Raw genomic sequence first — 56,284 nt, forward strand, 5'->3', positions numbered from 1 at the left:
TGATGGTCCAGCCGGTCGAAGAACGCGCGCGGCTGACCGAGGACGCGATGAAGCTCCTGCTGGCCGCGCACGCGGACGTCGGCGGCGAGCTGGTCACGGCCGGCGGCACCGGCACGCACGCGCTGAACACCTGGGCCACCGAGATCCAGGCCGGCTCGTACGCGCTGATGGACACCGCCTACGGCACGCTCGGGCTACCGTTCGCCCAGGCGCTGTCGCTGCTCGGCACGGTGATCTCGGTGACCGGCGGCGACCAGGGGTGGGCGGTCGCGGACGTCGGCCTCAAGGCGCTCGGGATGGACCACGGCAACCCCACGATCCCGGGCGCGGCGGTGTGGTACTGCTCGGACGAGCACGTCACGTTCGCTCCGGACGCCCCAGGCTCGGTGCGGGTCGGCGACCGGGTGCGGGTGCTGCCCGCGCACGTCGACCCGACGGTCGCGATGCACGAGGCGCTCTACCTGGTGGACAGCGAGCGGGTGCTGGAACGCTGGCCGGTCGACCTGCGCGGCTGGTAGCCAGGCTAGCCCCGGGGCAGGCCGAGGATGCGCTCGGCGATCTGGTTGCGGACGATCTCCGAGGTGCCGCCGGCGATGGTCAGGCAGCGCGACCACAGGTACGCCCAGGCGGCCGTCGGCGCCCGCCCGACCAGCGTGTCGGTGCCGGCCAGCCGGCGCGCCAGGTCGGCCACCCGCTGGTCGTGCTCGGCGGAGAGCAGCTTGGCCAGGTTGCCCTCCGGGCCAGGCCCGGCGCCGGTCACCGCCCGGGCGGCCTGGCGCACCCCGAGCAGGCGCTTGGCTTGGTGCTCGGCGAGCAGCTCGGCCAGCTCCGGTTCGAAGCGTGCGCGCCGGGGATGCGCCAGCACGGTCGGCACCAGGTCCGGCGCGGTCATGCCGATCAGCCCGTCACCCCCGCCCAGCGACACCCGCTCGTTGCCCAGCGTGGCCCTGGCCACCGTCCAGCCCTGCCCGACCGGCCCCACCACGTCGTCGTCCGGCACGAACACGTCGTCGAAGAACACCTCGTTGAACAGCGAGGCCCCGGTCAGCTCGCGCAGCGGGCGGACGGTCACCCCCGGCGCGGACAGGTCGATGGCCACCATCGTGATGCCGGCGTGCTTCGGGCCCGACGAGTCGGTGCGCACGGTGGCGAAGCCGTACCGGCAGAACCGCGCGCCGGACGTCCACACCTTCTGCCCGTTGACCCGCCACCCCCCTTCGTCCCGCACCGCCCGGGTGGTGATCGCGGCCGCGTCCGAGCCGGCGCCGGGCTCGCTGAACAACTGGCACCAGTGGCTACGCCCGGCCAGCGCGTCGCCGATCCAGCGCTCGGCCTGCTCGGGCGTGCCGTGCTGGGCGATGGTCAGCGCCACCCAGCCCGTGATCGCCAGGCCGGGCACCGCGACGCCGGCCGCGGCCAGCTCCTCCTCGATGACCAGCTGCTCGACCGCGTCCGCGTCCCGCCCCCACGGCGCCGGCCAGTGCGGCACCAGGTAACCGGACGAGACCAGCTCCGCCCGCTGCTCCGGCCGGGGCAACGCCGCGACCCGGGTGGCCACCTCGCGGACCCGGGCACGGTGGTCGTCCGCCTCGGTGGGCAGGTCGAGCGTGGGACGCCTGCGCACCCCTTCGGCGACCAGCCGCAGCACGTCCTCGCCGGCCGGGGCGGCGGCGTCGAGCACCGTGCTCAACGCCAGCGCCCGCCGCAGGTACAGGTGCGCGTCGTGCTCCCAGGTGCAGCCGATGCCGCCGTGCAGCTGGATGTTCCGCTCGGCCGCGCGCACCGCCGCCGGCAGCGCACGCGCGGCGGCCACGGCGGCGGCGAGCTCGGCCTCCGGCCCGGTGCCGGCGCGCGCCGCGTCCCAGGCGGCGGCCACCGCGAGCTCGGTGTCCACCAGCATGTCCGCGCAGTGGTGCTTGACCGCCTGGAACGCCCCGACCGGCCGCCCGAACTGCTCGCGCCTCGCCACGTAACCGACCGCCGCGTCCAGGCAGGCCGCCGCCACCCCGGCCGCCTCCGCCGAGGCCAGCACCCGGGCCAGCCGAAGCGCGACGGCCCGCCCGCCTGCGATGCGTCCCAGCGCCGGAACGTCCGCCCGCCGCACCTCCGCCACCCGCCGGGTCGGGTCGATCCCGGCCACCGCGCCGACCTCGGCATGGGCGCACTCCAGGACGAGCAGGTCCGCGCCCTCGGGCAGCAACAGCACGTCGGCCAGCCCGCCGCCCAGCACCAGCCAGCCACGCTCGGGGTCGGCGTCGGGGGATGTCAGCCCGACCGCGGCGGTCCGGACCCCACCGGCCAGGTCCGGCAGCAGCGTGGCGCACAGCTCCGGCGGGCCGGCCTCGGCGAGCACCGCGGCGGCCAGCACCGTGGGCAGGAACGGACCGGGCGCCACCGCGCGCCCCAGCTCGGCGAGCACCACTGCCAGCTCGGGCAGCCCGTACCCCTCACCGCCGTACTCCTCCGGCACGTGCAGCCCCGGCCACCCCAACGCGCACAGCTCCGGCCAGAACGCGGGCGGCGCCTCGGCCTCGGCGTCCAGCAGCGCACGGCCGGCGGCCAGCGCCCCTCGGTCGGCCAGGAAGGCGCGCGCCACCTTGGCCAGCTCGCGGTGCTCGTCGGTCAGGGCCAGCTCGGCCACCCCGTCGGTCGTCATGGCCATCGGTGCTCCTCGGTCAGGCGTGAGCCGCCTACCTACTGAGAGTAACCCCAGGCGTGGAGTCCGCGACGAGCGGCGACACGGGAACTGAGACGAGCCCGACACGCCCGGCGCGCGTGTCGCGGCTGGCGCCTCGGCGCGCGCTCGGGCAGACTGCAGCCGCGACTGCCGATCATCCGATGCCGACCCGAGGCCGTTGGGGAAGACGTTCCTCGTCGACAGCGGAGGTCAGCAGTGAGTACACGTGGAGTGATCTACGTCCACTCGTCGCCCACTGCGGTTTGCCCGCATGTCGAGTGGGCGATATCAGGCGTGCTCGGAACACAGATCGCGCTGCGCTGGAGCCCGCAGCCGGCCGCACCGGGGACGCTGCGCGCCGAGTGCTCCTGGCGCGGCCCGGCCGGTGGCTCCGGCGCGATCGCGGCCGCCCTGCGGGCCTGGCCGGTGGTCCGCTTCGAGGTCACCGAGGAGCCCAGCGAGGGCGTCGACGGACAGCGGTTCTGCCACGTCCCGAACCTTGGCCTGTGGCGCGGGCGGACCAGCGCGAACGGCGACATCATGGTCGGCGAGGACCAGCTGCGGTCGATCATGTCGGCGCGCGGGCAGATGCGCGGGCGGATGCACGAGCTGCTGGGTACGGCCTGGGACGAGGACCTGGAGCCGTTCCGCTGCGCCGGCGACGGCGCTCCCGTCACGGTCCTGCACCAGGTGGGCTGACCGTGTGACATAACAGGTCGGGTAACCCGTTCGGCGCACGATGTGTCAAGCTTCGAGCCGTGGCCAGAAACGGGGACCGACGGTGGGCGGTGACCCTCGTCATCGTGCTCGTGGTGGCGTTGGGTGCCATGTTCGGCGTGGCCGGGCTGCGGCTGGCGCAGATGCGCAACGTGCCGATGGCCGCGCCGCGCGCCCAGCCCGTCCAGGGCGCCGGCCCGACCGCGCTGGAGGTCAGCACCGACGCCTGGGCGCACCCGTCCGCACCGATCGTGCAGGACGTCCTCACCCGGTACTTCGACGCGATCAACACCAAGAACTACCAGGCCTGGGCGTCCACCGTGACCCCGGCGCTGGTCAGCCAACAGCCGGAGAGCACCTGGCGGCAGGGCTACGCCAGCACCACCGACGGCACCATCCGGGTCAGCCGCATCGACGAGTTCGGCCCCGGCAAGCTGGTCGCGCTGGTGTCCTACGTCAGCGTGCAACGACCGGAGGACGGCCCCGACGGCCTCAAGGCCGCCCGGATCTGCTGGCGCGCGGCGTTCCCGTTGGTCGGCAACCCGCCCGTGATCGACATGGGCAAGCCGGGCAGCGTCCTCCTGCGCGGCGCCTGCTGACAACCCGTGAGTGGCTAGGGCCGCTATGACGGCCCTAGCCACTCACGGGGTCAGAGCGGGATGTTTCCGTGCGAGCCTCGGCCGGCGGGGGCCTCGGCGAGCGCTTCGACGAGCCTGCGGCGGGTGTCGGCGGGCGTGATGACCTCGTCCACGGCGCCGATGGCGAGCGCGCGGTTCACCCCGCCGGCGATCCGCTCGTGCTCCTCCGCGAGCTGGTCGTGCAGCGCCTCGCGCTCCTCCTCGGACGCGGCGGCGGCCAGCTTGCGGCGGTGCAGGATGCCCACGGCCGCCTTCGCGCCCATCACCGCGACCTCGGCATCCGGCCAGGCGAACACCCGCGTCGCGCCCAGCGCGCGGGAGTTCAGCGCGATGTACGCCCCGCCGAACGACTTGCGGGTGACCAGCGTGACCCGGGGGACCACCGCCTCGGCGAACGCGTGCAGCAGCTTCGCCCCCCGGCGCACCACGCCGTCCCACTCCTGCCCGACACCGGGCAGGTAGCCGGGCACGTCCACCAGCACCAGCAGCGGCACCCCGAACGCGTCGCACATGCGGACGAACCGGGCCGCCTTCTCCGCCGAGTGCGAGTCCAGGCAGCCGCCCATCCGCAGCGGGTTGTTGGCCAGCAGCCCCACGGTGCGCCCGCCGAGGCGGCCGAGCCCGATCACCATGTTCGGCGCCCACCGCGGCTGAAGTTCCTCGAAGGCGGCGCCGACGGGATCATTGGGGTCGTCGTCCAGCACCGCCCGGATCAGCGGCCGCACGTCGTAGGCCCGCTTCTTCTGCTCGGGCAGCAGCGCGCGCAGGTCGGTCGGCTCGCCCAGCGAGCGGACGTCGAAGATCCCCGGCCGGGCCAGCATGCTGACCACCCGCCGGGTGCGGTAGAGCGCGTCGGCCTCCGAGTCGGCCACCACGTGCACCACGCCGGAGCGCTTGCCGTGCGCGCTGGGACCGCCGAGGGCCTCCATGTCGATGTCCTCGCCGGTCACGCTGCGCACCACGTCCGGGCCGGTGACGAACACCCGGCCCTCCGGCGCCATCACCACCAGGTCGGTCAGCGCCGGCCCGTACGCCGCGCCGCCGGCCGCCGGCCCGAGCACCACCGAGATCTGCGGGATCCGTCCGGAGGCGCGGACCATCGCCGCGAACACCTGACCGACCGCGTCCAGCGCCTCCACGCCCTCGGCGAGGCGGGCGCCGCCGGAGTGCCACAGGGCGATCACCGGGCAGCGCAGCCGCACGGCGGCGTCGATCGCCTCCACCATGTGCCGGCAGCCCTCCGCGCCCATGGCGCCGCCCATCTTGGTGGCATCCGAGCAGTAGGCCACCACCTTGGCGCCGTCGATGCGCCCGTGCGCCGCGAGCACCCCGCTCGGGTCGCGCGGGTGCATCGGAACCAGGGTGCCCTCGTCGAACAGCGCCGCCAGCCGGACCTCGGGATCCCTGGGATCCGGCGGGCGGGTGTCCTGGGAGACGGTCGGATCGGTGGCCAGCGCGGTCATCTGCGAGCTCCTCCGGGAAGACAGGTGATCAAGGGCCACTACGCGGCGGCGAAGGCGAGAGCGACGTTGTGGCCTCCGAAGCCGAACGAGTCGTTGAGTGCGGCGGTCAGCTCGACCTTGCGTGCCTCCCCGGTCACCACGTCGAGCTGGACGCCCGGGTCGAGGTTCTCCAGGTTCGCCGTCGGCGGGATCACGCCGTCCCGGATGGACAGCAGGGTGGCGATGCCCTCCACCGCGCCGGCGCCGCCGAGCAGGTGCCCGAGGGTGGACTTCGGCGCGGTCAGGATCGGGTGGTCGCCGATCGCCTTGCGCACCGAGACCGCCTCGGCCACGTCGCCCACCGGGGTGGACGTGGCGTGGCAGTTGATGTGCCCGATGTCGGCGGGGTCCAGCCCGGCGGTGCGGATGGCCGCCGTCATCGCCCTGGCCTGGCCGATGCCCTCCGGGTCCGGGGCGGTGATGTGGTAGGCGTCGGAGGTGATGCCGATGCCGGCCAGCCGCCCGTGCACGGTGGCACCTCGCGCGGCGGCGAACTCCGCCCGCTCCAGCACCATGATGCCGGCGCCCTCGCCGAGCACGAACCCGTCGCGGCCGGCGTCGAACGGTCGGGACGCGCCCTCCGGGTTGTCGTTGTGCGAGATGCACATGGCCCGCATCTGGGAGAACCCGGCCAGCGGGATCCCGGTGATGCACGCCTCCGCGCCACCGGCGACCACCACGTCCACCTCGCCCGCGCGCAGCATCCGCCACGCCCAGGCCAGTGCCTCGGCGCTGGACGCGCACGCCGAGGTGGGGGCGTGCACGCCGGCCTTGGCGCCGAGCTCGAGGCCGACCCAGGCGGCCGGCCCGTTGGGCATGAGCATCGGGATGGTCAGCGGGCTGACCTTGCGGACGCCCTCGTTCTCCAGCAGGTCGTCCTGGGTGAGCAGGGTGACGGCGCCGCCGATCCCGGTGCCGACCACCACGGCCAGCCGCTCGGGCTCAACCTCCGGCGTGCCGGCGTGCTGCCACGCCTCCCGGGCGGCGATGATCGCGACCTGCTCGCAGCGGTCCATCCGCCGCGCCTCGACCCGCTTGAGCACCTCGGACGGGTCCACCGCGAGCTGTGCGGCGATCCGCACCGGCAGGTCGTGGCGCTCGACCCAGTCGGCCTCGATCCGGGACACCCCGGACCGGCCGGCCAGCAACGCCTCCCAGGTCGACGCCACGTCCCCGCCGAGCGGGGTGGTGGCGCCGAGCCCGGTGACGACGACGTCTGCGGTCATTTGTTCGCCGCGATGTAGTTGACCGCGTCGCTGACCGTCTTCAGCTCGGCGAGCTGGTCGTCGGGGATCTTCACGCCGAACTTGTCCTCGGCCTGCACCGCGATCTCCACCATGGACAGCGAGTCGATGTCCAGGTCGTCGACGAAGGACTTCTCGGAGGTCACCTCTTCGGCTTCCACGCCGGCGATCTCTTCGACGATCTCGGCGAGGCCGGCGAGGATCTCTTCGTTGCTCACGTGGTTGTCCCTTTCGGTTTGGTTGATCTTCTTTGTTGAGAACGGAACGATCAGGGGCAGATGACGACCTGGCCGGCGTAGCTCAGCCCGGCGCCGAACCCGACCAGCAGCATGACGTCGCCCCTGGAGATCTCGCCGGCCGCGCGCATGTGGTCGATGGCCAGCGGGATCGACGCCGAGGATGTGTTTCCGGAGTGCACGATGTCCTGGGCGATGCGCATATCCTCCCTGGCGCCGGCCTTGCGCAACCGCCGGGCCACCGCGTCGATGATCCGCAGGTTGGCCTGGTGCGGCACGAACACGTCGATGTCCGCCAGGGTCAGCCCGGCCGCCTCGACGGCGCGCACCGCGATCGGCGCGATCTGCGTGGTGGCCCACCGGAACACGGTCTGGCCCTCCTGGTGGATGGCGTTGCTCTCGCCGGGACCGTCCAGGATCCGGATCACCTCGTGCATGTCGCCCGCGCTGCCCCACACCAGCGGGCCGACGCCGACCTCGTCCTCGGCCTGCGCCGGCCCGAGCACGGCGGCGCCGGCCCCGTCGGCGAAGATGATGCAGGTCGAGCGGTCGTCCCAGTCGATCCAGTGGGACAGCTTCTCGGCGCCGATGACCAGCACGTTGCGCGCCGAGCCGGCCCGGATCTGGTCGGCGGCGGTGCCCATGCCGTAGCAGAAGCCCGCGCACGCCGCGTTCAGGTCGAACGCCCCTGGCGCGCTGATGCCGATCCGGTGCCCGACCTGGGCGGCCGCGTTCGGGATCGGGTTGGGCATGGTGCAGGTCGCCACCACCACGGTGTCCACGTCGGACGGGCTCAGCCCGGCGTCGGCCACCGCCTTGGAGCCGGCGTCGGCGGCCATCTCGACCAGCGGCGTCTCCGGGGCCGCGATGCGCCGGCTGACGATGCCGACCCGCTCCCTGATCCACTCGTCGCTGGTGTCCACCCGCTCGGCCAGCTCGTCGTTGGTGACGATCCGCTCCGGCTGGGAGCTGCCCAGCCCGAGGATGCGCGCCCCGGCGGCGGCCGGTGCCAGTTTCAGTCGTGCGCTCATGAGGCCCTCCCCGCAACGTGCCCGGATACCAGCTCGACGGCCGCGTCCAGGTCCTCCGGTGTCTTCAGCGCGACCGTCTTGGTGCCCTTGAGCTCGCGCTTGACCAGCCCGGCCAGCGTGCCACCGGGGGCGAGCTCGACCACGGCGGTCACCCCCAGCTCGCGCAGCCGCGCCATGCACAGGTCCCAGCGGACCGGCAGGGTCACCTGGGCGACCAGCCGCTTGCGCAGCTCGGCGCCCTCGGTCACCTCGGTGCCGTCCGCGTTGGACAGCAGCGGCCGCGTCGGGTCGGCGAAGTCCAGTTTGTCGGCGTGGCCGCGCAGCGCCTCCTCGGCCGGCGCCATGAACCGGGTGTGGAACGCGCCGGCCACCGACAGCGGGATCACCCTGGCCCGCTCGGGCGGCTCGGCGGCCAGCCGCTCCAGCGCGTCGACCGGACCGGCGGCGACCACCTGGCCGGCGCCGTTGCGGTTGGCCGGGTCCAGCCCGAGCTCGGCCAGCCGGTCCAGCACCTGCTCGGGGCGCCCGCCGAGCAGGGCGCTCATCCCGGTGTTCTCCAGCGCGCAGGCGGCGGCCATCTCCCGGCCGCGCACGGCGGCCAGCTCGACGGCGGCGTCGGCGCCCAGCGAGCCCGCGATGGCGGCGGCGGCCAGCTCGCCAACGGAGTGCCCGGCGGTGGGGGCGTCAGCGGGGAGCGCGGCGTCGTCCAGCGCGGCGGCGAGCTGCTGGTAGGACAGCAGCGCGGCCGCCACGAGCAGCGGCTGGGTGACCGAGGTGTCCTTGATCTCGTCGGCGCTCGCGGTGGTGCCGAGCCGGACCAGGTCGAGGCCGGTGGCGTCGGACCAGCGCGCCAGGGTGGCTCGGGCGTCGACCCGCTCGGCCCTCGGGCCGGCGAGCCAGGGATCGAGCATCCCGGGTGACTGGGACCCCTGTCCGGGGGCGAGGAGGGCTATCACTTGGCACAGCAAACACGGTTACAGCCCCGGTTGGGGATGCCGACGCATACGAACTCCGCTGTCATGCTTTGGAGGTTTCCTCCAAATCTGTATGGATACGCATGCGTAATCTGGAAGTGAATTTGTAGGGTCGAACAGGTATCTCCGCAGCTCAGCCCGAGTGTCGCTGCTCCTCCTCGGCGTTCAGCCGGCCCACGATCAGCGCGATCCGCAGCACCAGCGCGTCCCTCGGCCTGGTCGGGTCGAGGCCGGTGACTTCGCTCACCCTGCGTAGTCGGTAGCGCACGGTGTTGGCGTGCACGAACAGCGCCCTGGCGCAGGACTCCAGCGCGCCGCCGCCGTCGAGGTAGGCGGCCAGCGTGCGGCGCAGCTCCCCGCCGGCCGAGGCGAGCGGCTCGCACACGTCGCTGATCAGCTCCGCGCGGGCCGACGGGTCGCCGGCCAGCGCGCGCTCCGGGAGCAGGTCGCCGGACCGCACCGGGCGGGGGGCGTCCGGCCAGCCGGCCACCGCGCGCAGCCCCTGCAGCGCGTCCCTGGCGCTCAGGTGCGCGGCGGCCAGGGTGGGCGCGGTCGGCCCGATCACCACCGGCCCGGGGCCGAACGCCTCGGCCATCCGCTCGGCCGGCCCACGCCTGGCCCGGCCGTTCGCGGCGTCCTTGGCGGCCGCGGTTGCCGAGGTTGCCGAGGTGGCGGCCTTGGTGGCCGGCTTGTCCGGGCCCGGCTCGGACAGCGCGCCGGAGAGCAGCACCACCAGCCGTGCGCCCTGCACGCCCAGCAGGACCGAGCGGCCGAGCCGGGTCGCGGTGCGGCGCATGGCGGCCAGCGGCTCGGGCTGGCTCTCCGGCTTGTTCTCCGGCGGCGGGCTGCCGACCAGCACGGTGACCGGTCGCTTGGCGTCCCAGCCCAGCGCCGACGAGCGGGACACCAGCGCGTCGTCCACCTCGCCCCGGACCACGCCGTCGACCACCAGGGCCTCCAGCCGGGCGTCCCACGCCCCCCGGGACTCCGCGGCGCTGGCGTACACGGTCGCGGCAGCGAACGCGATCTCCCGGCCGAACCGCAGGATGGCCTCGGTCAGAAGCTGGCGCTCGCGGTCGTCGACGGCCAGCAGCGGGAGCCGGTGTTCGAACACCTCGATGGCCACCCGTACCATCTCGACCGTCTGCCGAAGGCTGACCCGCCGCGCCAGGTCCCGGGGTGCGTTGCGGAAGCCTTCCGCGGTGAGCCGTATGGTTTGGGTGGGCTCGCCGAGCCAGGCGACGAAGTTGGACACGCCGGTCTGGGTGACCAACAGGACGCCGGCTCGCTGGTCGGCGGACAGCCGCTTGAACCAGGAGAACCGTTCCGCCATGACCGCGACGCTGGTGGTGGCCAGGCCGCCGGAAGCCTGCTCCAGGCGGCGCAGGGTGCGCGCGGACACGCCCGTGGGCTCGGAGACGGAGTGCTCCGTTGTCATAGCGGGCAGCATGACATGGAGCCGCGCCGACTCGCGACGCACCTTGACGCGAGCACCGACCTCATCCGACCGGTTGGCGCACGGTGATCCGCCCGCCCGCGATCGCGAAGTGTGGTCAGGCTTGCGCTAGGACCGAGCACGGGCCGCCGGCCCGACTCGGGAGAACGAACGTGGGTCAGCCGAGCGGCGTGACCTTGGTTGCCTGGGGGCCTTTCTGGCCCTGCTCGACGTCGAACGAGACGCGCTGCCCCTCATCCAGCGTGCGGTAGCCGCTGCTCTGGATGGAGGAGTAGTGCACGAACACGTCCGCGCCACCACCGTCGGGAGCGAGGAAGCCGTAGCCCTTCTCGCTGTTGAACCACTTGACGGTGCCCTCTGCCATTCTTGCTCTCCTCGTACTGATATTCCGGGCGCTCGCCCCGGTATCGCGCCGACCCGCAGCATTCCTCACGCGGGTTGGGATGCTGTTCCAGCCGAAGAAAACCCCCGGCGAGAAGAGCAACGGCGGCAGACTACCGCGCCTGGCCCAAATGGGGGAGGGGCGTCGCCAGGTGGAGTGATCAGATTTTCGGGTTTCCATCTTTTTTCCGGCCATCGGACGGCGTGTCCGGCGCAATGACCAGCCGTTCGAGCAGTCGGGTGAGGTGGGTGCGCTCGTCCGGGGTGAGCGAGCCCAGCAGCTCGTGGTCCGTACGGATGACGACCTCGTCGAACCTGTGCAGGGCGTCGCGCCCGACCGGGGTCATGGTGACGATGTTGCGGCGCCGGTCGGACGGGTCGGGCGCGCGCCGGACATAGTCGTCGCGTTCGAGGTCGTTCAGGATGGCCACCATGTCGCTGCGGTCCACGCTCAGCCGGCGCCCGATCTGGGCCTGGGTGGACGGGCCGAACTCGGCGAGGGTGGCCAGCACCGCGTAGTGCCACTTGCGGATGCCGTGGTCGGCCAGCCGCTCCTGGATCGCCTGGTGCGCGCGCAGCGACGCCCGCCCGAGCAGCCACGCCACCGTGCCGCTGAGCCGGTGCGGGGCCGGGCCGTTCACCCGGCACGCGTCGGCGTCCATGCGCTCACGGTATCCCCTTCGTTGGCGGCACCAACGACTTCGGGTTAACGTTGGTCCTGCCAACGTTGGTGGTGCCAACGATAGAGGGGAGAACGGCATGCGGCGGGTGCGGTACTACGAGCACGGCGGTCCGGAGGTGCTGCGGCTGGAAGACGCCGAGGTGCCCGACCCGTCGGCGGGTCAGGTGCTGCTGCGGGCGGAGGCGATCGGGGCCAACTACGTGGACGCGCTGTTCCGGCGGGGTGCGGGCGGGCCGTTCTCCCGGCCGCTGCCCGGGGAGCTCACCGGCGACGTGGTGGGCACCGTCGAGGCGGTGGGCGACGGGGTGGACCCCGGGCTGGTCGGGAGCAGGGTGGCCGCGCTGGCCGACCCCGCGGTCGCCGAGTACGCGCTGGCCGGCGCGGACTGGCTGGCGCCGGTGCCGGACGGGCTGGGCGCCGCCGAGGCCAGCGTGCTGCCGATGGCCGCGCCGGTCGCGCTGCGGGTGCTGCGTACCGCCCGGCTCGAACCGGGGGAGACGGTGCTGGTGCACGCCGGCGCCGGCGGCATCGGTCACCTCGCCGTGCAGTTGGCCAAGCTGCTCGGCGCCGGGACGGTCATCGCGACCGCGAGCAGCGCGGCGAAGCTGGAGTTCGCGGCCGCGCACGGCGCCGACGTCGTCGTCGACTACACCCGGGAGGACTGGCCGGACCGGGTCAGGGCCGCCGCTCCTTCCGGTGTCGACGTGGTCGCCGACTCGGCGGGCGGTGAGGTCAGCCTGCGCAGCGTCGAGCTGCTCGCTCCGTTCGGGCGTTCGGTGCTCTACGGCGCCGCCGGCGGCGAGCTGGCCCAGGTGCCGTTCCTGGCGCTGGCCGCGTTGAAGCAGGTGGCCGGGTTCTCGCTGCTGGCCTGGCGCTCGGCCCGTCCGCGGCGGGCGCGCGCGGAGATGACAGAGCTGGCCGGCCACGTCCGGGCCGGGCGGCTGCGCACCACCCTGTTCGGCAGGTACCCGCTCGACGAGATCTCCGAGGTGCACCGGCTCTTCGACGAGCGCGCCGTGCTCGGCCGGGTGCTGGTGACGCCGTAGACCGGGCTCAGTCGGGCGTCGATCGGCGCTGGTAGTGGCGCCCGGCCTTGGTGCGGTTGCCGCAGACGGCCATCGAGCACCACCGGCGGCGTTTGCTCGGCGACGGGTCCAGGAACAGCCACGAGCAGCGGTGGCAGACGCGGATGTGGCCCCGGTCGGGGCCGGCGAGCAGTGCGCCGGTGGCCAGCGCGAGCCGCCGGCCGATGAGGCCCAGGCCCTGCTCGGCCGCGCTCACCAGCCAGGCCCCGGCGTCGTCGTCCAGTCTGTCCGAGAGCCGCGCCGCGCGGTAACCGGAGATGAGGTCGGACTCGACGCGGGCGCGCGCCTCGGCCGGCGCCGGTGAGCCGTCCACCGAGCCGTCGATCGAGGCGAGCAGGAACGCGTGCAGCGCCTCGCGCTGGGCGTGCAGGTCCGCCACGGCGGCCGCCGCCGAGGCCGGGTCCGCGTCCGCCAGTGTCGCCAGCTCGCCGGCCTCGGCGGCGTCGAGCACACCGGCCGCGCGCGCCCACCCGATCGCATCGGTGAAACGTTCCAACCGCTCCACGTCGCGCGCCTTGGTGCGCCCGCCGGCCGTGTTCAGGAAGTCCAGGCTCGGATGGCCCCCGACGAACGAGATCGGCGGCCAGTCGTCCGGTTGACCTGTCGTTCCGACCATGGCACCGTATCTAACCAGACTTCGTGAGAAAGAGGTTAGACATGGACCTGCCGGAGAGCTTCGACTACGAAGGCCAGCGCGTTCGGTACGGCGTGATCGGAGACGGCGAGCCGCTGGTGCTCGTGCACGGCACGCCGTTCTCCTCGGTGGTCTGGCGGCGGATCGCGCCGTACCTGGCCGGGCACCGCCGGGTGTACTACTACGACCTGCTCGGGTACGGCCGCTCGGAGCAGCGCGAGGGCGACGTCTCCCTCGGCGTGCAGAACCTCGTGCTCGGCGCGCTGCTCGACCACTGGGGCCTGGACCGCCCGGACGTGGTCGCGCACGACTACGGCGGGGCGACCGCGCTGCGCGCCCACCTGCTCAACGGCCGCGACTACCGCTCGCTCACGCTGATCGACCCGGTCGCGATCGGCCCGGACGGGTCACCGTTCGTACAGGCCACCAAGCTGCACGAGCAGGCGTTCGCGGGCCTGCCGGCGTACATCCACGACGCGCTGCTGCGCGCCTACATCGCCGGCGCCGTGCACCGCACGCTGTCCGACGACGAGATGCGCCTCTACACCGAGCCGTGGCTGGGCGAGCGCGGCCAGCCCGCGTTCTACCGCCAGATCGCGCAGATGGACGACCGCTACATCGACGAGGTCGGCCACCTCTACGGCAAGGTCCGCTGCCCCGTCACCCTCCTCTGGGGCGCCGAGGACGAGTGGATCCCGCTCGAACGCGGCCGCGAGCTGGCCGACCGCATCCCCGGGGCGAACCTGCGCGTGGTGCCGAACGCGAGCCACCTCGTGCAGGAGGACGCGCCGGAGGCCATCGTGGCCACCGTGCTGGAGGCCGTCCGCTAGGCGACCCCGGGGTCGGACGTCTGCGGCCCCGCGGCCCGTGGGTCGTCGATGCGGTACTTGCCGGCGGCCGAGACGAGCACCGAGCGGTCCAGCTCGCCGCGCTCGACCAGGGCGGCCAGCGCCTGCACGGTGATCGACTCGGCGTCCACCGTGAAGTGCCGCCGGGCCGCCGGGCGGGTGTCGGACAGTCCGAACCCGTCGGTGCCCAGCGCGTGGAAGTCCCCGGGGACCCACGGGCGGATCAGGTCCGGCACCGCCCGCATCCAGTCCGAGACCGCGACCAGCGGACCGTGCGTGTCGGCCAGCGCGCGCCGCACGTAGGGCACCTTCGGCTCGGCGTCCGGGTGGCGCAGGTTGTGCTGCTCGCACTCCACGCCGTCGCGGCGCAGCTCGCCCCAGGACGTCACCGACCAGACGTCCGCGGCCACCGACCAGTGCTCGGAGAGCAGCTCCTGCGCGCGCAGCGCCCACGGCAGCGCCACCCCGGACGCCAGCAGCTGCACCCGGTGCTCGTGGCGCTGCGGCGCCGGGCGGTAGCGGTACATGCCGCGCAGCAGCCCGTCCACGTCGACGCCCTCGGGCTCGGCGGGCTGGACGTACGGCTCGTTGTAGAGCGTCAGGTAGTAGAACACGTTCGGGTCCCGCCCGGCGCGGGCCTCGTCGTCCCCGTACATCCGGGCCAGCGCGTCGCGCACGATGTGGCCGATCTCGAACGAGAACGCCGGGTCGTAGGCCAGCACCGCCGGGTTGGTCGCCGCCAGCAGCAGCGAGTGGCCGTCGTTGTGCTGCAGGCCCTCGCCGGTCAGCGTGGTCCGCCCGGCGGTGGCGCCGAGCAGGAACCCGCGCGACATCTGGTCCGACGCCGCCCAGATCCCGTCTCCGGTGCGCTGGAAGCCGAACATCGAGTAGAAGATGTACAGCGGGATCATCGGCTCGCCGTGGGTGGCGTACGAGGTGCCGGCCGCGGTGAACGAGCCGACCGAGCCGGCCTCGTTGATGCCCTCGTGGAGCAGCTGGCCCTGCTCGCTCTCCCGGTAGGCCAGCATCAGCTCGGCGTCCACCGAGGTGTAGCGCTGGCCGTGCGGGTTGTAGATCTTCTGCGTCGGGAACATCGAGTCCATCCCGAACGTGCGCGCCTCGTCCGGGATGATCGGCACGAACCGGGGGCCGATCTCCTTGTCCTTGACCAGGTCGCGCAGCAGCCGGACGAAGGCCATCGTGGTGGCCACCTCCTGCTTGCCGCTGCCGCGCTTGACCACCTCGTAGACCTTGTCACCGGGCAGCACCAGCGGCTTGGACGCGCCGCCGCGCCGCTCCGGGACCGCGCCGCCGAGCAGCCGCCGCCGCTCCAGCATGTACTGCAGCTCCGGCGACTCGTTGCCGGGGTGGTAGTACGGCGGCAGGTACGGGTCGCGCTCCAGCTCCTCGTCGGAGATCGGGATGCGCTGGGTGTCCCGGAAGCCCTTGAGGTCCTCCAGGGTCAGCTTCTTCATCTGGTGGGTGGCGTTGCGGCCCTCGAAGTGCGAGCCGAGGCCGTAGCCCTTGATCGTCTTGGCCAGGATGACCGTCGGCTGGCCGTGGTGCTCCATGGCCGCGGCGTAGGCGGCGTGCACCTTGCGGTAGTCGTGGCCGCCGCGCTTGAGGTTCCAGATCGCCTGGTCGGACATGTCGGCGACCAGCGCCTTGGTGCGCGGGTCACGGCCGAAGAAGTGGTCCCGGACGTAGCCGCCGTCGTTGGCCTTGTAGGTCTGGTAGTCGCCGTCCGGGGTGACGTTCATCAGGTTGATCAGCGCGCCGTCCCGGTCGGCGTGCAGCAGCGCGTCCCACTCCCGGCCCCAGATCACCTTGATCACGTTCCAGCCGGCGCCCCGGAAGTAGGCCTCCAGCTCCTGGATGATCTTGCCGTTGCCCCGGACCGGGCCGTCCAGCCGCTGCAGGTTGCAGTTGATCACGAAGGTGAGGTTGTCCAGGCCCTCGGTGGCCGCCACGTGGATCAGCCCGCGCGACTCCGGCTCGTCCATCTCGCCGTCGCCGAGGAACGCCCAGACGTGCTGCTGGGAGGTGTCCTTGATGCCGCGCGCGTGCAGGTACCGGTTGAACCTGGCCTGCATGATGGCGTTCATCGGGCCCAGGCCCATGGACACCGTGGGGAACTCCCAGAACGTCGGCATCAGCCGGGGGTGCGGGTACGAGGGCAGCCCGTGCCCGGCGCCGCCGTGCGAGAGCTCCTGGCGGAACCCGTCGAGCTGGTCGGCGGACAGCCTGCCCTCCAGGAACGCGCGGGCGTAGATGCCGGGCGAGGCGTGCCCCTGGAAGTACACCTGGTCGCCGCCGCCGGCGTGGTCGCGCCCCCGGAAGAAGTGGTTGAAGCCGACCTCGTACAGCGTCGCCGAGGACGCGTAGGTGGAGATGTGACCGCCCACGCCGACCCCCGGCCGCTGGGCGCGGTGCACCATCATCGCCGCGTTCCACCGGATCCACCGCCGGTAGGCGCGCTCGGTCTCCTCGTCGCCGGGGAACCAGGGCTCCCGCTCGGTGGGGATGGTGTTGACGTAGTCGGTGCTGGTCAACGCCGGCACCCCGACGTTGCGCTCACGGGCGCGCTGCAGCAGCCGCAGCATCAGATAGCGGGCGCGCTGCTGGCCGGCGGCGTCAAGCATCCCGTCGAAGGACTCGAGCCACTCCTGCGTCTCGTCGGGGTCGACGTCCGGTAGGTACGCCGCGAGGCCATCGCGGATGACGTGGACTCTGCCCTGGGCGTTCTGGCCGGTCACGGGGGTCTCCCTGAGTTCTACTTCCAGACTGTCTGGACCGTTGCTGAATTGTCTCGGTACCTACCATCGTGCCTCCTCCCGCCCGGAGCGTGCAGCGGACCCTGCGCCGAACGGTTGGAACAACTCGGTGCGTCCGGTTGCGGTGAGGGCGGGCGACATGTTCGGATTCCGCATCCGAGATAGTGGGCAATCTCGCACGCGGGGACGCGAGCAAGAGCGCACGCAACACAGGGAGGGCATTGTGGTCGCCGCCGCGGGTGACGCCGGCAAGGCGGACATCGCCGGGAGGCTCGGCATCGAGTCGGGCATGGTGGTGCAGGAGCTTGGCTGGGACTCCGACGTCGACGAGGAGATCCGCAACGCCGTCGAGGAACGTTGTGGGGATGACCTGGTCGACGAGGACTCCGATGAGGTCGTCGACGTCGTGCTGCTGTGGTGGCGGGACGGCGACGGCGACCTGGCGGACGCTCTGATCGGCGCGGGTACGCCGCTGACCGAGAGCGGAGTGGTCTGGGTGCTCACGCCCAAGACCGGCCGGCCGGGGCACGTCGAACCGAGTGAGATCGCCGAGGCGGCCCCGACCGCCGGGTTGTCCCAGACGTCGAACGTGAGCGTCAGCGAGGACTGGGCCGGGGCCCGCCTGGTGGCGCCGAGGGCGGCCAAGTCTCGACGCTGACTACTGTTGTGATGGTGGCCGCGCCGATCGGCGCGGCCAGATGTTGGCGTGCGAGGAGGTTTTCCACGTTATGGCACCTCAGGTCGGGTCCGAGGCACCTGATTTCACCCTGCGGAACCAGAACAACGAGGAGGTGACGCTGTCCTCGTTCCGGGGCGAGCGGAACGTGCTCGTGGTGTTCTACCCGTTCGCGTTCTCCGGGATCTGCACCGGTGAGCTGTGCGCGGTCCGCGACGACATCGGTTCGTTCCAGAACGACGACGTGCAGGTGCTGGCCGTCTCGGTGGACCACCCGTTCGCCCTGAAGGCCTGGTCGCAGGCGCAGAACTACGACTTCCCGCTGCTGTCGGACTTCTGGCCGCACGGCGCGGTGGCCAAGGAGTACGGCGTCTTCCTGGAGGACCGTGGCATGGCGGTGCGCGGGACATTCCTGGTGGACAAGTCGGGTGTGATCAGGTTCGCTGAGGTGAACGCGCCCGGCGAGGCGCGCGACCAGTCGGCCTGGAAAAAGGCGCTGGCCGAGGTGTGAGTCACACCTGACACACGGGCCTCACGGTCCGGGCGCGTAGCTCAGCGGGAGAGCACTCGGCTTACACCCGAGCGGTCGCAGGTTCGAACCCTGCCGCGCCCACTCTCGCCGGACCCGTGTCCGCAAAGAGCGCGGACCGGGTCGAGTGGTGATGATGTTGGGGGGCCGAGCCCCCCAGACCCCCCACGGTGCGAGCTTCTCTCGACCCGGCGTGGTTGCGTACGGCTTTGACCAGCGTTGGTGTCGTGAGGTTCTTCTCAGATGTAAAGATGCAGGTAGTGGCCGGAGTGAACGGAGACGGCGCGCTGGACATGCGAGCGGTCGCTGGTTCGAACCCTGCCGCGCCCACCGCCGTGACCCGGGGGGAGCCGGTGCGACGTCGTTCGTGGTTCGCGGTCGAGGGGACGCTGGAGCCGCTCGACCATGACGGGCCGTCGTTCTTCCGGTTTCCCCAGGCCGTCGCGGAGCACGTGATCGAGCGCTACTCCGCGCGCGGGGACTGGGTATTCGATCCCTTCTGCGGGTTCGGCACCACCCTGGTGGTGGCCGAGCGTGTGGGCCGCCACGCGGTCGGGTGCGAGGTCGACGAGGGGCGCGCGGCGTTCAGCGCCTCGCGCCTGGCCGAGCCGGGTCGCGTGGTGCACGGCAGCCGCGGGGACGTCACCGCGAGCCGGTGGCCGCCTTTCGCGTTGCTGTTCACCAGCCCTCCGTACGTCAGCTTCCGGTCCGGCGGGGACGACCACCCGGCGACCTATCTCGCGGACGCCCGCCGCCTGTTCTCCGGGTTCACCCGGCTGTTGGCCCCGGGCGCCACGGTCGCCGTGGAGGTCTCGCAGCTGCGCCACGGCGACCGCACGCGCCCGCTGGTGTGGCAGCTCGGCACCGCGCTGAGCGAGATCTTCACGCTGCGGGAGGACCTGGTCCGCGTCAATACGGGTGACACCGAAGCCGGCCCCGGCTACGACCACGCCCACGTCCTCATCTTCGACATGCCAGCCGAGGCGGGAGGAAACAGTGGATGAGCTCGAGTCGGATCGGGCGCACGGTGCGCGGATCTACGACTACATCCTGGGTGGCAACGACAACTTCGCGGTGGATCGCCAGGCCGGCGAGGCGACGCTTCGGGCGTGGCCGGCGATGCGGGTCTCGATGCGCGCGAACCGTGCGTTCATGCACCGGGTGGGTCGGTTCCTGGCCGCCGAGCGCGGCGTCCGGCAGTTCCTGGACATCGGCGCCGGCATACCCACCCGGCCCAACCTGCACGAGGTGGTGCAGGAGGTCGCGCCCGAGGCGCGCATCGTCTATGTCGACAACGATCCGATCGTCCTCGCGCACGCCCAGGCGTTGCTGACCGGTACCCCGCAGGGGCGCACCGCGTACATCAGCGCGGACGTGCGTGAGCCGGACGGGATCCTCGGCGCCCGGGAGCTGCACGACACGCTCGACCTCGACCGGCCGGTGGGGTTGTTGATCATCGCGATGTTGCAGTTCATCGAGGACGACGAGGAGGCGCTGCGGGTGACCCGTCGGGTGCTGGACGCGCTGCCGTCGGGAAGCTACCTCGCCGTGACCATCGCCACCGCCGACTTCGCGCCGGAGCCCCTCGGCAAGGTCCGCGAGCAGTACAACGCGCACGGGGAGACCTTGCGGCTCCGTACGAAAGAGCAGGCAGCGCGGTTCTTCGAGGGGCTCGAGCTGGAGGAGCCGGGCGTGGTGCAGACGCACAGGTGGCGCCCCGACCCGGCCGACGCCGGCACGATCGCCGACGCCGACATCGCCATGTACGGGGCGGTGGGGCGCAAGCCGTGAGCGTGGGTCGGCTGGTGTTGATCAATGGCGCCCCGGCCAGCGGGAAGTCGACGCTGGCCAGGATGTACGCGCGGGAGCATCCGCTCACGCTGGCATTGGACATCGACACGGTCAGGGGGATGCTCGGGGGCTGGTTGGACCGGCCCACCGAGGCGGGGCTGCTCGCGCGGCGGATGGCCGTCGAGATGGCGCGGGTGGCGCTGGGCGAGGGCAGGGACGTGCTGGTCCCGCAGTTCCTCGGCCGGGTGGACTTCATCGTCGAGCTGGAACGGCTGTGCGGCCAGGTCGGCGCCGAGTTCGTCGAGGTCGCGCTGCTCAGCGACGCACGGGACGCCACCGAGCGGTTCGTGCGGCGCTCGCGGCGGCCGGAGAGCCCGGAGCACCGGGACGCGGCGGCGTTGCGGGAGCGCGGCGGCGGGGTCGAGGAGCTGGCGGCGATGTACGAGCGGTTGCTCGCCGTGGTGGCCGGCCGGACTCGGACCCGCACGGTGACCACCGTGGACGGCGAGGTGGACAGGGCCTATCGCGACCTGGTGGCCTGTATCGACGGTGTTCGCCGGACGTAGACCTCCAGCCAGAGATGGTTCTCCTGGTACGGCACGAGGGTGGTGTGCTCGAACTCCAGCTCGCCCAGCCGGGGATGGCGCAGCCCGATCACCCCGGTACGGCCGCCGGCCACCTCGCCGGCCTCCCACCAGGCGCGGAACCGAGGACTGTCGGCGGTGAGCTCGGCGATCACGGATCGGAACCTCGGGTTGTCCGGCCAGCTCGCGCCGGTGGTCCGCAACTGGCCGACTATCGCTTTCGCGACGGACTCCCAGCCGACGATCAGGTCTTTCGAGCGTGGGTCGGTGAACACCTGGAGGGCGAGGTTGCGGCGGTCGCTCGGCAGCTTGTCGAAGTTGCCGAACACCTCGGCGAACGAACGGTTCCAGAGAAGGACGTCCAGGGCCGGGCCGAGCAGGTATGCCGGGTGCGGCGAGAGGTGTTCCACGAGGGTGCGCAGGCTCGCCGGAATGTCGGCGACGGACATGTCCTTCTCGACCGGAAGTTCGTATCCGGCCAGCCGGAAAAGGTATTCGCGCTCGGTCCCGTGCAACCGCAGCGCGTCGGCGATGCTCCCGAGCACCTGACGAGAAGCCCGAACTTCCCTGCCCTGTTCCAGCCAGGTGTACCAGGTGTGGCTGACCGATGCGATATGCGCGACCTCCTCGCGGCGCAGCCCGGACGTGCGGCGCCGGCCCGATGAGACCAGGCCGACGTCCTCCGGGGTGATCCGGCCTCGCCTGGCGCGCAGGAATCGCCCCAGCTCGACACGGTCGTCACGCACGTACGGAGACTAGGCCGTGTTTAAGAAGTCCAGGTCGATGGGCTTCGTGATCCAGGTGGTTCCTGGCAAGGCGGAGGTGAGCCCGGGTACCGGGTTTGTACCCGGGCTTGCCGACAACGCCGCCAGGGGCCGCCTGGGCGCGAAGACCGCGATCAGGGGCTTCTTAAACGCGGCCTAGTACCGCTTCTACCAGCATGTCCGCTCACTGGCACGCGCCGGAACCGGCCCGCGACGATGCCCAGGTCGGCAGGGAGGCTGGCCCATGACGCGGGTGACGCAGGTAGGGACCGTTCCGGAGTCGGTGGTTCGCCGGTCGGTCGTGGCCACCGCGATCGGCAACGGCGTCGAGTGGATGGACTTCACCGTCTACGGGTTCGTCGCCGGCTGGATCGGGGCGGCGTTCTTTCCCGGTGACAGCCCGTCGCTGCAGGTCGTGGCCAGTTTCGCCGCCTTCGCCAGCTCGTACCTGGTGCGCCCGCTCGGTGGGCTGTTCTTCGGCTCGCTCGGCGACCGGTTCGGCCGCCAGCGGGTGCTGGCCACGACCGTGCTGCTGATGGCGCTGGCCACGGCCCTGAACGGTGTCATCCCGGGCTATGCGACGGCCGGGCCGTTCGCCGTCGTGCTGCTGATCGCCTGCCGGCTGCTGCAGGGCTTCTCGGCCGGCGGCGAGTACGGCGGCGCGGCGACCTACCTGGCCGAGTTCGCGCCCGACCGGCGGCGCGGTTTCTATTGCAGTTTCCTCGAGTTCGGCACGTTGTGCGGCAGCGGGTTGAGCATGAGCATGGTGCTCGGACTGGACATTGTTCTCGGGCCCGCCGCGATGGCCGAATGGGGCTGGCGGATCCCTTTCCTGGTGGCCGGCGCTTTCGGTGTCGTGGGGCTGTACCTGAGGCTCAGGTTGGAGGACACGCCGGCATTCCGGGCGTTGGTGAGCGAAGGGGACCTGCCCCGGGCGCCGTTGCGGGAGGCGGTCACCGGCGCGGTTCGGCCGATCCTGCTCTGCATGGGGCTGGTGCTGGTCTACAACGTGCTGAACTACACGGTCGGCGCCTATCTGCCGACGTATCTGTCGCGGACCGTGGGATTCGGCGAGCGCGCCGCGCTGGTGGTGATGCTGGGCACCCTGTTGGTGATGCTCGCGGTGATTACCGGGGTGGGCGCGCTCTCGGACCGAATCGGGCGCAAACCGTTGCTCATCGCGGCCTGCGGGGGCGTCGTCCTGCTCGCCTATCCGGCATTTCTGCTCATGTCCAGCGGGTTTCTCGTCGCCGTCGTCGTCGGTGTTCTCATCCTGGCGCTGTTGCTGGTGACGATGCTCGGCACCATGTCGGCCACGCTGCCGTCGCTGTTCCCGACCCGCGTTCGCTACAGCGGTTTCTCGATCGCCTTCAACGTCTGCACCTCGGTGTTCGCCGGGACCTCGCCGCTGGCGATGGCCGGGCTGACCGAGGCGACCGGAAGCGCGGCCGCCCCCGCCTACTACCTGATCGCGGCCGGGCTCGTCTCGTTCGTGCCGATCCTGCTGGTCCGCGAGTCGTCCGGAAGGCCGCTGCCCGGCTCGGGCGCGTTGTTGGCAACCCCACGCGAGAGGTGAACCGCATGACGAAGATCGGCCTGCTGTACCCGACCCGGGACCGGGGCGAGGACGACTACCTGGCCCTGGCCGCCATGGTGGACCCGGCGACGGCGGTCGAGCTGGCCTACGTGCCGTGGGGGCCGACGGCGGCCCGGGGTCGGGGTCGGCGGCTGGACGCGGCGGGGAAGGTGGCCGCCCTGCGCGAGCTGGGCGAGATCGACCGGCTGTGCACGGCCGCCGAGGAGTTTCGGGTGGTCGGGCCGGAGGTGGTGAGCTGGACGTGCTCCAGCGGGAGCTTCCTGTGGGGGCTCGACGGCGCGCGCAAGCAGGCGCACGCCCTGGCCGGTGTGCTCGGCGTCCCGGCCAGCAGCACCTCGCTGGCGTTCCTGGCCGCGATCGAGTCGCTCGGGGTGTCCCGGGTGGCGCTGGCGTCGGTCTACTCGACGGAGGTGACGGACGGCTTCATCGCGTTCCTCGCCGAGGCCGGGGTCGAGACGGTGAGCCGCATCGACCTGGACGCCCGGTCGGACCGGCAGCTGGCCGGGTGGGGCCGGTCCACGCTGTTCGAGATGGTCGAGCTGTGCGACGTCGGCGGTGCCGAGGCGGTGTTGGTCCCGGAGACCGCGTTGCACACCGCCCACATCCTCGGCGAGCTGGAGGAGCGCGCCGGCAAGCCGGTGCTCACCGCCACCGGCGTGACGATGTGGGACGCCCTGCGGAGGATCGGTCGTCCGGCCGAGGCGCCGGGGTGCGGCGCGCTGTTTGACGTCCGGCGCACCAGTCTGAAAGAGTAGTTTCGAAAGAACTCTTTCGGATGTGGATGGGACACGGATGGGGCACCCGACGCCACGCAGGGTCGGCGACGTCGACGCGCTGAAGGCGCTCGCCCATCCGTTGCGGGTCGCGCTGCTGCACCGCCTGGTCGGGGTCGGCCCGGGCACGGCGAGCGAGTGCGCGGAGGCGGTCGGGTCGAGCGCGTCCAACTGCAGCTGGCACCTGCGCCAGCTCGCGAAGTTCGGTTTCGTCGAACGCGTCGAGGGGGGTGACGGGCGGGAGCGCCGATGGCGGTCGACCGAGGTCGGGTTCGACGTCGGCGCGTTCGACGAGGACCCGACGGTGCGCACGCAGCAGGACGCGCTGCTCGCGATGCGGATCAACGAGGACAACCGGCTCCTGCAACGGTTCCTCGACGGCCAGCACGAGCTGTCGAGGGAATGGCTGCTCGCGTCGGCGCTGCACGGGTACACGGTCAACGTCACCCCGGAGGAGCTGACCGCGCTGCTCGGTGCCGTCGACGACCTGCTGCGGCCCTACCTCGTCCCGGTGCGCGCGGACGCCCCCGACGACGCGGCGCCCGCCTACATCAACATCCGGGCGTTCCCACGTTGAACCGTCCACGCCGGACCAGACCTGAAGGATCTTCACGCATGCTTCGTCATCGCTGGCTGCCGCCGTTCGCGCTGGTCGCCGTCCTGCTCGTGGCCGGGTGCTCGGCCGGAGGTGGCTTCGGGGCGAACACCAAGACCATGACCGCCGACGCGACGGTCACCGAGGCGGTGACGTCCGTGGAGGTCACCGACGCGGCCAGCGGGTCCATCCGGGTCAGTCCTGGCAGCGGTCAAGGCGTCGGCGTTCACCGCACCGTCCACTACCGCGACGAAGTCCCGCCGAGGCCGAGCCAGCGGGTGTCCGGTGGCGTGCTCACCTTCGACAGGGGCTGCGAGAACTGCTACATCGACTACGAGCTGACGGTGCCCGCCTCGGCCGGGGTCACGCTCGGCAGCGCCAGCGGCGACGTCGACGTGCGGGGAGTGGCCTCGGCGGACGTGCGCACCGCGTCCGGGCGGGTCACGGCGGAGTCCATCGCCGGAGGGTTCAGCGCGCGGACCTCGTCCGGCGACATCACCGGCGGCGGGCTCGGTGGCGGGCTCGGTGGCGGGGAGGTCAGGGTGGACACCCAGTCCGGGGCGACCGAGCTGCGGTTCGTCGCGGCGCCGGGTTCGGTGACCGCGCGGGCCGTCTCCGGCGATGTGCGGGTCACGGTGCCGGCCGGGCGGTACCGGGTCGAGGCGGCCACCAAGTCCGGTCAGCGCCAGGTGGACGTCCCCAGCGATCCCGCCTCGGGCGCGCGCATCGCGGTGGAGTCCCTCTCGGGCAACGTGACGGTCTCCGCCCGCTAGGGGACGAACACCACCCGGCGCCGGCCGTCCGCGTTGAGCCAGGCCGTCGCCACGTCGGCCAGCGGCACCCGTTCGATCTCGATCTCCAGCTCGCCGGCGGCGGTCCAGGTCAGCAGGTCGCGGTAGACGCCGGCAACCTCGTCCAGGTCGGGCAGCCGCCGGCCGGTGCCGCCGTTGCCGACCAGTTCGAGCGGCGCGGCGCGCAGCGCGGTGGCCGGCAGGGTCAGCGTGGCGCCGGCGCTGATGCCGACCTGGACGTACCGGATCCTCGGGGCCTGAGACCCGGCGAGCGCGGCGAACAGCGCCTCCGCCGGCGGCCCCCAGAGGTAGTCCACGACGAGGTCGTACGGCCCGGCGGTGGCGAAGGCGGCGGCCAGCTCCTCGCGCGGGCTGTCGACGCGGATGGTGGCGTCGGCGCCGAGCGTCTCCAGTACGCGCGCGTCCCGTCCGGCGGCGACGACCCGGCCGGCGCCGTACCGCCTGGCGATCCGGGCGGCGATCCGGCCCGAGGCGCCGGTCGCGCCCAGGACCAGCACGGACTGGCCCTCGGTCAGCTCGCCGACGTGCACCAGGGCCTTCCAGGCGGCCAGGCCGGGGTTGGCGAGCGCGGCGGCCGTCACGTCGTCGACGCCGTGCGGCACCGGCAGCCACATCCCGGGGCGCAGCGCCACCCGCTCGGCCATCCCGCCGTACGGCGGCGCCGGCGCCAGGAAGGCCACCCGGCTGCCGTCGTCCAGGACGCCCACCCCGTCCGCCCCGACCACCAGCGGGAACCGGGCCGGGGCGGCGTGGTGCGCGCCGTCGGCCAGCCACCTGTCCACCGGTTTCAGTGCGGCGGCCAGCACGGTGGCCACGACCTGGCCGTCGGCGGCGGACGGGGCCGGGAACGGTTCGTAGCGCGGGGTAGCTCCCTGAGCGTGCAGCACGGCGGCGTTGATCGTCTCGTTGCCCATCGTGGTCTCCCTGTCACGGACAGTTGCGTTCGCTATGAACGTAACTCTACGGAAACTCCGTTCGTAGTGCACGGAGTTTGGGGGTACCGCATGTGTCATACACTGCGCTACAGTGTGGTACATGGATGAGCGTGGAGGTGGTACGGCTTCGCGTGCGACGTCGTACCGGCTGGACGCGGCGGTGAAGGCCCGGCTGGAGCGGCAGGCGGCGGCCGAGGGCGTCACCGAGCGGCTGCTGCTGGAACGCCTGGTCACCGAGGGGCTGGACGGGCTGCACTACCCGGGGATCGTGTACCGGGGCGGGCCGACAGGGCGCCGCGCCGCGCTCGCCGTCGGGCCAGACGTCTGGGAGGTGGTCTCGGCGCTGCGCCACACCAGCGGGGGCGACGAGGAGCGGGTCCAGGTACTGGCCGAGCAGTTCGAGCTGCATCCCCGGCACATCAGGACGGCCCTCGACTTCGCCGCCGATCACCGGGCGGACATCGACCGGCAGGTCGCCGAGAACGAGGCGGCGGCCGAGCGTGCCCGGCAGGTCGCCGAGCGGCGCGCCGACCTGATGGCGTCGTGACGCGGTGCGGTTCCTGATCGACGAGATGTTCCCGCCGGGGACCTGTGGGCATCTCGACCACTACGGCCACGACGCGATCCACGTCCGCGACCGCGGCGTGAACGCCCGCCCGGACGAGGAGGTGGCGGCGCTCGCCGTCCGTGAGGACCGGGTGCTGGTCACCGAGAACGTCAAGGACTTCGCGCAGGAACGCCAGCTCGTCGTGGTGTGCGTGCTGAAGTCGCGGCTGGTCGCCCGGTCCCTGGCGACCCAGCTCGCCGACTTGCTCGACGCCTGGGCGGACCTCAACCCGGACCCGTACCTGGGCATGCACTGGCCCAAGATCGGCGACTAGGCGTCCCGCGCGGCGTCGGCGAGGCGTTCGAAGGTCAGGGTGTCGCGCTCGGTCAGCAGCAGGCGGCTGAGCCGCAGCATGGCGGTGGCCGCGGCGGTGTAGGTGTCGTCGTCCAGGGACTCCAGGTCGCTGACCTTGGCCAGGCCGATGGTGCGGCGGGCGGCCTCGCAGCCGGCGAACCCGAAGCCGTCGCGGCGGATGACGTCCAGCCAGGAGGCGAGGTAGGCGTCGGGGTACTTCTCCGGGCAGCGCCGCGTGGGCCACAGCTCGGACAGCCGCGCGCGGAACCGGTGCCAGCTCGACTCGCAGGTGGCGACCAGGCTCGCCGCCCGGTCGGGCTGGCCGAGCGCGGCGGCCCTGGCGCCGGCGAAGAGCATGTTCGCCCACAGCAGGCCCAGGTCGAACCCGACGGGGCCGTAGCAGGCGAACTCGGAGTCGAACGCCTTCACCGACAGCTCGGGGCCGTCGCCGCGCACGAACACGCTGCCGGTGTGCAGGTCGCCGTGCAGCAGCGCCTCCTGGGCGGTGAGGAACCGGTGCTTGAGCGCCATCGCGGCCGCCACCCACTCCGGGTCGCCCTGCAGCCGCGCCACCACCGGTTCGAGCATCGGACGCACCGAGTTGCGCGCCGCTCCGAGGTAGGGCTCGGTGAGGATCAGGTCCTCGGTGATCGCGCACAGCTCCGGGTTCGCGGCCCCGGCCGCCCGTACCCGAAACTCCTCCTCGCCCAGGCCCAGCCACGAGGTGCCGAAGGCGACGTCGGCGACGTACTCGCCCAGCCGTTCGGCCACGCCCTCGAACGGCCCGCCGGCGTTCAGCCGGGTGCGGAACACCTCGTGGTCGGTCAGGTCCTCCAGGGCGAGCACGTACCTGTCGGCGTCGAAGTCGATCAACCGGCAGACGTGCGGGGACAGCGCGGCGTGCGCCCGGATGGCCGCCGCCTCCCTGGTGGCCCGCTCCTCGGTCATCGGCCAGTCCGGGCCGACCAGCCGCACGTACGGCAGCGCCTGCTTGAGCACCAGGCCCCGGCCGGCCGCGTCGGCGCAGACGAACACCAGGTTGAGGTTGCCGTCGCCGACCTCGGACACGGTCAGCGTGGCGGGGTCGACCAGCTCGCGCAGCGCGGCGCGGCCCGCGAGGTAGCCGGGGACGTCCTCGGTGGTCAGCTCGTTCCCGAACCCTGTCAGTGAAGTCATTGGACCTGCCTCCGGCGCCGGCGGCGCAGCGAGAACGACATCAGCAGCGCGAAGATCAGTACCAGGCCCTTGATCAGGTCCTGGGTGAAGTAGGGCAGGCCGAGCTGGGTCAGGCCCTGCAGGATCAGCCCGATGAAGATCGCGCCGACCACGGTGCCCAGCGCGTTCGGCTTCTTGGCGCCCAGCACCGCGTAGCCGACCAGCGTCATCGCCACCGCGTCCAGCAGCGCGGAGTCGCCGGCGGTGACGTCGCCCTGGCGCAGCCGGGAGGCCAGGATGATGCCGGCGATCGCGGCCAGCACGCCGGAGATCGCGTACGCGGCGAACTGGTAGCGGCGCACCCTCGCGCCGGCCAGCCGGGCGGCCTCGGAGTTCCCGCCGACCGCGTAGAACACCCGCCCGTACCGGGTGCGCTCCAGGAACACCCAGACCAGCACGGCGATGAGCGCGAACAGGTACACCGACAGCGGGATGCCGAGCACCTCGTTGCCGTCGATGGCGGCGAAGTCGTCGGTGAACCGGCCGGTGACCTTCTCCCCGCTCGGCAGCGTCATGCCGGTGATCAGGGTCTGGCCGTCCACCAGCCAGCGTTTGAGCCCCTGGACGGTGAACATGGTGCCCAGCGCGGCCAGCAGCGGCGGCACGTTGAGCACCACGATCAGCGCGGCGTTCGCGCAGCCGACCACCAGCCCGGCGATCAGGCAGGCCAGGATCGCGGTGCCGCCGGTCAGCGCGAACCTGACCATCGTCACCGCCGCCACGGTGACCGACAGCCCGGCCACCGCGCCCACCGAGAGGTCCAGGTCGCCGACCACGGCGGTCAGCGTCATGCCCAGCGCGGCGATCGCGGCCACCGCCTGGGTCTGCAGGATCGAGACCCCGTTGTTCACCGTGGCGAAACCGGGGATGAGCAGCGAGAACACGATCGCGACCAGCAGCCCGACCAGCACCACGCCGTAGCGGACGGCGAAGTCCGTGACCGAGAACGAGGTGCGTTCTCCCACCGAGACCTGGGCCGTCATGCACTGTCCTTTCGGGTGGTCACGCTCATGGCGTCGATGAGCCGTTCCCGGGAGGCCTCGCCCAGCCCCAGGTCGGCGACCACGTGGCCGTGGTTGAACACCACGATCCGGTCGCCGACCTCGAGCGCCTCGTCCAGGTCGGAGGTGGCCACCAGCACGGCGGCCTGGCTGGTCAGCCGGCGCACGGTGGCGCCGATGTCGTGGCGGGCGTTGATGTCCACGCCCCGGAACGGCTCGTCGAGCAGCAGCGCCTTCGGCTCGCCGAGCAGCCAGCGCCCGATGACGACCTTCTGCTGGTTGCCGCCGGAGAGGGTGTGGATCGGGCTGGACGGGTCGCGGGCGACCACCCCGATGTCGTCCATCATGGTCCGGGTGGCGCGGCGCTCCGCGGGCCCGCGCATCAGCGTGCCGGCCGAGAACCGCTTCAGGAACGGCAGTGTCATCTGGGAGAACACCGGCCAGTCCGGGATGATCGCCTGCTCGTGGCGCGACTCGGGCAGCAGGTAGACGCCGTCGCGAACCGCGTCGCCGGGGTGTTCCGGGGCGAACTCGCCCGTGCCGCTCAGCTCCCGGCGGCCGGCGATCACCGGCCGGGCGCCGAAGATCCACTCCAGCAGCTCGGTCTTGCCGCTGCCCAGCAGGCCGAGCAGGACGGTGACCTGGCCCCGGTGCAGGTCGAGGTCGAACGGTTTCGAGTCCGGGAAGACCTGGACGTCGCGCAGGCTCAGCACGGTCGGGCCGGCGGGCAGCTCGTCGCGCCGCATCTGCGCCGGGGTCCTGTCGAACAGCGCGGTCAGCACCTCCGGCCAGTCGAAGGCGTGCCGCTCGTCGCGGAAGAACTCGCCGGGCATGGCGCCGTCGCGCAGCACCCCGACGTGGTGGCAGAGCCTGTCGAACTCGGCCAGCTTGTGGGTCACGAACAGCACGGTCATGCCGTCGGCGACCAGCGAGCGGACCAGGTCGAACAGCCGCGAGGTCTCCTCGGCGGACAGCGCGGAGGTCGGCTCGTCCAGGATCAGGATCTCCGGCTTGCGCGACAGCGCGCGGGCCAGCACCAGCAGCTGGCGGTCGGACACCCCGAGCCGGCGCGCCGGCCAGCGCAGCACCTGTTTGGTCAGGTGCATGCCCAGGGTCTCGGCCACCTCGAGGGCGTGCCGTTCGGTGCGCGCGCGGCTGAACCCACGCGGGGAGTCGCGGTCGGTGAGCCGGTCCAGCGCCAGGTTCTCCGCGACCGTCATGTCCAGCACCACGCCGTCGTTCGGGTTCTGGTAGACGGTGCCGACGCCGGCCCGCTGCGCCGCGAGCGGGTCCGGGAAGCCGACCGGCTCGCCGCCGAGCAGGATCCGCCCGCCGTCCGGCTGCTCGGCCCCGGACAAGATCTTGATCAACGTCGACTTGCCCGCGCCGTTGGCGCCCATCAGCCCGTAGATCGCCCCCTTCTCCACGCCGAAGCTGACCCCGCGCAGCACCCGGTTCGGGCCGTAGCTCTTGGCGATGTCCCGCACCTCGAGCACCGTGCTCCCCACGCTGCCTCCTTTGTGGATAACCCGTGAGTGGCTAGGGCCGCTATGACGGCCCTAGCCACTCACGGGGTAGGTCACGCGCCCGGGCGGATCTGGGGGATCCAGGGCGCCCCGAGGATGTCCGGGGTGTTCAGGTCCGGCAGGGCGGTGCGCAGCTCGTCCATGTTGGTGACGTTGCGCTGGCGCAGCATGTCCTGGGTGATCAGGGCGGCCGGGATGGTCAGCTTCTGCGGCATCTGGACGCCGGCGCCGGCGGCGACCGCGGCGCGGGCCACGATGGCGCCCACGTTGGCCGGGTCGGTGGCGGCGGTGGCGCGCCACGGGCTTCCCGGCTCGGTCATCTGCTGGATGTCCGCGGTGGAGATGTCCACCCCGTACACCTTCACCTTGTCCGACATGTTGTTCTGCCGCAGCGCGATCAGGGCGCCCTTGGCCAGCTCGTCGTAGGCGGCGAAGGCCAGCGTGGTGGTCGGGGCGGCCTTGAGCGCGGCGGCGCCCTCGGCGGCGGTGTCGGCGAACGTGGACTCGGAGTACTTGCCGAACTTCGCGACCTGGCTGAACGACGTGTTCGCCTTGAGGAACTGCTGGTACACCTCATTGCGGGAGTCCAGCGGGGCGATCCCGGAGACGTTGACGTAGGCGATCTTGCCGCCGGCCGGGTTGTCCTGCTTCATGTAGTCGAGGATCTTGGTGGCGATCGAGGTGTCGTCCTGCGAGATGTACATCGCCTTGCAGTTGGCGATGTTCACGTCGTAGACCACCACCGGGATGCCCTTGGAGATCGCCTCGTCGATCTTGGGGTTCACCGAGTCGGCGAGGCCGTGGTCGACGATGATCACGTTCGGCTGGCTGGCGATCGCGTCGTTGAACTGGGCGACCTGCTTGGCGTTGTCACCGCGCGCGTCGAACACGGCCATCTGTCCGCCGGCCGCCTTGACCTGCGCGTCCGCGCCCCGACCCCACTGCTCGAAGTAGTCGCCCACGCCGGACTGGCGGACCATGGCGACCTTGAAGCCGTCCTTGGCGCCGGCCGGCTTGGCGGCCGGCGGCTTGAAGTCGTTCTGCACCGTGCGGTTGCAGGGCTGGCCGGCCGCCGACCCGGACTGGCCGCCGCCGGCGCCGCCCGGGTTCTGCGAGCAGCCCACCAGGGCGACCGAGGCGATCGCGGCAGCGCCGATGATGCGCAACGCCTTGGATTTCATCGTTTCTCCTGTTCGGTGCTGTGGTCGCCGGAGTTGGCGATCACCCGTTGGTCGGTGACGATCGCGGTGATGAGCTCGGCGGGGGTGACGTCGAACGCCGGGTTCAGCGCAGTGGCGCCCTCGGGGGTGGTGCGGACGCCGCGGAAGGAGCAGACCTCGTCGCTGCCCCGGTCCTCGATCTCGATCGCGTCGCCGTGCGGGGTGTCGGCGTCCACGGTGGTCTCGGGCGCGACGACCAGGAACGGGACGTATGCGTGCCGGGCGGCCAGCGCGAGCGAGAACGTGCCGATCTTGTTGGCGGTGTCGCCGTTCGCGGCGATCCGGTCGGCGCCGACCAGCACCGCGTCCACCGCACCGCCGGCCAGCGTGGTGGCGGCCGCCGAGTCGACGATCACGTCGTAGCGCGCGCCCATCCGGGCCAGCTCCCAGGCGGTCAGCCGGGCGCCCTGCAGCAGCGGGCGGGTCTCGCACACCAGCGCGCGCTCCAGCCTGCCGTCCAGGTGCAGCCGCTCGACCACGCCGAGGGCGGTGCCGTGCTCCACGGCGGCCAGCGCGCCGGTGTTGCACAGGGTCATCACGGTGAGCCGGGGGCGGTCGGGGAGCAGTTGGGTGAGCAGGTCGGCGCCGCGGCTGGCCATCGCCTTGCTGGCGGCGATGTCCTCGTCGCGCACGGCCAGGGCGGCCTCGAGCGCGGCGGGCGCGCCGCCGGAGTCGAAGGCGGCCAGGGCGGTGTCCACGCCGAGCGCGAGGTTCACCGCTGTGGGACGGGCGGCGCGCAGCTCGGCGGCGGCGGCGCGGGCGCGCTCGGCCGGCAGGTCCTGGACGGCCAGCGCCACGCCCAGCGCGCCGGCCACACCCAACGCGGGGGCGCCACGCACGGCCAGCCGGCGGATCGCGTCGACCAGCTGGTCCGGCCGATGGATGTCGAGCTCGACGAGCTCGGCGGGCAGCACGGTCTGGTCGACCAGCCGAATGTGGCCGCCGCCCGCCCCGGGCACCCAGTCGATCGTGCGCATCCGCTGCCTTCCACCTCGATCCACCGGGCACCGGACGGGCACGGCGGCGTGACACTCCTGCGAGTGAGGTTGTCGGACAACCGCGCTCCCGTCAAGATGTCCCCATGGCGACCACCGCGCGGCGGCCGCTCGCGGACGACATTGCCCGGGCACTCAAGGCAGAGATCCGCGAGGGCGTCTACCCACCCGGCGCCCGGCTGCCGACCGAGGCCGACCTGTGCCGCCGGTTCGGCGTCTCCCGGGCCACCGTGCGCAGCGCGGTCAAGGAGCTCGACGTGCTCGGGCTGGTGCGCACCCAGCACGGGGTGGGCACGTTCGTGCGCAGCCGGCCGGCCGTGCACGACGGGCTGGAGCGGATGGGCTCGATCACCGAGTCGATCAGGGCCAGCGGCAAGGAGCCCGGCCACGAGTACGCCCGGCGCACGCTGCGCCAGGTCCTGCCCGACGAGGCCGAACGGATGGAGGTGCCGCCGGACACCGAGGTGCTCGAGCTGCGACGGCGGATCACCGCGGACGGCGAGGTGGTGGCCTACTCCTACGACCTGCTGCCCCGCGGCCTGCTGCCGGAGGACTTCGACCCCGACGAGCTTGCCGGCTCGATGTTCGCCTACTTCGAGAACCGGCTGGGGGTGCGCGCCACGCTCGGGCTGGCCAGGGTGCACGCGGTGGAGTCCGCGCACATCGCCTGGGGCGCGAACGCGAGCAAGCACCGGCTGTTCATCCTGCTCGACCAACTGCACTACGACACCGGGCACCGGCTGCTGGCCTACTCGCGCACCTACTTCGTGGAGGGCGCCTACGAGTTCCAGCTGATCCGCACCGCGCCGTGACGCGCAGTCGTCTGACAACTCCTCACGCGTCGGCGGCGCGCAGCAGTATGTCCAGCAGCGCGTCCGGGGCGTCCCTCATCACGTTGTGGCTGACCGGCAGCTCGTGCGTGCTCCAGCCGGGGTCGGCCCGCAGCCGCCGGTACACCTCGGGGAACGGCGAGCCCGGCCAGCCGGACAGGTAGACGTAATGCTTGCGCGCGACCGTTCGCCAGGCCCCGGTCAGCCGCGCGACCTGCGTCATCGAGGCCAGCGGGTGGGACGTGGTGCGCGGGTCCAGCCCGGGCGGCGCCGCGATGGTGTGCCCGTCCGCGCGGGCACCCTCCAGGAAGAGCTGGCGGAACCCGTCGGTGGTCAGCTCCCAGCAGGACTGGCCGTCCTCCGGGACGTACGCGTCGCTGTACACCAGCGCGCGGACGCGTCCCGGCGCCCGGTCGGCCACGCCGCTGATCACCATGCCCGCGTAGCTGTGCCCGCACAGCACCGCGTCCTCGATCCGCTCGCTGTCCAGCAGCCCGAGCACGTCCCGGACGTGGGTGTCCAGGTTCGCGCCGGCCAGGTGGTTGCGCTCGCCGATGCCGGTCAGGGTCACCGGGTGCGCCCGGTGGCCGCGCTCGCGCAGCCGGTCGGCCAGCGGCCCGAAGTACCACCCGCCGTGCCAACCGCCCGGTACCAGAACGAATGTCGCCATGCCCGCACCATGCCAAACCATGAACGCGGTCAGTCGATCAGCCGGTCAAAGAAACCGGTAGCCGCCCCGAAGGTCATGACCGTAGCGAGCATGACGTCCACTACGGACCCATGTCCCGGGCACAACCAGGCAAACTGTGATTGCCGCAAATGGCCGATAGCCAGAAAAACCGCAAGGCCGGCGTCCGGTCACTGATTATCGCAACTTGTCGAACGAGATGTTTCAGGCGGCGGCGACCGATACCTCGTAGGCGGTGGGTGCCGAGGTGTCCAGGATTCGTCGGCCTGTGGGGTCGAGCAGCTCGGCGGGGTCGTGGATGGAGGAGTCCGGGGCGCTCGGGCGCGCGCGTGGATACGATGGGGTCGTGACGGCCGTGAACGTGTTGCCGAGCGAGCTGCGCGACCTGATCGCGTCCGGCCCGTTGGCGCACCTGAGCACCATCAACCCCGACGGCAGCCCGCAGGTCAGCGTGGTCTGGATCGGGCTGGACGGCGACGAGCTCGTATCCGGCCACATGGGGTGGTGGGTCAAGCTGCGTAACATCGAGCGCGATCCCCGGGTGGTGCTGTCCTTCGACGCGCCCCGGGTGCCCGGCGTCTTCCTGAACGAGTATGCCGTGGTCCGGGCGCGGGCGGTCGTCACGCCGAGCGACGACGCGTGGGACCTGCTCAACCGGCTGACGAAGGTCTATATGGCACCGGACGTCGAGTTCCCGGCGCCGAAGGGTCCCGGCTACGTCGTGCGCTACACCGTCGAACGGATCGGCGGCGTCGGCCCGTGGGCGGCCCGGCGGACGAGAACGGAAGGATGACCGCGGTGAGCGACTCGAACCCCGGCGGCGAGCGCGTTCCCGAGCCGCAGGGAAAGGCGCTGGGCATGCCTTACGACTTCCGGCGCCCGACGGTCGCCCGGTTCCGTGCCCGGTGGTGGAATCCCGAGGAACCACGCCTGTTCACGCCCAAGGCGTTCGGCTGGGGCTACGACATGAACCTCTACCGGCTGTTCCATCGGCGGTAATGCCGCTCAACTCCGGGCCCGGACCGATCAAGCAACCCGGTGGGCGCCTCCCCGCCATGACGTGACGCACTCACCTCGCTCCTTCGCATGCCCTTCCTCAACGTGAGTCTGTAAGGCATTATGAGATTGGGGCGGTCTGGCCCTTGGTGGCTGTCCTTGCGGTTCGTTCTACGCGATCGATCTTGGACGGCGTGAACGCGCTGGGATCGACGTCATCTCGACCTTCGGGGGTGTCGGTCATGCTCGTCGGGATTCGGGATGTGTCCAGCGGCAGGGCGCGGCGCACCCGTTTGAAATAGCTGCTAACGATTTTTCGTGAAGGAGACCTGGGCTATGAGCTCACTCTCATTGGACAGCGGATCGGATATTCAGTCCGAGCTGATCGACCTTGGCTCGGTTTCGTTGAGGGCACTACGGGAGCTGAACCAGCCCGAGTTGAGGCACGCGCTCCGGCATGTGATGCGGCAGGCCGAAATCCCACGGGTGGCGGCGTCTGGCGGTTCCGAACCAGGGAGTCGGGTCGACTGACCTGACCGGTCCGGCGGCGCGCGGGATGTCTGGCGAAGGGGTGGTTCCGGTTTCCCCGGATCAGCATGAGGAGGGCGACGGGCTGACGCTCCACCGTCTGCCCTGGGACGACTTCGATCTCATCGCCCGTGGCGCGGGCGGAGCCAGAGTGGTGCGGCGGTTGCGGCGCGCGGAGCGCAGCAGGAGGCTGCTCCTGCTCAGGGCGCTGGTGGAGGAGACCATGAAGTCTCCGGAGCTGGCTGGCCCGCTGCCACCCCCGGACGACGCCTGGGAGCTTCTGGCGCGTGTCCAGGAGAATGCGCCCGCCGCACTCGACGTGGTGCTCGCCCACCCCTACACCGGCACCTGGGCCGGCTACACCACGCGCCTGGTTCGTAACCGGATCACCGGGGCCTGTCCGACGTGGATGCATGTCGGGCACCTGCACGCGTTGGCGGCCGCCGCGGCGATCCGCGCCGGGCTCGACTTTCAGACTCGGATACCGCTCTGGAACGGCGGGGCCATCCTGCCGACGCTGGGGCTGGCTCGGTTGGCGGCCGATTCGCCGTGGTCGGTGGCCAGGGTGTGCCGTGAGCACGGTCGGGTGGAGGTCAGCGGCGAGGGTGGGACCGTGCGACTGCCGACCGCCGTCGCGGCCGACGCTCCGGGATGGTGGGGCATTCCACGGCTCACCGTGCGGGCCGGAGGGCGTGAGCTCTCGGTGCACCTCGATGACCTCGACCCCTACCGGGGCCTCTATGAACCGGTACCGCCGCAACGGATCGAGGACACCGAACGGAGCGCCTGGCGCGCGCTCCTCGACGAGGCGTGGCGCCTGATCGCCGCTCACCTCCCGGATACCGCCGACGCGCTCTCGGCGGGGCTCGACGCGATCGTTCCCGGCCCCTTGGACCCGTTCCGGATATCGAGCTCCTCCACCGGGGAGGCGTTCGGAAGCGCGATCATCTCCCGACCGCCCGATGCCGCCGGCCTGGCCGCCACGCTTCTGCACGAGTTCCACCACATCCGGCTGGGTGGCCTGCTCCACCTGACCCGGCTCCATGACGCGGACCCGCGCGAGCGGTTCTACACCCCGTGGCGGGATGACCCGCGCCCGATCGCCGGCGTGATGCAAGGGGCGTATGCGTTCTTCGGCGTGACCGCGTGCTGGCGAGCGATCGCCCGGGCCGGCACGGGCGCAGGTCAGCGTCGAGCTTCCTTCGAGTTCGCGCACTGGCGCGAGCAGACGTGGCGGGTGCTGCGGGTGCTGCGCGCCGCCGCCGCCCTCACCCCGGCCGGGCGCCGGTTCACCGACGGCATCGCCGAACGGCTGGGCCCCTGGCGGGACGAGCCGGTCCCCGCCGACCTGGGCGCCCTGGCTCGCGCGGTGGGCGCCGATCACTACGCCGGCTGGCGACTGCGCCACCTGCGCCCGGACCCCCGAACCGTGACAGGCCTGGCGGAGGACTGGTTGGCCGGCGGCCGGCCGGCGACGCCGTGGCCGGTCACCGATCGACCACCCACACCGGTGCCGGACGGTTCCTGGTCGCGCGCGCGAGCCGACCTGGTCCGGCTCCGCCTCAGCACCTCCTCCGACGCGCGGGACGCGTCATCCGCGTTGTCCAGGACATGGTCGAGCGTTCCCGACGCCACGGCGGCCGACTTCGCGTACGCCTCCGGGCGGTTCGTCGACGCCGCCCGGGCGTACCGTGCCGAACTGGCCGCGAACGCCGACCGTCCGGCTTCTTGGGTCGGCCTCGGCCTGGCCCTGTCCGAGTTGGGCACGATACCGGCGGCACGGGCACTGCTGCGCTACCCCGAGGTGGTCCGGGCGGTGTACCGGCGGATTCCGGACCGCGCGCGAACGGCATCGACCCCCGAGGACCTGGCCTCCTGGATCGGCCGGTTCACGTACTCGGCCGGCGGCCTGTAGGCCGACCCGCCGCGATCACAGTGGCAGCGGGTCGATGTCACAGTCGGCGCGCGCCCCGGCGGCCGCCGCGGTGGTGGCCGGGTGGGTATCGCCCAGCAGACGGCGATACCGGGTCATGACATCCACGTACTTCTTCTCCGCCTCCTCCGTGCGACCGATCGCACGCAGGTCGAGGGACAGGTTTCGAAGCGCCGCAAGCGTGGTGGGATGCTCGTCGCCGAGCACGCGGGTGCTTCGGGCCAGCGCCTCGGTGCCGAGCTCGAACGCCTTCTCGCTGTCCCCCAGTGCCGCCATGTCGCTCGCGAGGTTGATCGCCGCGACGATGGCGTAGGGATGATCCGTTCCGAGCGTCGCCCGAAACCGCTCGACCGCCCGCTCGTCGAGTTCCCGCGCACTGCCGGGATCGCCGAGCAAGCGCTTGATGACCGCCAGGTCGACTCGCGCGGACATGGTATGTGGGTGGTCCTCACCCAGGGTTCGGCGGTACCTGTCGAAGGTCTCCTCACCGAGCTCGCGTGCCGCGTCCAGCTCGCCGGCCTGCCTGAGGTCGATCGACTGGGCCAGGGCGCAGTCCATCGTCTTCGGGTGATTCTCCCCGTAACGCACGCGGAAATGCCCCAGCACTCGAGCGGACAGGTCCCGGGCGCCCTGGTGGTCGCCACTCTTGCGCCTGGCCACAGCCAGGCTGTAAAAAGCGGGCAGCGTGATGGCGGTGTCCTCACCGAACAGTTCGCTCAATCGCCCGGCGAGTCTCTCTTGCTCGGCGCGTGCCCACAAGTATTCACCGGCCTCACGCCGCGCCAGGACCAATGTCTGGAGCGTGTTGGTGGTCTTCGGGTTGTCGAAGCCGAACAACTCCAGCCTGCGTGCGTACGTGTCGTCGCTCAGCTCGCGCCCGCGCTTGTATTGTCCGGCCAGCGCAAGGCTCACGGCAAGGTTCTGCGCGGTGGTCAGGGTCATGGGGTCGTCGTCGCCGAACAACCCCTTGGCTTTTTGGTAGATCTGCTCGCTCAGGTCTAGTGCGGCGATGAAGTCGCCTTGACCCTTCAGGTCGGTGGCGACGCTCATCTCAGCATCGACGGTCTCTTCGCTGTTCACGCCGGATGTCTGGCGGCGCAGCTCGACCGTTCGCTTGTTGATCCTTGCCGCGTCCCCGTACCGGCCGAGGGTCCACAGGTAGAAACCCAGCAATGCGGCCGCCTGAAGTGTCTGAGAATCGGCTTCGCCCAGCCTCTCCGACCAGCTGTCATACGCTTTCTGGGCGAGTTCGGCGGCCTCCTCGTGGTCACCCCAGTAGAACAGGAAACTCATCAGGTTCAGGACGAGCTGCCGTACCCAGGCGTCGTCGCAGGCGATCACGTTCGCCGCGTACGCGTGCGTCAGCACATCCTGGTAGCGCGGCCAATGCTTGGGTGGGACCGGATCGCTGGGATCGAAGTTGGCGAGCAGTTGATGAGCGCCATGGCGCATCTTCTCCGCACGTTGCGTCGTCATGCGGCTGCTCAGCACCAGCTGCACCAGCCGGTGCAACTGCAGCGTGTCGTGCCGATGGTCGATCTTTGCCAGGCCGTACCGATGAATGTCTCGGATGGTGCGGCTGAGCTGCATCGGGTCCCGCAGGGCCGAGTCCAGGTCCGGCGAGATCGACACGCCGCGGACACCGGTGAACAGGCCTCGAGAGATCGGCTCAGGGGCGAAGAACGCACATACCTGCAGGAGCTGGTGCGCCGCCGGGTTCCGGGTGCTCAACTCGTCGAACGAGACGTTCCAGGCGGCGGCGACCGATACCTCGTAGTCGCTGGGTGCCGAGGTGTCGAGGATTTCGGCGGCCTTCTCGTCGAAGAGTCGGAGGTACTCGTGTACGGGCATCCCGGTTTCGGCCCGCCATGCGGCTGCTTGTTCGATGGCCAGCGGCAGGTCGCCGAGCTTCTCGGCCAGCCGGTCGGCGTCGGCGTCGGCTATCTCCGGGCCGCGTCGCTTGAGTAGTTCCTTGCTCTCTTCGCGGCTGAACACCGCGACCTCGAGTGGGCGGGCGACTCCGGCCCAGGCTGGGTTCCGGGACGTGACCAGGATTTCGCCGGGTCCGTTGGTCGGGAAGAACGGGCGTACGGCGTCGGGGCTTTCGGCGGAGTCGAAGACCAGCAGCCACTTGCTGTAGTGCTTGCCGACCCGTAGCGCCTCCCGCACGGCGGGCACGGCCGTGTGTGCCTCGCCGCTTCCGGGCAGTCGTAGGCGCTGTGCCAGCTCGGTGAGCGAGGCGCGGATTTGGGCCGGCTGCGTGGCCTGAACCCACCAGATGATGTCGTAGTCGTTCAGGTGGCGGTAGATGTACTCGACGGCCATCTGTGTCTTGCCGATGCCGCCCATGCCGTGCAAGGCTGCCGGCAGCACCGCGGTCGCACCACCGGCGGTCAGGCGCTCGCTCAACCACCGGAGTTCCTCCACGCGCCCGGTGAAGTTGGGATTGCGTGGCGGGACATTCCCCCAGACGGGCGGAGCGTCGCCGGCATGTCGTTCACCGGAGAACGTCGGTGCCAACCCGTCCAGCGGAGTCGGAGGTGTTATTTGAGATGTCTCAACCTTGGCCGGCTCGCGCACGGTTTCCCCGCCACGGGTGGGTGAGTCGAGAACAGGGGTCAATGGGCGAGTCGGCTCGGTCACGGCGGCCATTGTGACAGCCTCCCTGTCCCGCGCACTAGCACCAAAAGAGGTTCTGTGGGGGGAAGTTGTGCGCTCGGTGGGCTGAATGGCATCGCCGCGATCTTCGGCTCGATCTTCAGTGCCCTGAATCCGGGCCGCGCGGGACAGGTAAGGCCCGCTGAGGGCGCGCATCACGTTGCGTTCGATCGCCACGTAATGGGCGGTGTCAGGGGTGAGTGCCGGATCAGGGGTGCTGTCCGGGGCGTCGAGTGCTTCTCTGAAATGACTGAGTGCGCCGTCGTCGTCCAAATGATCGGCGACCAGGCGCACGACATGTGCCGTCTCGGCCCGTCGTGCCCCACTGAGTAGGACGCTGCGTACCGAGTCGACGAAGTCGAAGCCGGTGGTGTCCCAGGGGCGTCCGAGGGCGGTGTCGGGTGGTTGGAGCAGGCCGCTGGTGAACACCTCGGCGAGGTGGTCGGCGCCGGACTCGGGCACGAGTTGGGCTTGGACCAGTCGTGCTACCGGCACGCTCACCGGCACGGCGGCGAGCAGGGTGGCGAGTCGGAAGGCCGGGGGTGAGGCGATGCTGAGGAACTTCTGGACTCTTTCGTCGGCCGATGGGTGGGTGGTGCCGTGGGCGGCCAGGCTGGGTTCGGGTGGCGCTGTGGTCGGGGCGCGGTTGTCGGCCAGCAGTACGGTGGCGTGCGCTGGTTCTGGGTGGCTGGCGGTGATCAGTCGTGCCCACCAGTGCAGCCAGCGTGGTTCGAGTTCTAGTACGGGTATCGGTATGGCTCCGGTGGGTGCCGCGTCGGCCGGGTCGGGTGTGAGCCAGGAGTCGGAGAGTTCCAGTTCCCAACGGTGGTTGGGGCTGAGTGGGCCGGGCACGCTGAGCCGGGCGCGGTGCAGGGCCAGCCCTCGGTGTTCCCAGAGTCGTTGAGGTAGCAGGTGTAGCACCGCGACCGGCATCGAGGCGCCCCATCGGGCCAGCAGTGCGGTCACCGCCGTGTCGTCGCGCCAGGACTGTCCCACGCCGTCGGTGAGGACCAGCAGGATTCGCCGGCCCGTGGGGTCGAGCAGCTCGGCGGGGTCGTGGATAGGGGAGTCCGGGGTGCCGCCGCGTAGTACCGGCAGCACCGGCTGTGCCGGTGAGTCCGGTGCGGGCCGGTCGGTTTCGAGCCGTCGTAGTTGGACCGAGCGGAATGCGCCGAGTCGTTCGCACAGTGCGGTGAATGCGTGGACGGTGGATCGCCAGAGCGCCATGGATGGGCTGGTGTCGACGACGAGGGTCAGGTCGAGCCATCGTGTGGTGTCCGGTGTGGTCACCGGTAACCACAGCCCGGCTTGTACCGCCTGCTCGGCGGTGGCGTCCTCGTCCAGGATGACCTCGTCCGCATTCTGGGCCAGCACCTTCCGCTTGAGCGGGCGCAGCGCACGGACCATACCGGCGGAGCCGGGGAGGAACGGCCGAGCCTGTCGCTCGGCGCCGGTATCCAGGTCGGGGACGGGCAGGACCAGCGACTGGCGCGGTGACCGCTCCTGCCGGCTGGTGGGCGACGGCTCCGGCGTCCGGGCGTGGCCGGGCGTGCCGTCGGGACCGTCCGTCCCGGGCGGTGGCTGGGTGTCGGGCGGGACGGGGAGGTCCGGCTCGGCCGGCCCGTCGCCGGCGGGCTGGGTGACCGATGCCAGCCAGACGGCGTCGGCCAGCTCGAACCAACTCAGGTCGGCCACGCCGAGCGATGGGACGGCCGCGCTCGAGGGGGAGAGAGTCCACTCGACGGCATCGGATCTTTTCCGATGCTCTGGATCTGGCCAGGGACTGACGGGAGCCGTTTCCATGTTACGGCACCACAGACGTCAGCTGCCGCCACAGGGAATCAACCAGTCGCGACCACGAGGCATCGTTCTCGCGATAAGCGCCCGAGGTAGCCAGATACACCGCCTCCATCAGCTTGTCGGCCGGCAGTCCGCCATTTTTCTCGCTCCGCTCCATGAACTCCTGGACCAATCGCAGGCGGTGCTCCTCGTTCGTACCCACCAGGTGGGAGGCCACGATGGCGGCAAGCTGGTCGGCATTGGGCGGACGTGTCTCGAGCCGCAGGCAGCGACGCAGGAAGGCCGGCGGAAAGTCTCGCTCGCCGTTGCTGGTGATGATGATGACCGGGAAAGCATGGCACCGCACTCGGCCGCCGGAAACGGTGGACGTCGCTTCCGGGTCATCGGTGAAAACCGTCACCTCGGGCTCGCGGTTGCGTATCCGTTCCAGCTCCGGAATGGTGAACTCGCCGTCTTCGAAGATGCTCAAGAGATCGTTCGGCATGTCCGCCTCGCTCTTGTCCAGCTCGTCGATGAGCAGAACGCGGGGCAGCCTGGTGGGCATAAACGCGGTTCCCAGTGGCCCGAGCCGGACGAACTCACCGATCGACGGCTCCTGGCCGACCAGGTCGGCGACCTCGCCCGGGTCCGGCGCCCCGCCACCGGTCTCCCGGCGCCACCTGGCCACGGCCTGCGTCGTCCCGGCGGCGAACGCGCGCCCGATGGCGTCGTAGGTGTACAGGCCCCGCTTCAGCGAGGTGTGGCTGGTGATCGGCCACCGCAGTACCCGGCCCAGTCGCAGCTCTCGGGCGATGCGAAAGGCCAGGCTCGACTTGCCGGTGCCCGGGCGTCCGGTGACGAGCAACGGGCGGCGCAGGTACAGCGCGGCATTGACCATGTCCACCTCGTGCGGGTCGACGTCGCGCACCTGAAACTCCGAGCCGAGCCGTCGTTCCATCTCGCCGTCGTCCTCGGGAGGCACGTCGTGCGCGGGTAACGGGCCGCCGCGAAAGCTTCGCCACGGTGGCGCGGGCGGAAGCAGCTCATTGAGCGGGACGTCGTAGGACGCTCGACCGGTGCCGTGGTAAACCCACCAACCGGGCGATTCCAGGTGAGACCGACCCGCGTGGCTAGGATCATCCACGGTCATCTGACGTACCTCCTCCTCGCTGCGGAACCGGTGACGCCTGATCGAGGGCCACTACCCGGTTCGGGTCATCCCACAAGATCACCAAGTCGCGCATGAGCTTCATTTCGGTCGTATTTTCCAGGTCTTTGAAGAGGGCCTGGCGTGATGCGTGTGCCCGGCCGGGGATTTCACTCAGGTCACCGTTTTCGGCGAGCTGGGAAACGATCTTTCGAAGTTGTTCGGGTGATCCCTCGGGGTGCCACATCAGTGCCGCCAGTCCCGAGCGTAGCGCCGCGGTCAACTCATCCGCGCCGGGCCGGGGCTCTGGCGGCGGTGCCTCGGTGAGCACCATCACCGCCCACTGAGGATCAGCCAGGATCGCCGCGATGCGATGCCTTTGCGCCGTTTCCTCAGGCACGGCGAAATGGATCTGTGCCGAGGGGTCGTTCATCAAGGTCAACCAGCGCTGATGCCACAGCCGATACCAGTGCGGCGACCGCATGCGTTCGAGCGAGCGCACCACTATGGGATAGGCGAGGCACAATGGATAGGGATCTCCTGAGTCGTGCTCCTTGTGCCAGCGATAGACCGGCAGGCTCAGCAGCTCGCGGGGCAGGACGAACTCCAACCCCACCGTCCCCGCATGCCCGGACCACGCCTGCTCCGCGCTGACCACCAGCTCGTCGACCGCCCGTTCGAGCTCGTCCAGTTTGACCATTCTTGATTCGCTGCGCGCGGGCGGCCACGTCGCCGGATCGTCCTGCCGCCAAAAGCAGACCAGGTACCGGTTGGGATCGATCGCATCGGCCTGCACCACGATCATCAGGTGCAGCCGGGAGTCCTCCGAAACAGGGGAGGAACCAACCAGCTCGCGCCGTTCCCGCAGCACGGATGTCAGCCGCAGGCGACGAGCCTGGTCGTCATTCCACTGCATGAGCTTCGTGCCGATCTCGCCGCCGATCTGCCGTGCCGCGAGCTCGACGAACATGAGAGCGGGTGGCAACCCGTCGGGCGCGGCGTTGAACTCCGCCAGGTAGGAGAACGCCTCCCAGGCATTCGCGGCGTTCCACGCCGGTGATACGCCGGGACCTCCGGCCCGGTGCACCAGGGTCGGAAGCTGCGAGACCGCGATGTCCACCAGCCAGGGGCGCAGTCGCTCCATCTCCTGGCGGGGTAACACGTCGAGCACGCCCGGTGTGTCTTCCGGGTTCGCCGCCACCCAGCCGTGGTCGGGCAGGCGTAGCCATGCGACGGTCGAGGTCTCCTTGACCGAAACAGGAATCCTGCGATACGAGTTGGGGGCGGACGCCGGGTCGTTGTGGATCACATCGTGGTAGAAGGACTCCGAGGCGATCACTCCGAGCACCCCGGTCGACGATTTCAGCGCGTTTTTCGCCTCCGGTGCGTCCAGGATGCGGAAGGTGAGGTCGACGGCGTGTCCCACCACGCCGTTCTTGTCGCGGCCCACCGGACCCGCGTGCAACGCCATCCGCAGCTGTATTGCCGCGCCGGCGGAATGAACCGCGTTGTGCCGGCGCAACGCCGCAACCAACCTGTCCGGGAGTTCATCGGCCAGCCGAATCGCGGGCACATCCGCCGGCACCAGAATCATGACCCCGTCGCCCCGGTCCTCCCTGTGACACGCGGCCAGGTCGACTCGTGCCTCCGCAAAGGCGTCGTGCAGCGCCTGATACATACCTTCGCGCACGACGCGCTGGTGAACCGCCGTCCGCTCCGGATGGGTGTAGCTCGCCACATCGACAACGACGATCGTCTGGTGCCGCATGGACCACTGCGGCGGCACGAGAACCCCCTCCCGCGAACGCCAGTCCGCCGTCGATCGACGACGGTGCGATACCCGAATTATGCTCGACCTGGTGGACGTTCGGGTACCTTCTGGTCAAGGCCCGTAGGGGACATTTGCATCGGCTCTGGCATCGGCGACGGCACGAGACGGTGCTCGCTGGCGCCATGCGGTCTCCTGCAGCGTGCGGCGCCATTCGTGCAGCGCCCGCCGCTCGGCCGCGAGACGACGGTACTGCCGCTCGACCACGTGAACGGTCCAGGAGGTGCCGACAAGCAGGCCGGCCCCAAAGCTCAGCAACATCAGAACGACGACGATCAACACGGTGCTCATCCGGATCGCCCGCCGATCTCACCACGACGGCTCGGTTCCCGGCCGCCTCCGCCCGCCGGCGAGCGCGGCCCGCCCGCCGGGCCAGGCGTCATGCTCGACATGAACGTCACCCCTCCACCCGATACAGATCGCCCATTCAGGGTGCGGGATGGCCGGTTCGAGAAACAGGGATTCCTACCACTGGCGAACCGGTATTTGTGTACGTTCAGAAGGTGTGCCGGCGAAGCGCGCCGACGTCGAGCACCGTCACCGTGCGGCGCTCGGTCCGGATGAACCCCTGGGTGCGGAGCGCGCGCAGCGCCTTGGCCACGGCCTCGCGGGACGCACCGACCCAGCTCGCAAGCTCGTCTTGGGTAATGGGCAAGGCGATACGGACACCGGTCTCGGTCGGTTCGCCGAAGCGCTCGGACAGCTCGACCAGCAGGCGGGCCACCCTGCCGAGGGTGTCGTAGACCCCGAACTCGAATCGCTTGCTGTCCGCGTCGCGCAGCCTCCCGCTGATAATCCGCAACAGTGACCACATCGCCTGCGGATGGGCGTGCAGGAAAGCAATGAACTCCAACGCTCCGATCACCAGGAACTCGGTGTGCTCCATGCACTGGACCGAGGCCGACCGGGGCAGCTCGTCGATCACGGCCAGCTCGCCGACCAGGGCGAGCGGCCCGCGCACCGCCAGGACCACCTCGGTGCCGTCCTCGGCGGACCTGAAGATCTTTACCCGGCCGGAGGTCACGAGGACCACCGTGTCGGAGCGGGTGCCCTCGAGGAACAGGAACGCGCCCGCCGGCAGCCGGCGGTGGCGGCCGAGTCGAGCGAGGTCGTCCCGAGCCCGCTCGCTCAACCGCGCGCCGAACTCCCATGCCTCGGCGGTGTCGTGTTCCACCGGTGTCTCCCTCGGGGCAGGAACGATGCCAACGCTGCGCACCGCCGCCCGCCCTTTCGGCCCGCGGATACCGGTCGCCACCAGCGCGCTTGCCCGTTACCAATCTGCCTTATCGGGCCGTGGTATGGGGGAGATGACAAAAATGGTCGTGCCTCAGTTCGCCGAGGGCGGGATGTTCTGGTTGAGGCGGAACAGGTTGGCTCCGTCGTACGTCGCTTTGAGCGCGGCCAGGCGGGCGTAGTCGTCGGGGTGGTAGCAGGTGCGGACCTGCTCGACGGTGCTGGACTCGCCGAGCACGAAGTTCGGCGAGCGGCCGAGCGTCCAGGGCGCCACGGCGTCGGCCAGCCGGCCGGGGGCGGAGCGGGCCTCGCTGGGGCCGGGGCCGTCCACCACGGTCAGCGCGCGCAGCAGGTAGGACGCATCCCGGTGGGCGATCGCGCTGGGCACCGACGGCCGGCGGGACAGCGCGCCGCCCAGGTGGTTGAGCTGGACCACGCACGGGACGGGGGCGTCCGGGCCGGTCAGCTCGAGCACGGACGTGGCGAGCGACGAGGGGAGCTCGCTCAGCATGGCGTTGGTGCCGTAGTAGCCGTGCGGCATGGTCGGGTCGGCGGTGATCGAGCCGGACTCGGTGTACGGCATCTCACCCAGCGTGTCGATCAACCGTGGGCCGAGCGCGCGCAGCGGGGCGACCAGCCGCTCGCCGTCCTGCACCGCGCCGGTGTACGCGATCCGGACGTGCGCGACGTAGCGCCCGCGCAGCGGCTCGGGCACCATCGGCAGGTCCGGGTACGGGACCAGCCCGACGCCGGAGGTCAGCTCGTCGGGCACCGTCGCCGTCCACTCCGACCACGCCGCCAGCACGTCCGGCACCAGCTCGCCGGCGAAGTAGAGCCCGCCGCCGTACAGCGTGCTCACCGGCACCAGGTCGATCTCCAGCGCGGTGACCACCCCGAAGTTCGCGCCCGCGCCGCGCAGCGCCCAGAACAGGTCGGGGTCGCACTCGGCGTCTACCCGCCGCTCCCGGCCGTCGGCGGTGACGATCTCGACGGCGCGCACGTGGTCGGCGGTGTAGCCGTACTCGCGGGAGAGCAGCCCGAGCCCGCCGCCGAGGGTGTAGCCGACCACGCCGACGTCCGGGGCGGAGCCGCTCAACGGCGCCAGCCCGTACCCGGCCGCCTCGTGGATCACCCGTTCCCAGCGCACGCCCGCCTGGACCCAGGCCGTCCGCGCCACCGGATCCACCCGCACGCCCGACATCCGGGCGGTGTTGACCAGCACCCCGCCGTCGGCGGCCACCGCGAGCCCGTGCCCGGTGGCCTGCACCGCGACCGGGAGCCCGCGCCCGGCGGCATACTCGACGGCGGACCGCACGTCGGCCGGCCCGGTGGCACCCACGATCAGCGCGGGACGGTGCTGGTAGGCGGCCTGGAAGCCGGTGCGTTCGGCGTCGTAGTCGGGGTCGGCGGGGGCGAGCACCGGGCCTCGGACCCGGTCGGCCAGGCTCATCGTCTTCTCCATACCCGCACGCTATAGCGCCTTTAGGACAGCAACTGTCCGCAAGACGTGTGATTCTGGACGGCATGACGGCGGACCTACCTGCCCGGCTGCTGCGGCTGCTGTCGCTGCTGCAGGGCCGGCGCGAGTGGTCGGGCGGCGAGCTGGCGGACCGGCTCGGGGTGAGCGGGCGGACGGTGCGCCGGGACGTCGACCGGCTGCGCGAGCTCGGCTACCCGGTCGAGGGCACCACCGGCACGGCCGGCGGGTACCGGCTGGCGTCCGGGCGGAACCTGCCGCCGCTGCTGCTCGACGACGACGAGGCGGTGGCCATCGCGGTCGGGCTGCGCACGGCGGCCGGGGCGGGGGTGGCCGGCATCGACGAGACGGCGGTGCGCGCGCTGGCGAAGCTTGAGCAGGTGCTGCCCGCCCGGCTGCGCGGCCGGGTCACGGCGGTCGGCCAGGCCCTGGTCGGGGTGCGGCAGCCGGGCGGCGGTCCGGAGGCCGACCCGCGCGCGCTGGCGGTGCTGGCCGCCGCCTGCCGGGACCGCGAGCTGGTGACCTTCGACTACCGGGGACGCTCCGGGGCGGCCGGCTCCCGGCGGGTGGAGCCGTACGGCCTGGTCGTGGCGTCCGGGCTGTGGTACCTGATCGCCTACGACCTGCGCCGCGACGGCTGGCGCACGTTCCGGCTGGACAGGTTGGACGCGGCGACCCCGGTGCGGCTGCGGTTCACCCCGCGCCCGCTGCCGGCGCCGAACGCCGCCGCGTACCTGAGCCAGGTGCTCGCCGAGGCGCCGTACCGCTACACCGCCCGCGCCGAGGTGCCCGCCTCCGTCCAGACCGTCCGCGAGCGGGTGCCCACCCTGCTTCCCGGCAAGATCGAGCCGCTGGGCGCGGACCGCTGCGCGGTCACGCTGGGGTCCGACTCGCTGGACCGGATCGTGCGCGACCTGCTCGCGCTGGACACGGACGTGACCCTGGAAGCGGACGCCGAGGTGCTCGACCATCTCCGCACGGTGGCCCACCGGCTGCAGGCCATGACCGGAGATCCTAGTGGTGAAGGCCCCGTTTGCCCGGGGTCCAGAACGGTTTGACGGTGACCGCCGAACGGGGCCAGCCCCGCTCGCGCACCAGGTGGTCGCGCACCGCCTGGCAGGTCCGGGCCTCGCCGGCGACGTAGGCGACACCGGGCGTGGCCGGAAGGTCGAGGGCGGCCACGGCGGCGGGTAGCAACGGGGAGGACGCGGCCGGGGCGCCAGCCCGGTGGACCCGGCACACCCGGTGCGCGTCCGGAAGCGGCACCTCGTCGCGGGGCGAGTCGCTCTCCACGACGGCGTAAACGGGCTCGGAGGGCGGTACCGCGCTGATCAGGGGTACGAACGCGCACGATGCCGTCTCCTCGCCGACGAACAGGTGGTACGGCGCCGAGCGGACGGCGAGGTCGCCCTGCGGCCCCCAGAACGTCACCGGGTCGTTCACCCGGGCATTCCGCGCCCAGCTCAGGCCGATGCCGTCGGTTCCGTCGTACAGGTGCGCCCACAGCTCGAACGCCTGCTCGTCCGGGCAGTGCGCCACGACCGTGTAGGTGCGCAGCGTCTCCGCCGGGCGCAGCAGCCCGTACAGCGACAACGGGTCGTTGATCTGGATCCTGACGTGCTGGCCTGGCGTGTACCGCCATCCGGCCGCCGCCGGCGCCGTGATCCGGATGCGCCGCATGGCCGGGGTGACCATCCCGGTCTCGCTGACCGTCCCGGTCGCGAAGTGTTTCGCGAACGCGGAGCTCAGCGGCCTGAGCGACCTGCGTCCCCTCGGCACCGCCTGTTCGGTTGTCATCGACTCCCCGCTCCTAGTGAGAACCTCTAACTTAGTTAGAGGCACTAGTGAAACGGAGAGGGTCTAACATGTCAACCGGCCAGCGGGAGCTAAGGAGCGAACGTGACGGGGACGACGAGCAGGCGAGCGCGCCTGCGGGAGGCCACGTTGTCGGACATTCGGGAGACCGCGCGCCGGCTGCTGGTCTCACAGGGCGCGGGCGCGGTGACCATCAACGGGGTGGCCAGGGAGATCGGGATGAGCGGCCCGGCGCTCTACCGCTACTACGCCAGCCGCCAGGAGCTGGTCGACGCGGTCACCTCGGACTTCTTCCGGGAGCTGGCGTCCGCGATCGAGGCCGCCCGGCGGGCGCACGACGGCTCACCGACCGGGCGCCGGGTGCTTGCCATGTGCCGGGCGCTGCGGCGCTGGGCGATCGACCATCCCGCCGAGTTCGGCTGGGTCTTCGCCAGCCCGCTCGCGGCCGGCGACCGGGGCTCGACGCGATACCGGGCCGGGCACGAGTTTGGCGAGCTGTTCGCCGAGCAGGTGGCGGCGCTGTGGGAGGAACGCCCGTTCCCGGTGCCGCGACCGGACGAGCTGCCCGCCTCGCTGTGGAACCAGCTGCGCGACTACGAGACCGAGCTGGACGGGCGGCTACCGACCGCCGCCCTCTACGTCTTCCTGACCTGCTGGATCCGGCTCTACGGGCTGCTGTGCATGGAGGTGCTGCACCAGCTGGACTTCGCCTTCACCGACCCGGAGCCGGTCTACGAACAATGCCTACGGGAGCTGTGTGCGATGTTCGGGATCGACTACGAGCCGCCGGCCTAGCGCGACCACCGCAGCACGTCCTCCAGCGGGTTGGACAGCTCGCGCCTGGGCTGTTGCGGGGGCGGGAAGCCGAGGGAGTGCCGGGCCGGAGGTGCCTGGCCCCAGCCGTGGCCGTACGGCTCGCCCTGGCGGGGTACCGGCACGTCAGGTGTCCAGCTCGACGGCCATGACTGCCAGGACCGGGGGTCCGGAGCCGGCGGCGGGGGATGCTCGCGGGGCCGGGAGTCCCACACGGCGCCCGGTGCGGCGCGCGCGGGGGTCGGCGTGTCCCGCGCCGGCGCCGGGCCGCTCGGCCACCCACCCGAGAGCCCGTCGGCGTACGGGCGCCGGGGCGGCGGCATCGCCGGGACCCGCTGGGCCGGCCAGGAGCCAGGCCCGCCGGGCGGCGGGTACGACCCGGCGGGCGGCCCCGTCGGTACGGGCGGTGCGGGCTGTGCGGGCGGGCCCCGCCGGATCCGGGGCGGCGGGATCGGGCCGCGGCGGTTCTGGTACCGGTTCTGGTACTGGTATTGGTACTGCGCCTGGTACTGGCCCTGGTACGGGGCCTGCGGCCACGGCGTGCGGTAGCCGTCCAGCCGGTCCGCCTGGATGGCGAGCTGGTACATCTCGCACGGCCATCGGGCTCCGTGGCAGTCGCGGCACTGGCCCGCGGGGTTCGCCACGTGATCACGTTGGATCCGCCGTCGCAGGTCAGGCATGCGAGCGAGCAGCTCGACCATCAGCATCGTGGGTGTCGACCTTTCGCGCTAACCAACGAGGCTCCGCCACGCATTGTGCTCGCGCGTTCTCCGGCGTCCGTTGGTGGGTTCTCGCTATAGCGGCCAATGATCCTGCTCAGACGGCGGATATACGACATTTCCAGGCTGGAGAACGAAAGGTTTCACCCTGTCGTGATCGGCTTCTCACTACACATGGTGACTGATATAGCGCGGATCGGGTGACGGGGTTGACCTCAGCCGGCGGTGCCGGCCAGTCGCGCGAGCTCGTCCAGCTCGGCGAGCGTCTCCGACTCCGGGCGGGTGCGCAGCAGGAAGGTCACCCGCTCCACGCCGGCCTCGGCGTAGCCGGCCACCGTCTCGGGGTCGGGCCCGATGCCGAACACGGTGACCGGCACGTCGGTGCGGCCCCGCTCGGCCAGCCACTCCCGCACCTGCACGATCCGCTCCGGCGGGGTGTGCGGGCGGGGCAGCCAGGCGTCGCCGTAGCGGGCCAGCCGGTCCAGCGCTGGCCCGGTCTCGCCGCCCACGTAGATCGGCGGGTGTGGGCGGCGCACCGGCTTGGGCCAGGAGAAGATCGGGTCGAAGTCGACGTGCTCGCCGTGGAACTCGGCCTGCTCGCGGGTCCAGATGAGCTTCAGCGCGGCCAGCCGCTCGTTCGTCAGCGCGCCCCGGGTGCGTGGGTCGGCGCCGTGGTTGCGCATCTCCTCCAGGTTCCAGCCGGTGCCGACGCCGAGCGCCGCGCGCCCGCCGGAGACCTGGTCCAGGCTGGCCACCTGCTTCGCCAGGTGGATCACGTCCCGCTGCGGGATCAGCGCGATGCCGGTGGCCAGCAGCAGCTCGGAGGTGGTGGCCGCGGCCGCGGTGAGCGCGACGAACGGGTCGAGCGTGCGGTAGTACCTGCGCGGCAGCTCGCCGCCGGCGGGGAACGGCGACTCCCGGCTGACCGGGATGTGGCTGTGCTCGGCCAGGAACAGCGAGTCGAACCCGCGTTCCTCCAGCGCGGCGCCGAGCCGGCCGGGGTGGATGCTCTCGTCGGTCACGAACGTCGCGATGCCATATTTCACGCTCCGACATAACCGGGCCGTCCCGGCGGCCATTCCCGGCGCCTCGATCGGGCGACCCCGGGACCCGGCAATTCGGTTGGCGCGGCGTCGGCCAACCGCTACCAACCAGTGCCATGACCAACACGCTGCGGCTGCGCTCGCTCACCGACGAGGAACTCTCGGGCATCTGGCCCCTGCTCGCGAACGCCTTCCTGATGGACTACACGCCGGAGGGCGCCACGCGGCGGCGGGACCTGGTCGAGCCGGAGCGCTACCTCGGCGTCTTCGACGAGCACCGGCAGATCGGCGGCGGGGCGATCCTGACCAAGAACATGACGCTGCCCGGGGTCGGGCCGACCCCGGTCGCGGCGGTCAGCTACGTCGGCGTCCGGCCGGACGAGCGTGGCCGGGGCGCGCTCACCGCCCTGATGCGCGCCCAGCTGGACGGGCTGCACGACGGCGGGCGCGAGCCGGTGGCGGCGCTGTGGGCGTCGATGGCGCCGCTGTACGGGCGGTTCGGGTACGGGCTCGCCTCCCGCAAGGCAGCCGCGACGGTGACCACGCCGGCGCCGTTCGTCCCGTCCGCGCCCCAGGGCGGTGTGGTCAAGTGGTTCGGCGCGGACGAGGTCGCCGAGACCCTGCGCGCGGTGCACGCCGCCGTCGCCGCCAGCCGGGTCGGCTGGGTGTCGCGGCCGAAGGTGGCCTGGCGGACCTGGCTGGCCGACGACGAGCGGGACCGGGGCGGCTGCTCCGCCTACCGGTACGCGGTGCACCGCCCGTCCGACGGCGGCGAGCCGGACGGCTACGCGGTGTTCCGGGCCAAGGAGGCCTGGCCGGAGTCCGGGCCGGACTATGAGCTGGAGATCCGCGAGCTGGTCGCGGCCACCGGCGCGGCGCACGCCGGGCTGTGGCGCTCGCTGCTGGACGTCGACCTGGTGGGTCGGGTGCGGCACAGCAACGTCGCGCTGGACGACCCGCTGCCGCTGCTGCTGCGCAACCCCCGGGTGCTCGGCGAGGTCAGCGACGCGCTGTGGGTGCGCCTGGTCGACCTGGACCGTGCGCTGGCCGCCCGCCGCTACGCCGCGCCCTGCGATGTCGTCCTGGAGGTGGCCGACCGCTTCTGCCCGTGGAACGCCGGCCGCTGGCGCCTCAAGACCGAGGCCGACGGCGGCGCGCACACCGAGCGCACCTCCGCCCCCGCCGACCTGGAGTGCGACACCGCCGACCTGGCCGCCGCCTACCTCGGTGGCACCCGCCTGACCGCCCTGGCCGCCGCCGGCCGGGTCCGCGAACTGCGCCCCGGCGCGGTCGTGGCCGCCTCCCGCGCCCTGGCCACCGACACCGAACCCCACTGCCCGGAAATCTTCTAACCCACCGCCCGCGCCCCACCCGCCCCCACCCGCCCGCGAGTCGGGCGTTTCAGCAGGGTGAGTCGCGGGTTTCGGCACACCGCCAGCGTGCTCAGCCCCCGTCCCGGGGCCATTCGCGCCGTCGCTGCTCGGCCACCCGGCGCATCGCGTCGGCCTCGGGCTCACCGCACCGACCATGGCCGCTGTCCGCGCCCGACCGTCGTGATCACACAGCTCGTTCGGCGCCGCGCCGCCGGTCCCGCCGAACGGGCTGTTTGATCTCCGTGTTGGTGCTACGGTGACGGTGCTGAACGCCCGTTGGCGTGCGGGGTATTCCGGGGTGCCGGTGCGTCCGGGGCGAAGGTTGCTCCGAAGAGTACGGAGGAAAGATGGCTGCCGGAACTGTCGCGAAACGCTGGGCCTCGGCCGTGGCCGCACCGCTGCTCGTGCTAGCGGTCGGCACCGGGCTGGCGGTGACCGGCGCGCTAGCGAACGCGCCGAGTACCAGCACGCTGGCTCAGGGGAGCTGCTACCAGCCCCAGCCGAACCCCTCGACCTACACCCCGCCGGACTACGGCAACTGCGGTGGCGGTCCGTTCATCAAGCCGCAGGGCTGGCCGCAGCCGAAACCGAAGGAAGGCGCCAAGTAGCGCCCGCTCGCCGAACGCGCTCTAGCCAGACGCCACCCGGTGTGGTGAAATGCGCGCAAAGAGGGGCCTATTTAGTCACTCATACAGGCTAGAGCTTCGGTTACTGAAGGCGTGTAGGACACCTACTGTAGTGGTTCTACAATCCGTTCGGTCCGTGTAAGCCGGTCACTTGCTGGAGGATCGACGACGGATGTCGGCACGGGCATCGATAACGGTGGCTGGCTGGACGGTGGTCAGCCGGGTCACCGGTCTGCTGCGTGTGCTGGTAGTGGGAGCGGTACTGGGTCCCACCTACTTCGCGAACGTGTTCCAGGCCGGATACCTACTACCGAACAACGTGTTCACGATCATGGCCGGCCCGGTGCTGGCCATGGTCGTGGTGCCCGCGCTGGTGCGGGCCATGGCGGCCGGGGGCGCCGACCGGGCCGTCGAGGTGTTCAGCCGGATAGCCGGCCGGCTGCTCGCGCTGGCCACGGCGTGCGCGCTGGCGCTGGCGCTGGCTTCTCCGCTGCTGGCCTGGACGCTGGTGGCCACGGTCCCGGAGTACGAGCGCGGCCGCGCCTGGGCGCTGTGCATCGTGCTGGTGCTGTTCGTGGCGCCGCAGGTGCTGCTCTACGCGATCGTCGCGCTGGGGGTGGCCGCGCAGCAGAGCCGGGGCCGGTTCGCGCTGGCGGCGGGCGCGCCCACGGTGGAGAGCCTGGGCACCATCGCCACGGTGCTGATCACGGCGTGGATCTTCGGCGGCGCCCACGAGGTGGACAAGGCGCCGATGGCGATGATGATCTGCCTGGGCATCGGCAACACCGCGTCGGTGCTGGTGCACACGGTGCTGCAGTTGTACGGCGCGGCGCGGGTCGGGCTGCTGGTCATGCCCAGCCGGGGATGGCGGCGCGACCAGGAGGTCCGTGACGCCCTCGGCCGGATCACCAAGTCGATCCCGATCGCGGCCTGCCCGGCGATGACGATCTACGGGTTGAACGTCTGCGCCGCCACGGTGCCCGGCGGCGTGATGATCGTCCAACTGTCCTACCAGGCGTTCTTCGCGCTGTCCTACGTCGGCGCCCGTGCCGTCGCGATGGCCGCGCTGCCCCGGTTGTCCGAGGCGGCGGTGGTGGGGGACGCGGCGCGGTTCGGCGCGGCGTGGCGCCAGGGCCTGCACTACGCGATGGTGGCCAGCCTGCTGCCGCTGTGCCTGCTCGCGGTGTTCGCGACCCCGACGGCCGACCTGCTCGCCAACGGGGAGCTGCGACAACCCGGGCTGATCGCCGAGCTGGCCGCCTGCCTGGTGGTGGTGGCGTTCGCCCAGCTCGCCGGCGGGATCCACGACTACGGCCGGCAGGCGCTGTTCTCCCGGCTGGACGACCGCGGGCCCCGTCTCGCCAGCATCGCCAGCCTGTCCACCGCCGTGGTCGTGGCCGCCCTGAGCACGGTGCTGCTGCCCGCGGAGGGCGGCAGGCTGCAGGGGCTGGTCGCGGCGATCCTGATCGGGGAGATAGCCGGCGCGGTGACGGTGCTGGTCAGGCTGCGCCGGGCGATCCTCCCGGAGGCGCTCACCGACCGGGCCTACACGATCGGCGCCACCGTCGCGACGTTCGCCACGTTCCCGGTGATCGGGGCGTCCTACTGGCTGTTCAGCCTGGGCGGGCTGGAGCGGCACGAGGAGCTGATCCTGCTGCTGGGCTGCGGGGTGGTCTCGGTGGCGGCGTATGCGCTCGGCCTGCGGGTGACGAGCCGGGTGGGGCCTCGGGTGGCGACACCGACCCCGGCCGGCGTGCCCGGGTGTGCCGAGACGCGCGACACGGTGTGCTGAGACGCCCGACTCGCGCTGACAAAAACCCCGACTCGCGGGGGGGTTAGCGCGCGCGGGGGGCAGCGATCACGGGGACGGGGGCGTTGCGGACGATCTTGGAGGCGCGCGAGCCGAGGAAGACGCGGGCCAGGGGGCCGTCCGAGCTGGAGCCGACCAGGAGGATGTCGCCGTCGGCCCAGCCGATGTCGGCCACGGCCTCGTACCAGTCGCGGC

The 56,284-nt window shown here is 71.6% G+C and carries 54 protein-coding genes and 1 tRNA gene (2 of these 55 cut by a window edge); 26 read left to right on the forward strand and 29 right to left on the reverse strand.

Translation table 11 applies throughout. The annotated features are described in order from the left end of the window. On the forward strand, positions 1-518 hold the 3' portion of the coding sequence (locus N912_RS0110370) for an alanine racemase (RefSeq protein ID WP_037064132.1). Its footprint begins 493 nt before the window's first position; 518 of the gene's 1,011 nt are visible here — the last part of the coding sequence; its start codon lies off the left edge, out of view; its stop codon occupies positions 516-518. Between the two features lie 5 nt (positions 519-523). On the opposite strand, the gene N912_RS0110375 is transcribed toward N912_RS0110370, so the two are convergent. After that, positions 524-2,662, reverse strand: coding sequence for an acyl-CoA dehydrogenase family protein (locus tag N912_RS0110375; RefSeq protein ID WP_028922369.1), 2,139 nt, complete (start codon positions 2,660-2,662; stop codon positions 524-526). Between the two features lie 231 nt (positions 2,663-2,893). On the opposite strand from N912_RS0110375, the gene N912_RS0110380 reads away from it, so the two are divergent. Next, positions 2,894-3,376 carry a DUF3145 domain-containing protein gene (locus tag N912_RS0110380; RefSeq protein ID WP_028922370.1) on the forward strand — a complete coding sequence of 161 codons (483 nt, stop codon included), beginning with the start codon at positions 2,894-2,896 and terminating at the stop codon, positions 3,374-3,376. A 59-nt stretch (positions 3,377-3,435) separates the two neighbouring features. Beyond that, positions 3,436-3,993, forward strand: coding sequence for a hypothetical protein (locus N912_RS60140; RefSeq protein WP_156993383.1), 558 nt, complete (start codon positions 3,436-3,438; stop codon positions 3,991-3,993). Positions 3,994-4,043: 50 nt separating this feature from the next. Here N912_RS60140 and N912_RS0110390 read toward each other — a convergent pair whose 3' ends face one another. The 8 genes from N912_RS0110390 to N912_RS0110425 all read right to left on the reverse strand — a co-directional run bounded on the left by N912_RS0110390 (position 4,044) and on the right by N912_RS0110425 (position 11,518). Beyond that, a complete protein-coding gene (locus tag N912_RS0110390) occupies positions 4,044-5,495 on the reverse strand; it encodes an acyl-CoA carboxylase subunit beta (protein ID WP_028922371.1) in 1,452 nt (483 codons plus the stop codon). A gap of 38 nt (positions 5,496-5,533) precedes the next feature. Beyond that, on the reverse strand, positions 5,534-6,760 hold the full coding sequence (locus N912_RS0110395) for a beta-ketoacyl-[acyl-carrier-protein] synthase family protein (RefSeq protein WP_028922372.1): 1,227 nt from the start codon (positions 6,758-6,760) through the stop codon (positions 5,534-5,536). Beyond that, positions 6,757-6,996 carry an acyl carrier protein gene (locus N912_RS0110400; RefSeq protein WP_028922373.1) on the reverse strand — a complete coding sequence of 80 codons (240 nt, stop codon included), beginning with the start codon at positions 6,994-6,996 and terminating at the stop codon, positions 6,757-6,759. Before N912_RS0110400 ends, N912_RS0110395 begins: the two co-directional genes overlap by 4 nt. A gap of 50 nt (positions 6,997-7,046) precedes the next feature. Further along, positions 7,047-8,045 (reverse strand): beta-ketoacyl-ACP synthase III, encoded by a 999-nt coding sequence (locus N912_RS0110405; protein WP_037064136.1) that lies wholly within the window; start codon positions 8,043-8,045, stop codon positions 7,047-7,049. Continuing rightward, entirely contained in the window at positions 8,042-9,001 is a 960-nt protein-coding gene (locus N912_RS0110410) for an ACP S-malonyltransferase (RefSeq protein WP_028922375.1), read from the reverse strand. The genes N912_RS0110405 and N912_RS0110410 overlap by 4 nt, the downstream gene beginning before the upstream one ends. Positions 9,002-9,152: 151 nt before the next feature. Then, complete coding sequence (locus tag N912_RS0110415) at positions 9,153-10,457, reverse strand: PucR family transcriptional regulator (protein WP_028922376.1); 1,305 nt, start codon at positions 10,455-10,457, stop codon at positions 9,153-9,155. Between the two features lie 175 nt (positions 10,458-10,632). Continuing rightward, the gene (locus N912_RS0110420) at positions 10,633-10,839 is read right to left on the reverse strand and encodes a cold-shock protein (RefSeq protein WP_028922377.1); all 207 of its coding nucleotides are present in this window, start codon (positions 10,837-10,839) and stop codon (positions 10,633-10,635) included. 178 nt (positions 10,840-11,017) lie between these two features. Then, on the reverse strand, positions 11,018-11,518 hold the full coding sequence (locus N912_RS0110425) for a MarR family winged helix-turn-helix transcriptional regulator (protein WP_037064138.1): 501 nt from the start codon (positions 11,516-11,518) through the stop codon (positions 11,018-11,020). 97 nt (positions 11,519-11,615) lie between these two features. Between N912_RS0110425 and N912_RS0110430 the strand changes: the two genes are divergently transcribed. Then, complete coding sequence (locus N912_RS0110430; RefSeq protein ID WP_028922379.1) at positions 11,616-12,584, forward strand: quinone oxidoreductase family protein; 969 nt, start codon at positions 11,616-11,618, stop codon at positions 12,582-12,584. A 7-nt stretch (positions 12,585-12,591) separates the two neighbouring features. Here the strand turns inward: N912_RS0110430 and N912_RS65685 are convergent, their stop codons facing one another. Next, positions 12,592-13,239 carry a CGNR zinc finger domain-containing protein gene (locus N912_RS65685; protein ID WP_028922380.1) on the reverse strand — a complete coding sequence of 216 codons (648 nt, stop codon included), beginning with the start codon at positions 13,237-13,239 and terminating at the stop codon, positions 12,592-12,594. 41 nt (positions 13,240-13,280) lie between these two features. Between N912_RS65685 and N912_RS0110440 the strand changes: the two genes are divergently transcribed. Further along, on the forward strand, positions 13,281-14,087 hold the full coding sequence (locus N912_RS0110440; protein WP_028922381.1) for an alpha/beta fold hydrolase: 807 nt from the start codon (positions 13,281-13,283) through the stop codon (positions 14,085-14,087). On the opposite strand, the gene aceE is transcribed toward N912_RS0110440, so the two are convergent. Further along, on the reverse strand, positions 14,084-16,861 hold the full coding sequence (aceE, locus tag N912_RS0110445; RefSeq protein ID WP_211261204.1) for a pyruvate dehydrogenase (acetyl-transferring), homodimeric type: 2,778 nt from the start codon (positions 16,859-16,861) through the stop codon (positions 14,084-14,086). The genes N912_RS0110440 and aceE overlap by 4 nt on opposite strands. Before the next feature lie 241 nt (positions 16,862-17,102). Here aceE and N912_RS0110450 point away from each other — a divergent pair, with 241 nt between their 5' ends. From N912_RS0110450 to N912_RS0110475, 6 genes are all read left to right on the forward strand, one after another. Continuing rightward, positions 17,103-17,537 (forward strand): DUF3052 domain-containing protein, encoded by a 435-nt coding sequence (locus tag N912_RS0110450; protein ID WP_028922383.1) that lies wholly within the window; start codon positions 17,103-17,105, stop codon positions 17,535-17,537. 70 nt (positions 17,538-17,607) lie between these two features. Further along, positions 17,608-18,066 carry a peroxiredoxin gene (locus N912_RS0110455; protein ID WP_028922384.1) on the forward strand — a complete coding sequence of 153 codons (459 nt, stop codon included), beginning with the start codon at positions 17,608-17,610 and terminating at the stop codon, positions 18,064-18,066. A gap of 30 nt (positions 18,067-18,096) precedes the next feature. After that, positions 18,097-18,168: transfer RNA gene (locus N912_RS0110460), tRNA-Val, on the forward strand. 269 nt (positions 18,169-18,437) lie between these two features. Continuing rightward, positions 18,438-19,088, forward strand: a complete 651-nt coding sequence (locus N912_RS60145; protein ID WP_245645242.1) for a DNA methyltransferase — start codon at positions 18,438-18,440, stop codon at positions 19,086-19,088. Further along, the gene (locus tag N912_RS0110470) at positions 19,081-19,875 is read left to right on the forward strand and encodes an SAM-dependent methyltransferase (protein ID WP_028922385.1); all 795 of its coding nucleotides are present in this window, start codon (positions 19,081-19,083) and stop codon (positions 19,873-19,875) included. The genes N912_RS60145 and N912_RS0110470 overlap by 8 nt, the downstream gene beginning before the upstream one ends. After that, positions 19,872-20,441, forward strand: a complete 570-nt coding sequence (locus tag N912_RS0110475) for a P-loop nucleotide/nucleoside kinase family protein (RefSeq protein ID WP_245645243.1) — start codon at positions 19,872-19,874, stop codon at positions 20,439-20,441. The genes N912_RS0110470 and N912_RS0110475 overlap by 4 nt, the downstream gene beginning before the upstream one ends. Here the strand turns inward: N912_RS0110475 and N912_RS50955 are convergent. Continuing rightward, entirely contained in the window at positions 20,396-21,205 is an 810-nt protein-coding gene (locus tag N912_RS50955) for a helix-turn-helix transcriptional regulator (RefSeq protein WP_051580008.1), read from the reverse strand. The two genes, N912_RS0110475 and N912_RS50955, sit on opposite strands and share 46 nt — an antisense overlap. 262 nt (positions 21,206-21,467) lie before the next feature. On the opposite strand from N912_RS50955, the gene N912_RS50960 reads away from it, so the two are divergent. Genes N912_RS50960 through N912_RS0110505 form a run of 4 tightly spaced genes read left to right on the forward strand, consistent with a single transcriptional unit; the run spans position 21,468 to position 24,961 of the window. Beyond that, positions 21,468-22,799, forward strand: coding sequence for an MFS transporter (locus N912_RS50960; protein WP_051580009.1), 1,332 nt, complete (start codon positions 21,468-21,470; stop codon positions 22,797-22,799). Positions 22,800-22,804: 5 nt separating this feature from the next. Beyond that, positions 22,805-23,575, forward strand: a complete 771-nt coding sequence (locus tag N912_RS0110495; RefSeq protein ID WP_028922387.1) for a maleate cis-trans isomerase family protein — start codon at positions 22,805-22,807, stop codon at positions 23,573-23,575. A 37-nt stretch (positions 23,576-23,612) separates the two neighbouring features. Then, the gene (locus N912_RS0110500; protein WP_028922388.1) at positions 23,613-24,170 is read left to right on the forward strand and encodes an ArsR/SmtB family transcription factor; all 558 of its coding nucleotides are present in this window, start codon (positions 23,613-23,615) and stop codon (positions 24,168-24,170) included. A 38-nt stretch (positions 24,171-24,208) separates the two neighbouring features. Further along, positions 24,209-24,961 carry a DUF4097 family beta strand repeat-containing protein gene (locus N912_RS0110505; RefSeq protein WP_028922389.1) on the forward strand — a complete coding sequence of 251 codons (753 nt, stop codon included), beginning with the start codon at positions 24,209-24,211 and terminating at the stop codon, positions 24,959-24,961. Here N912_RS0110505 and N912_RS0110510 read toward each other — a convergent pair. Continuing rightward, positions 24,958-25,914 (reverse strand): quinone oxidoreductase family protein, encoded by a 957-nt coding sequence (locus tag N912_RS0110510; protein ID WP_051580010.1) that lies wholly within the window; start codon positions 25,912-25,914, stop codon positions 24,958-24,960. The genes N912_RS0110505 and N912_RS0110510 overlap by 4 nt on opposite strands. A 121-nt stretch (positions 25,915-26,035) precedes the next feature. Between N912_RS0110510 and N912_RS0110515 the strand changes: the two genes are divergently transcribed. Further along, complete coding sequence (locus tag N912_RS0110515; RefSeq protein ID WP_064745267.1) at positions 26,036-26,482, forward strand: hypothetical protein; 447 nt, start codon at positions 26,036-26,038, stop codon at positions 26,480-26,482. A gap of 4 nt (positions 26,483-26,486) precedes the next feature. Next, a complete protein-coding gene (locus tag N912_RS0110520) occupies positions 26,487-26,816 on the forward strand; it encodes a DUF5615 family PIN-like protein (RefSeq protein WP_028922392.1) in 330 nt (109 codons plus the stop codon). On the opposite strand, the gene mtnK is transcribed toward N912_RS0110520, so the two are convergent. The 5 genes from mtnK to mtnA all read right to left on the reverse strand — a co-directional run bounded on the left by mtnK (position 26,813) and on the right by mtnA (position 32,775). After that, positions 26,813-28,012 (reverse strand): S-methyl-5-thioribose kinase, encoded by a 1,200-nt coding sequence (gene mtnK, locus N912_RS0110525; RefSeq protein WP_028922393.1) that lies wholly within the window; start codon positions 28,010-28,012, stop codon positions 26,813-26,815. The two genes, N912_RS0110520 and mtnK, sit on opposite strands and share 4 nt — an antisense overlap. Then, positions 28,009-29,034 carry an ABC transporter permease gene (locus N912_RS0110530; RefSeq protein WP_028922394.1) on the reverse strand — a complete coding sequence of 342 codons (1,026 nt, stop codon included), beginning with the start codon at positions 29,032-29,034 and terminating at the stop codon, positions 28,009-28,011. Before N912_RS0110530 ends, mtnK begins: the two co-directional genes overlap by 4 nt. Further along, entirely contained in the window at positions 29,031-30,560 is a 1,530-nt protein-coding gene (locus N912_RS0110535; RefSeq protein WP_051580011.1) for a sugar ABC transporter ATP-binding protein, read from the reverse strand. Before N912_RS0110535 ends, N912_RS0110530 begins: the two co-directional genes overlap by 4 nt. A gap of 71 nt (positions 30,561-30,631) precedes the next feature. Next, positions 30,632-31,759, reverse strand: a complete 1,128-nt coding sequence (locus N912_RS0110540) for a substrate-binding domain-containing protein (protein WP_028922396.1) — start codon at positions 31,757-31,759, stop codon at positions 30,632-30,634. Then, positions 31,756-32,775 carry an S-methyl-5-thioribose-1-phosphate isomerase gene (mtnA, locus tag N912_RS0110545; RefSeq protein WP_028922397.1) on the reverse strand — a complete coding sequence of 340 codons (1,020 nt, stop codon included), beginning with the start codon at positions 32,773-32,775 and terminating at the stop codon, positions 31,756-31,758. The genes N912_RS0110540 and mtnA overlap by 4 nt, the downstream gene beginning before the upstream one ends. A 104-nt stretch (positions 32,776-32,879) precedes the next feature. Between mtnA and N912_RS0110550 the strand changes: the two genes are divergently transcribed. Continuing rightward, complete coding sequence (locus tag N912_RS0110550) at positions 32,880-33,605, forward strand: GntR family transcriptional regulator (protein ID WP_051580012.1); 726 nt, start codon at positions 32,880-32,882, stop codon at positions 33,603-33,605. A gap of 22 nt (positions 33,606-33,627) precedes the next feature. Here the strand turns inward: N912_RS0110550 and N912_RS0110555 are convergent, their stop codons facing one another. Further along, positions 33,628-34,293, reverse strand: coding sequence for an alpha/beta fold hydrolase (locus N912_RS0110555; RefSeq protein WP_028922399.1), 666 nt, complete (start codon positions 34,291-34,293; stop codon positions 33,628-33,630). A 364-nt stretch (positions 34,294-34,657) separates the two neighbouring features. Between N912_RS0110555 and N912_RS0110560 the strand changes: the two genes are divergently transcribed. From N912_RS0110560 to N912_RS0110570, 3 genes are all read left to right on the forward strand, one after another. Further along, complete coding sequence (locus tag N912_RS0110560) at positions 34,658-35,104, forward strand: PPOX class F420-dependent oxidoreductase (RefSeq protein ID WP_245645244.1); 447 nt, start codon at positions 34,658-34,660, stop codon at positions 35,102-35,104. 5 nt (positions 35,105-35,109) lie between these two features. Continuing rightward, positions 35,110-35,310 (forward strand): DUF5808 domain-containing protein, encoded by a 201-nt coding sequence (locus N912_RS0110565; RefSeq protein ID WP_037064621.1) that lies wholly within the window; start codon positions 35,110-35,112, stop codon positions 35,308-35,310. Between the two features lie 676 nt (positions 35,311-35,986). Beyond that, positions 35,987-37,750 (forward strand): HEXXH motif domain-containing protein, encoded by a 1,764-nt coding sequence (locus N912_RS0110570; RefSeq protein ID WP_245645245.1) that lies wholly within the window; start codon positions 35,987-35,989, stop codon positions 37,748-37,750. A gap of 15 nt (positions 37,751-37,765) precedes the next feature. On the opposite strand, the gene fxsT is transcribed toward N912_RS0110570, so the two are convergent. The 6 genes from fxsT to N912_RS0110605 form a co-directional block, all read right to left on the reverse strand. Continuing rightward, complete coding sequence (fxsT, locus tag N912_RS0110575) at positions 37,766-42,121, reverse strand: FxSxx-COOH system tetratricopeptide repeat protein (protein WP_245645246.1); 4,356 nt, start codon at positions 42,119-42,121, stop codon at positions 37,766-37,768. 109 nt (positions 42,122-42,230) lie between these two features. Next, on the reverse strand, positions 42,231-43,355 hold the full coding sequence (locus N912_RS0110580; RefSeq protein ID WP_028922404.1) for an AAA family ATPase: 1,125 nt from the start codon (positions 43,353-43,355) through the stop codon (positions 42,231-42,233). Further along, positions 43,342-45,138: a VMAP-C domain-containing protein gene (locus N912_RS50965; protein WP_051580014.1), complete on the reverse strand. Its 1,797-nt coding sequence runs from the start codon at positions 45,136-45,138 to the stop codon at positions 43,342-43,344. The genes N912_RS0110580 and N912_RS50965 overlap by 14 nt, the downstream gene beginning before the upstream one ends. A gap of 96 nt (positions 45,139-45,234) precedes the next feature. Next, a complete protein-coding gene (locus tag N912_RS0110595; protein ID WP_028922405.1) occupies positions 45,235-45,471 on the reverse strand; it encodes a hypothetical protein in 237 nt (78 codons plus the stop codon). A gap of 205 nt (positions 45,472-45,676) precedes the next feature. Continuing rightward, complete coding sequence (locus N912_RS0110600) at positions 45,677-46,354, reverse strand: Crp/Fnr family transcriptional regulator (RefSeq protein WP_028922406.1); 678 nt, start codon at positions 46,352-46,354, stop codon at positions 45,677-45,679. A 153-nt stretch (positions 46,355-46,507) separates the two neighbouring features. Then, the gene (locus N912_RS0110605) at positions 46,508-47,875 is read right to left on the reverse strand and encodes an FAD-binding oxidoreductase (protein ID WP_028922407.1); all 1,368 of its coding nucleotides are present in this window, start codon (positions 47,873-47,875) and stop codon (positions 46,508-46,510) included. Positions 47,876-47,937: 62 nt separating this feature from the next. On the opposite strand from N912_RS0110605, the gene N912_RS50970 reads away from it, so the two are divergent. Next, a complete protein-coding gene (locus N912_RS50970) occupies positions 47,938-48,948 on the forward strand; it encodes a helix-turn-helix transcriptional regulator (RefSeq protein ID WP_051580015.1) in 1,011 nt (336 codons plus the stop codon). Here the strand turns inward: N912_RS50970 and N912_RS0110615 are convergent. Further along, the gene (locus N912_RS0110615) at positions 48,905-49,687 is read right to left on the reverse strand and encodes a siderophore-interacting protein (protein WP_051580016.1); all 783 of its coding nucleotides are present in this window, start codon (positions 49,685-49,687) and stop codon (positions 48,905-48,907) included. The genes N912_RS50970 and N912_RS0110615 overlap by 44 nt on opposite strands. Positions 49,688-49,789: 102 nt before the next feature. Here N912_RS0110615 and N912_RS0110620 point away from each other — a divergent pair, with 102 nt between their 5' ends. Beyond that, complete coding sequence (locus N912_RS0110620; protein ID WP_028922409.1) at positions 49,790-50,500, forward strand: TetR/AcrR family transcriptional regulator; 711 nt, start codon at positions 49,790-49,792, stop codon at positions 50,498-50,500. On the opposite strand, the gene N912_RS0110625 is transcribed toward N912_RS0110620, so the two are convergent. Both N912_RS0110625 and N912_RS0110630 read right to left on the reverse strand, forming a co-directional pair. Beyond that, positions 50,497-51,162: a hypothetical protein gene (locus tag N912_RS0110625; RefSeq protein ID WP_156993389.1), complete on the reverse strand. Its 666-nt coding sequence runs from the start codon at positions 51,160-51,162 to the stop codon at positions 50,497-50,499. The two genes, N912_RS0110620 and N912_RS0110625, sit on opposite strands and share 4 nt — an antisense overlap. A 290-nt stretch (positions 51,163-51,452) precedes the next feature. Further along, positions 51,453-52,283, reverse strand: a complete 831-nt coding sequence (locus N912_RS0110630) for an LLM class F420-dependent oxidoreductase (protein WP_028922411.1) — start codon at positions 52,281-52,283, stop codon at positions 51,453-51,455. Positions 52,284-52,396: 113 nt separating this feature from the next. Between N912_RS0110630 and N912_RS0110635 the strand changes: the two genes are divergently transcribed. The 3 genes from N912_RS0110635 to murJ all read left to right on the forward strand — a co-directional run bounded on the left by N912_RS0110635 (position 52,397) and on the right by murJ (position 56,071). Further along, complete coding sequence (locus N912_RS0110635; protein WP_028922412.1) at positions 52,397-53,632, forward strand: GNAT family N-acetyltransferase; 1,236 nt, start codon at positions 52,397-52,399, stop codon at positions 53,630-53,632. A 368-nt stretch (positions 53,633-54,000) separates the two neighbouring features. Further along, positions 54,001-54,261: a hypothetical protein gene (locus tag N912_RS0110640; protein WP_156993392.1), complete on the forward strand. Its 261-nt coding sequence runs from the start codon at positions 54,001-54,003 to the stop codon at positions 54,259-54,261. A gap of 190 nt (positions 54,262-54,451) precedes the next feature. Beyond that, complete coding sequence (gene murJ / locus N912_RS0110645; RefSeq protein WP_084210795.1) at positions 54,452-56,071, forward strand: murein biosynthesis integral membrane protein MurJ; 1,620 nt, start codon at positions 54,452-54,454, stop codon at positions 56,069-56,071. 43 nt (positions 56,072-56,114) lie between these two features. Here the strand turns inward: murJ and N912_RS0110650 are convergent, their stop codons facing one another. Then, positions 56,115-56,284: the 3' portion of a universal stress protein gene (locus tag N912_RS0110650; RefSeq protein ID WP_028922415.1), read on the reverse strand. The gene runs 712 nt beyond the window's last position; only the last 170 of its 882 coding nucleotides appear in the window; its start codon lies off the right edge, out of view; the stop codon is at positions 56,115-56,117.

The sequence above is a fragment of the Actinospineispora acaciae DSM 45401 genome (assembly GCF_000620785.1).
In the GTDB taxonomy this organism is placed as follows: domain Bacteria; phylum Actinomycetota; class Actinomycetes; order Mycobacteriales; family Pseudonocardiaceae; genus Pseudonocardia; species Pseudonocardia acaciae.

Excerpts from the sequence above, each read along its gene's own strand:
- N912_RS0110375 (WP_028922369.1), bottom strand. The coding sequence starts at position 2,662 with ATGGCCATGACGACCGACGGGGTGGCCGAGCTGGCCCTGACCGACGAG.
- N912_RS0110390 (WP_028922371.1), bottom strand. The coding sequence starts at position 5,495 with ATGACCGCGCTGGCCACCGATCCGACCGTCTCCCAGGACACCCGCCCG.
- N912_RS0110395 (WP_028922372.1), bottom strand. The coding sequence starts at position 6,760 with ATGACCGCAGACGTCGTCGTCACCGGGCTCGGCGCCACCACCCCGCTC.
- N912_RS0110405 (WP_037064136.1), bottom strand. The coding sequence starts at position 8,045 with ATGAGCGCACGACTGAAACTGGCACCGGCCGCCGCCGGGGCGCGCATC.
- N912_RS0110415 (WP_028922376.1), bottom strand. The coding sequence starts at position 10,457 with ATGACAACGGAGCACTCCGTCTCCGAGCCCACGGGCGTGTCCGCGCGC.
- N912_RS0110420 (WP_028922377.1), bottom strand. The coding sequence starts at position 10,839 with ATGGCAGAGGGCACCGTCAAGTGGTTCAACAGCGAGAAGGGCTACGGC.
- N912_RS0110425 (WP_037064138.1), bottom strand. The coding sequence starts at position 11,518 with ATGGACGCCGACGCGTGCCGGGTGAACGGCCCGGCCCCGCACCGGCTC.
- N912_RS0110430 (WP_028922379.1), top strand. The coding sequence starts at position 11,616 with ATGCGGCGGGTGCGGTACTACGAGCACGGCGGTCCGGAGGTGCTGCGG.
- N912_RS65685 (WP_028922380.1), bottom strand. The coding sequence starts at position 13,239 with ATGGTCGGAACGACAGGTCAACCGGACGACTGGCCGCCGATCTCGTTC.
- N912_RS0110440 (WP_028922381.1), top strand. The coding sequence starts at position 13,281 with ATGGACCTGCCGGAGAGCTTCGACTACGAAGGCCAGCGCGTTCGGTAC.
- N912_RS0110455 (WP_028922384.1), top strand. The coding sequence starts at position 17,608 with ATGGCACCTCAGGTCGGGTCCGAGGCACCTGATTTCACCCTGCGGAAC.
- N912_RS50960 (WP_051580009.1), top strand. The coding sequence starts at position 21,468 with ATGACGCGGGTGACGCAGGTAGGGACCGTTCCGGAGTCGGTGGTTCGC.
- N912_RS0110495 (WP_028922387.1), top strand. The coding sequence starts at position 22,805 with ATGACGAAGATCGGCCTGCTGTACCCGACCCGGGACCGGGGCGAGGAC.
- N912_RS0110500 (WP_028922388.1), top strand. The coding sequence starts at position 23,613 with ATGGGGCACCCGACGCCACGCAGGGTCGGCGACGTCGACGCGCTGAAG.
- N912_RS0110505 (WP_028922389.1), top strand. The coding sequence starts at position 24,209 with ATGCTTCGTCATCGCTGGCTGCCGCCGTTCGCGCTGGTCGCCGTCCTG.
- N912_RS0110510 (WP_051580010.1), bottom strand. The coding sequence starts at position 25,914 with ATGGGCAACGAGACGATCAACGCCGCCGTGCTGCACGCTCAGGGAGCT.
- N912_RS0110515 (WP_064745267.1), top strand. The coding sequence starts at position 26,036 with ATGGATGAGCGTGGAGGTGGTACGGCTTCGCGTGCGACGTCGTACCGG.
- mtnK (WP_028922393.1), bottom strand. The coding sequence starts at position 28,012 with ATGACTTCACTGACAGGGTTCGGGAACGAGCTGACCACCGAGGACGTC.
- N912_RS0110530 (WP_028922394.1), bottom strand. The coding sequence starts at position 29,034 with ATGACGGCCCAGGTCTCGGTGGGAGAACGCACCTCGTTCTCGGTCACG.
- N912_RS0110540 (WP_028922396.1), bottom strand. The coding sequence starts at position 31,759 with ATGAAATCCAAGGCGTTGCGCATCATCGGCGCTGCCGCGATCGCCTCG.
- mtnA (WP_028922397.1), bottom strand. The coding sequence starts at position 32,775 with ATGCGCACGATCGACTGGGTGCCCGGGGCGGGCGGCGGCCACATTCGG.
- N912_RS0110550 (WP_051580012.1), top strand. The coding sequence starts at position 32,880 with ATGGCGACCACCGCGCGGCGGCCGCTCGCGGACGACATTGCCCGGGCA.
- N912_RS0110555 (WP_028922399.1), bottom strand. The coding sequence starts at position 34,293 with ATGGCGACATTCGTTCTGGTACCGGGCGGTTGGCACGGCGGGTGGTAC.
- N912_RS0110580 (WP_028922404.1), bottom strand. The coding sequence starts at position 43,355 with ATGACCGTGGATGATCCTAGCCACGCGGGTCGGTCTCACCTGGAATCG.
- N912_RS0110595 (WP_028922405.1), bottom strand. The coding sequence starts at position 45,471 with ATGAGCACCGTGTTGATCGTCGTCGTTCTGATGTTGCTGAGCTTTGGG.
- N912_RS0110605 (WP_028922407.1), bottom strand. The coding sequence starts at position 47,875 with ATGGAGAAGACGATGAGCCTGGCCGACCGGGTCCGAGGCCCGGTGCTC.
- N912_RS50970 (WP_051580015.1), top strand. The coding sequence starts at position 47,938 with ATGACGGCGGACCTACCTGCCCGGCTGCTGCGGCTGCTGTCGCTGCTG.
- N912_RS0110615 (WP_051580016.1), bottom strand. The coding sequence starts at position 49,687 with ATGACAACCGAACAGGCGGTGCCGAGGGGACGCAGGTCGCTCAGGCCG.
- N912_RS0110635 (WP_028922412.1), top strand. The coding sequence starts at position 52,397 with ATGACCAACACGCTGCGGCTGCGCTCGCTCACCGACGAGGAACTCTCG.
- N912_RS0110640 (WP_156993392.1), top strand. The coding sequence starts at position 54,001 with ATGGCTGCCGGAACTGTCGCGAAACGCTGGGCCTCGGCCGTGGCCGCA.
- murJ (WP_084210795.1), top strand. The coding sequence starts at position 54,452 with ATGTCGGCACGGGCATCGATAACGGTGGCTGGCTGGACGGTGGTCAGC.